Origin of the sequence: Haoranjiania flava, from assembly GCF_025631005.1 — a bacterium.
GTDB lineage: Bacteria > Bacteroidota > Bacteroidia > Chitinophagales > Chitinophagaceae > Haoranjiania > Haoranjiania flava.
Map to the genome: position 1 here is coordinate 115343 of NZ_JAOTPL010000001.1, position 57671 is coordinate 173013.

The 57671-nt window shown below is 40.9% G+C and carries 52 protein-coding genes and 1 tRNA gene (1 of these 53 cut by a window edge); 23 read left to right on the forward strand and 30 right to left on the reverse strand.

All coding sequences use genetic code 11. The annotated features are described in order from the left end of the window. Positions 1–348 precede the first annotated feature (348 nt). Entirely contained in the window at positions 349–1860 is a 1512-nt protein-coding gene (purH, locus tag OD355_RS00545; protein ID WP_263036485.1) for a bifunctional phosphoribosylaminoimidazolecarboxamide formyltransferase/IMP cyclohydrolase, read from the reverse strand. A gap of 14 nt (positions 1861–1874) precedes the next feature. Continuing rightward, the gene (locus OD355_RS00550) at positions 1875–3959 is read right to left on the reverse strand and encodes a ComEC/Rec2 family competence protein (protein WP_263036486.1); all 2085 of its coding nucleotides are present in this window, start codon (positions 3957–3959) and stop codon (positions 1875–1877) included. A 277-nt stretch (positions 3960–4236) separates the two neighbouring features. On the opposite strand from OD355_RS00550, the gene OD355_RS00555 reads away from it, so the two are divergent. The 5 genes from OD355_RS00555 to OD355_RS00575 all read left to right on the forward strand — a co-directional run bounded on the left by OD355_RS00555 (position 4237) and on the right by OD355_RS00575 (position 8366). After that, positions 4237–4503 carry a hypothetical protein gene (locus OD355_RS00555; protein WP_263036487.1) on the forward strand — a complete coding sequence of 89 codons (267 nt, stop codon included), beginning with the start codon at positions 4237–4239 and terminating at the stop codon, positions 4501–4503. A gap of 18 nt (positions 4504–4521) precedes the next feature. Further along, a complete protein-coding gene (locus tag OD355_RS00560) occupies positions 4522–5391 on the forward strand; it encodes a hypothetical protein (protein WP_263036488.1) in 870 nt (289 codons plus the stop codon). Between the two features lie 110 nt (positions 5392–5501). Beyond that, complete coding sequence (locus OD355_RS00565; RefSeq protein WP_263036489.1) at positions 5502–6176, forward strand: response regulator transcription factor; 675 nt, start codon at positions 5502–5504, stop codon at positions 6174–6176. Positions 6177–6178: 2 nt separating this feature from the next. After that, positions 6179–7504 (forward strand): sensor histidine kinase, encoded by a 1326-nt coding sequence (locus tag OD355_RS00570; protein WP_263036490.1) that lies wholly within the window; start codon positions 6179–6181, stop codon positions 7502–7504. A 79-nt stretch (positions 7505–7583) separates the two neighbouring features. Further along, positions 7584–8366 carry a DUF4382 domain-containing protein gene (locus tag OD355_RS00575; protein WP_263036491.1) on the forward strand — a complete coding sequence of 261 codons (783 nt, stop codon included), beginning with the start codon at positions 7584–7586 and terminating at the stop codon, positions 8364–8366. Positions 8367–8433: 67 nt separating this feature from the next. On the opposite strand, the gene OD355_RS00580 is transcribed toward OD355_RS00575, so the two are convergent. The 7 genes from OD355_RS00580 to OD355_RS00610 form a co-directional block, all read right to left on the reverse strand. Further along, positions 8434–9531: an AI-2E family transporter gene (locus tag OD355_RS00580; protein WP_263036492.1), complete on the reverse strand. Its 1098-nt coding sequence runs from the start codon at positions 9529–9531 to the stop codon at positions 8434–8436. Between the two features lie 114 nt (positions 9532–9645). Then, positions 9646–10071, reverse strand: a complete 426-nt coding sequence (locus OD355_RS00585) for a DUF2141 domain-containing protein (RefSeq protein ID WP_263036493.1) — start codon at positions 10069–10071, stop codon at positions 9646–9648. A gap of 354 nt (positions 10072–10425) precedes the next feature. Then, a complete protein-coding gene (locus OD355_RS00590; protein ID WP_263036494.1) occupies positions 10426–11439 on the reverse strand; it encodes an NAD-dependent epimerase/dehydratase family protein in 1014 nt (337 codons plus the stop codon). A gap of 447 nt (positions 11440–11886) precedes the next feature. Beyond that, on the reverse strand, positions 11887–13080 hold the full coding sequence (locus OD355_RS00595) for a phosphoglycerate kinase (RefSeq protein ID WP_263036495.1): 1194 nt from the start codon (positions 13078–13080) through the stop codon (positions 11887–11889). A 115-nt stretch (positions 13081–13195) separates the two neighbouring features. After that, positions 13196–14272, reverse strand: a complete 1077-nt coding sequence (locus OD355_RS00600; protein WP_263036496.1) for a fatty acid desaturase family protein — start codon at positions 14270–14272, stop codon at positions 13196–13198. Between the two features lie 65 nt (positions 14273–14337). After that, positions 14338–15057, reverse strand: a complete 720-nt coding sequence (gene bshB1, locus OD355_RS00605; RefSeq protein ID WP_263036497.1) for a bacillithiol biosynthesis deacetylase BshB1 — start codon at positions 15055–15057, stop codon at positions 14338–14340. Positions 15058–15303: 246 nt separating this feature from the next. Then, entirely contained in the window at positions 15304–15957 is a 654-nt protein-coding gene (locus OD355_RS00610; RefSeq protein ID WP_263036498.1) for a DUF4294 domain-containing protein, read from the reverse strand. 139 nt (positions 15958–16096) lie between these two features. On the opposite strand from OD355_RS00610, the gene holA reads away from it, so the two are divergent. Genes holA through OD355_RS00625 form a run of 3 tightly spaced genes read left to right on the forward strand, consistent with a single transcriptional unit; the run spans position 16097 to position 19254 of the window. Continuing rightward, a complete protein-coding gene (holA, locus tag OD355_RS00615) occupies positions 16097–17095 on the forward strand; it encodes a DNA polymerase III subunit delta (RefSeq protein ID WP_263036499.1) in 999 nt (332 codons plus the stop codon). Beyond that, positions 17095–18615 (forward strand): sulfatase family protein, encoded by a 1521-nt coding sequence (locus tag OD355_RS00620; protein WP_263036500.1) that lies wholly within the window; start codon positions 17095–17097, stop codon positions 18613–18615. The genes holA and OD355_RS00620 overlap by 1 nt, the downstream gene beginning before the upstream one ends. Before the next feature lie 39 nt (positions 18616–18654). Continuing rightward, complete coding sequence (locus OD355_RS00625; RefSeq protein ID WP_263036501.1) at positions 18655–19254, forward strand: DUF937 domain-containing protein; 600 nt, start codon at positions 18655–18657, stop codon at positions 19252–19254. A 50-nt stretch (positions 19255–19304) separates the two neighbouring features. On the opposite strand, the gene OD355_RS00630 is transcribed toward OD355_RS00625, so the two are convergent. Both OD355_RS00630 and OD355_RS00635 read right to left on the reverse strand, forming a co-directional pair. Continuing rightward, positions 19305–20987: an ABC1 kinase family protein gene (locus OD355_RS00630; RefSeq protein ID WP_263036502.1), complete on the reverse strand. Its 1683-nt coding sequence runs from the start codon at positions 20985–20987 to the stop codon at positions 19305–19307. Positions 20988–21150: 163 nt separating this feature from the next. Then, the gene (locus tag OD355_RS00635) at positions 21151–22188 is read right to left on the reverse strand and encodes a LacI family DNA-binding transcriptional regulator (RefSeq protein WP_263036503.1); all 1038 of its coding nucleotides are present in this window, start codon (positions 22186–22188) and stop codon (positions 21151–21153) included. Between the two features lie 320 nt (positions 22189–22508). Between OD355_RS00635 and OD355_RS00640 the strand changes: the two genes are divergently transcribed. The 7 genes from OD355_RS00640 to OD355_RS00670 all read left to right on the forward strand — a co-directional run bounded on the left by OD355_RS00640 (position 22509) and on the right by OD355_RS00670 (position 35286). Next, positions 22509–23984, forward strand: coding sequence for a xylulokinase (locus OD355_RS00640; RefSeq protein WP_263036504.1), 1476 nt, complete (start codon positions 22509–22511; stop codon positions 23982–23984). A gap of 141 nt (positions 23985–24125) precedes the next feature. Then, the gene (gene xylA / locus OD355_RS00645) at positions 24126–25454 is read left to right on the forward strand and encodes a xylose isomerase (RefSeq protein WP_263036505.1); all 1329 of its coding nucleotides are present in this window, start codon (positions 24126–24128) and stop codon (positions 25452–25454) included. Positions 25455–25479: 25 nt separating this feature from the next. After that, positions 25480–27126, forward strand: a complete 1647-nt coding sequence (xylE, locus tag OD355_RS00650; protein WP_263036506.1) for a D-xylose transporter XylE — start codon at positions 25480–25482, stop codon at positions 27124–27126. 228 nt (positions 27127–27354) lie between these two features. Then, positions 27355–29562, forward strand: a complete 2208-nt coding sequence (locus OD355_RS00655) for a glycoside hydrolase family 3 C-terminal domain-containing protein (protein WP_263036507.1) — start codon at positions 27355–27357, stop codon at positions 29560–29562. A gap of 74 nt (positions 29563–29636) precedes the next feature. Beyond that, on the forward strand, positions 29637–32798 hold the full coding sequence (locus OD355_RS00660) for a SusC/RagA family TonB-linked outer membrane protein (protein WP_263036508.1): 3162 nt from the start codon (positions 29637–29639) through the stop codon (positions 32796–32798). Positions 32799–32808: 10 nt separating this feature from the next. Continuing rightward, positions 32809–34572: a RagB/SusD family nutrient uptake outer membrane protein gene (locus OD355_RS00665; RefSeq protein ID WP_263036509.1), complete on the forward strand. Its 1764-nt coding sequence runs from the start codon at positions 32809–32811 to the stop codon at positions 34570–34572. A gap of 18 nt (positions 34573–34590) precedes the next feature. After that, positions 34591–35286 carry a DUF3823 domain-containing protein gene (locus OD355_RS00670; RefSeq protein ID WP_263036510.1) on the forward strand — a complete coding sequence of 232 codons (696 nt, stop codon included), beginning with the start codon at positions 34591–34593 and terminating at the stop codon, positions 35284–35286. A gap of 318 nt (positions 35287–35604) precedes the next feature. Here OD355_RS00670 and OD355_RS00675 read toward each other — a convergent pair. Next, positions 35605–35676 (reverse strand) — tRNA-Arg (locus OD355_RS00675). A 139-nt stretch (positions 35677–35815) separates the two neighbouring features. Here OD355_RS00675 and OD355_RS00680 point away from each other — a divergent pair. Continuing rightward, entirely contained in the window at positions 35816–36472 is a 657-nt protein-coding gene (locus tag OD355_RS00680; protein WP_263036511.1) for a tetratricopeptide repeat protein, read from the forward strand. A 1029-nt stretch (positions 36473–37501) separates the two neighbouring features. On the opposite strand, the gene rpsG is transcribed toward OD355_RS00680, so the two are convergent. The 3 genes from rpsG to OD355_RS00695 all read right to left on the reverse strand — a co-directional run bounded on the left by rpsG (position 37502) and on the right by OD355_RS00695 (position 39531). Next, complete coding sequence (gene rpsG, locus OD355_RS00685; protein ID WP_263036512.1) at positions 37502–37969, reverse strand: 30S ribosomal protein S7; 468 nt, start codon at positions 37967–37969, stop codon at positions 37502–37504. A gap of 20 nt (positions 37970–37989) precedes the next feature. Next, positions 37990–38373 (reverse strand): 30S ribosomal protein S12, encoded by a 384-nt coding sequence (gene rpsL, locus OD355_RS00690; RefSeq protein WP_263036513.1) that lies wholly within the window; start codon positions 38371–38373, stop codon positions 37990–37992. Positions 38374–38478: 105 nt separating this feature from the next. After that, positions 38479–39531 (reverse strand): branched-chain amino acid aminotransferase, encoded by a 1053-nt coding sequence (locus tag OD355_RS00695; RefSeq protein WP_263036514.1) that lies wholly within the window; start codon positions 39529–39531, stop codon positions 38479–38481. A 27-nt stretch (positions 39532–39558) separates the two neighbouring features. On the opposite strand from OD355_RS00695, the gene OD355_RS00700 reads away from it, so the two are divergent. Together OD355_RS00700 and rdgB are read left to right on the forward strand one after the other, a co-directional pair. After that, positions 39559–40098, forward strand: a complete 540-nt coding sequence (locus tag OD355_RS00700) for a hypothetical protein (protein WP_263036515.1) — start codon at positions 39559–39561, stop codon at positions 40096–40098. Positions 40099–40140: 42 nt separating this feature from the next. After that, positions 40141–40716, forward strand: a complete 576-nt coding sequence (gene rdgB / locus OD355_RS00705) for an RdgB/HAM1 family non-canonical purine NTP pyrophosphatase (protein ID WP_263036516.1) — start codon at positions 40141–40143, stop codon at positions 40714–40716. A gap of 16 nt (positions 40717–40732) precedes the next feature. Here rdgB and OD355_RS00710 read toward each other — a convergent pair whose 3' ends face one another. From OD355_RS00710 to OD355_RS00725, 4 genes are all read right to left on the reverse strand, one after another. Beyond that, positions 40733–41713, reverse strand: coding sequence for a glycoside hydrolase family 43 protein (locus OD355_RS00710; RefSeq protein ID WP_263036517.1), 981 nt, complete (start codon positions 41711–41713; stop codon positions 40733–40735). A gap of 276 nt (positions 41714–41989) precedes the next feature. Then, on the reverse strand, positions 41990–42373 hold the full coding sequence (locus OD355_RS00715; protein WP_263036518.1) for a DUF2752 domain-containing protein: 384 nt from the start codon (positions 42371–42373) through the stop codon (positions 41990–41992). Continuing rightward, positions 42360–42731, reverse strand: coding sequence for a CD225/dispanin family protein (locus tag OD355_RS00720; RefSeq protein ID WP_263036519.1), 372 nt, complete (start codon positions 42729–42731; stop codon positions 42360–42362). The genes OD355_RS00715 and OD355_RS00720 overlap by 14 nt, the downstream gene beginning before the upstream one ends. A gap of 79 nt (positions 42732–42810) precedes the next feature. Next, a complete protein-coding gene (locus OD355_RS00725) occupies positions 42811–43176 on the reverse strand; it encodes a CD225/dispanin family protein (RefSeq protein WP_263036520.1) in 366 nt (121 codons plus the stop codon). A 437-nt stretch (positions 43177–43613) separates the two neighbouring features. Here OD355_RS00725 and OD355_RS00730 point away from each other — a divergent pair, with 437 nt between their 5' ends. Both OD355_RS00730 and OD355_RS00735 read left to right on the forward strand, forming a co-directional pair. Beyond that, a complete protein-coding gene (locus OD355_RS00730; protein ID WP_263036521.1) occupies positions 43614–43925 on the forward strand; it encodes a DUF2752 domain-containing protein in 312 nt (103 codons plus the stop codon). A gap of 26 nt (positions 43926–43951) precedes the next feature. After that, positions 43952–44365 (forward strand): CCC motif membrane protein, encoded by a 414-nt coding sequence (locus OD355_RS00735; protein WP_263036522.1) that lies wholly within the window; start codon positions 43952–43954, stop codon positions 44363–44365. A gap of 52 nt (positions 44366–44417) precedes the next feature. Here the strand turns inward: OD355_RS00735 and topA are convergent, their stop codons facing one another. The 8 genes from topA to OD355_RS00775 all read right to left on the reverse strand — a co-directional run bounded on the left by topA (position 44418) and on the right by OD355_RS00775 (position 53663). Continuing rightward, entirely contained in the window at positions 44418–47018 is a 2601-nt protein-coding gene (topA, locus tag OD355_RS00740; protein WP_263036523.1) for a type I DNA topoisomerase, read from the reverse strand. 256 nt (positions 47019–47274) lie between these two features. Beyond that, the gene (locus OD355_RS00745) at positions 47275–47703 is read right to left on the reverse strand and encodes a CBS domain-containing protein (protein WP_263036524.1); all 429 of its coding nucleotides are present in this window, start codon (positions 47701–47703) and stop codon (positions 47275–47277) included. A 91-nt stretch (positions 47704–47794) separates the two neighbouring features. Further along, positions 47795–48229, reverse strand: coding sequence for a cytochrome C oxidase subunit IV family protein (locus OD355_RS00750; protein WP_263036525.1), 435 nt, complete (start codon positions 48227–48229; stop codon positions 47795–47797). A gap of 30 nt (positions 48230–48259) precedes the next feature. Further along, positions 48260–48928 (reverse strand): cytochrome c oxidase subunit 3, encoded by a 669-nt coding sequence (locus tag OD355_RS00755; RefSeq protein WP_263036526.1) that lies wholly within the window; start codon positions 48926–48928, stop codon positions 48260–48262. A 27-nt stretch (positions 48929–48955) separates the two neighbouring features. Continuing rightward, positions 48956–49531, reverse strand: a complete 576-nt coding sequence (locus OD355_RS00760; protein WP_263036527.1) for a cytochrome c oxidase subunit 3 — start codon at positions 49529–49531, stop codon at positions 48956–48958. Positions 49532–49724: 193 nt separating this feature from the next. Next, the gene (cyoE, locus tag OD355_RS00765) at positions 49725–50732 is read right to left on the reverse strand and encodes a heme o synthase (protein WP_263036528.1); all 1008 of its coding nucleotides are present in this window, start codon (positions 50730–50732) and stop codon (positions 49725–49727) included. Continuing rightward, complete coding sequence (locus OD355_RS00770; RefSeq protein ID WP_263036529.1) at positions 50692–52533, reverse strand: cytochrome c oxidase subunit I; 1842 nt, start codon at positions 52531–52533, stop codon at positions 50692–50694. The genes cyoE and OD355_RS00770 overlap by 41 nt, the downstream gene beginning before the upstream one ends. 35 nt (positions 52534–52568) lie before the next feature. Beyond that, positions 52569–53663, reverse strand: coding sequence for a cytochrome c oxidase subunit II (locus OD355_RS00775; RefSeq protein ID WP_263036530.1), 1095 nt, complete (start codon positions 53661–53663; stop codon positions 52569–52571). Positions 53664–54168: 505 nt separating this feature from the next. On the opposite strand from OD355_RS00775, the gene OD355_RS00780 reads away from it, so the two are divergent. The 3 genes from OD355_RS00780 (at position 54169) to OD355_RS00790 (ending at position 55734) form a co-directional block, all read left to right on the forward strand. Further along, positions 54169–54636 (forward strand): hypothetical protein, encoded by a 468-nt coding sequence (locus OD355_RS00780; RefSeq protein WP_263036531.1) that lies wholly within the window; start codon positions 54169–54171, stop codon positions 54634–54636. Between the two features lie 399 nt (positions 54637–55035). Then, on the forward strand, positions 55036–55461 hold the full coding sequence (locus OD355_RS00785) for a hypothetical protein (RefSeq protein WP_263036532.1): 426 nt from the start codon (positions 55036–55038) through the stop codon (positions 55459–55461). 33 nt (positions 55462–55494) lie between these two features. Further along, the gene (locus tag OD355_RS00790) at positions 55495–55734 is read left to right on the forward strand and encodes a hypothetical protein (protein ID WP_263036533.1); all 240 of its coding nucleotides are present in this window, start codon (positions 55495–55497) and stop codon (positions 55732–55734) included. 385 nt (positions 55735–56119) lie between these two features. On the opposite strand, the gene OD355_RS00795 is transcribed toward OD355_RS00790, so the two are convergent. The 3 genes in view from OD355_RS00795 to OD355_RS00805 are tightly spaced (at most 54 nt apart) and all read right to left on the reverse strand, a layout consistent with a single transcriptional unit that may run on beyond the window. Then, positions 56120–57088 carry a glycoside hydrolase family 130 protein gene (locus tag OD355_RS00795; RefSeq protein WP_263036534.1) on the reverse strand — a complete coding sequence of 323 codons (969 nt, stop codon included), beginning with the start codon at positions 57086–57088 and terminating at the stop codon, positions 56120–56122. Positions 57089–57142: 54 nt separating this feature from the next. Further along, positions 57143–57499 carry a PIN domain-containing protein gene (locus tag OD355_RS00800; protein ID WP_263036535.1) on the reverse strand — a complete coding sequence of 119 codons (357 nt, stop codon included), beginning with the start codon at positions 57497–57499 and terminating at the stop codon, positions 57143–57145. Further along, on the reverse strand, positions 57481–57671 hold the 3' portion of the coding sequence (locus OD355_RS00805; protein ID WP_263036536.1) for a hypothetical protein. It continues 55 nt past the right edge of the window; the window shows 191 of its 246 coding nt (coding positions 56–246); its start codon lies beyond the right edge, outside the window; the stop codon is at positions 57481–57483. The genes OD355_RS00800 and OD355_RS00805 overlap by 19 nt, the downstream gene beginning before the upstream one ends.

Consider the following 57671-nt stretch of genomic DNA (forward strand, 5'->3'; position numbering starts at 1 on the left):
TAGGGTTCGTCTTTTTGCGTTAGAATTGTGGCTGTTCTGCCGCTGTTTACACTGTTAGCAAAGCACATCCCGGACGAAAGATAGAAATCAGGATTTGTAATCTGCTGCAGAGAATCTATAGCACACCTCAAGCCTATTAAGACTCATATACTTTGTTTTGTTTGTTTTCATCAGTCTTTATCAATGAATCTATACAGTTCTTTATATGCTCTTTTACGATAAATAAATTATTATTTTTTTCTCTTCAACAAGGTTGCAGCTAAAGCATAATAAAATAATCTCAAAAAGAGTTATAAAATATTTCATAATGTGTGAATTTAGCTGCATCAAATGTTTACCTGGCGTAACTTAATGCCTGAAATGCCTCATCCCCGTAATAACCATAGCAAGCTTATGGTCCACAGCGTATTGAATGCTGTCTTTATCACGGATAGAACCGCCCGGTTGAATGAATGCTTCAATGCCTGCTGCGTGCGCCATTTGCACACAATCATTAAACGGGAAGAAAGCATCTGAAGCCAGCACAGCACCTTTCAGGTCAAAATTAAATTGCCCGGCTTTCTCAATGGCATGGCGCAATGCATCTATGCGGCTTGTTTGGCCGCAGCCCTTGCCGATAAGCTGTTTATCCTTAACCAGCGCAATGGCATTGCTCTTGAGATGTTTGCATACAATGTTTGCAAAAGCCAGGTTTTCTTTTTCTTCTGTTGTACAGGTCCTGCCGCCGGTTTCTTTCCACTCAGCAAAGTTACCTGCATCCGCCTGCTGTGCAAGCGTACCGTTGAGTATAGATTTAAAAGAATTACCAGGCAGCCCGGCTGATACTTTTAGTTGCAGTAATATCCTGTTCTTTTTTGATTTAAGAATATCCAGCGCATCGGCATCAAAAGCAGGTGCAATAAGCACCTCGAAGAATATTTCATTAATGGCTTCAGCAGTTGCCTTATCTACCGTGCGGTTGGTTACAATTACGCCGCCAAACGCGCTTTCCGGATCGCCTGCCAATGCTGCCTCCCAGGCCTCTTTCACCGTGTTCCTGATGGCTATGCCGCAGGTGTTGGTATGTTTAAAGATGGCAAACACGGCCTGCTGCTCCTCTTTAAATTCATTGATAAGCTGTACGGCGCCGTCCACATCTACCAGGTTGTTGTACGATAATTCCTTTCCGTTGAGCTGTTCGAACGCATCGCTCAAATCGCCGTAGAAAGCTGCTTCCTGGTGGGGGTTTTCGCCATAACGCAAAGGAGTCTTATGTTTCACAGGCTGTATAACCGGCGCATTAAAGTAGTTGCTGATAGCAATATCATAATTCATTACCACGTCAAATGCTTTAGCAGCAAAGGCTTTGCGCTGTTCCAGCGTAGTTCCGCCCTGCTGCTCCCTGAGCATTTGCTCAAGCGCTGCATAATCATGCTTATCTGCCAGCACCACCAGGTCTTTAAAATTCTTGGCTGCCGCTCGTATCATAGACGGGCCGCCGATATCAATTTTCTCAATGATGAGTTTTTCGTCAGCCGTAGATTTCAAAGTTTCTTCAAAAGGATAAAGGTCAACAATCACCAGGTCAATTTCAGGTATCTTATATTCCTGCATTTCGCGAACATCATCAGCATGATCCCTCCTGCCAAGTATACCCCCAAACACTGATGGATGCAAGGTTTTAACGCGCCCGCCCAAAATAGAAGGATAGGTGGTAAGGCTTTCTACAGGTACACATGCAATACCCAGGTCTTCAATAAATTTTTGGGTACCGCCGGTAGAATAAATGGTAATATTCTGTTTATCCAGTTCTTTCACAAGCGTGTCCAATCCGTCTTTATAAAAAACAGAGATGAGCGCGGCTTTGATTTTTTTTTGCATGATGTTTTGTTGATTTAATTTACTTCCGTGATGAAAGCCCCGTCAAGAGCTGTGGAATGACAGCGCAAATTTAATGCATTGCATTCTTTTTTCCATTGGCGTATTTTCCACAAGCTGTTTGTATTGGTAAAGACGTATGCCGCATTGGGAAATAATTCCTTGAGCCTCGATAAATCTTCCCGGCGATTGTCGGCAACGAGCACCAGCCTGATGCCGGTAGATGGTATAGGCGGCAAAGATGCCTGTGCGTTTAGTACAAATAAATGGTATTGATGAAATTTTATTTCCGGAAAAGACAGGTGCACTGAGGCAAGGCTGTCTGCGGGTTTTGTATGAAAGTAGGTGGCAGCAGGCTTCAGCACATACGTATCTGTTGAAGAGTTGCGCGCTACAGGTTCTTTAGCTACAACAAACGATTTTTTTCCTTCCATGAAATCAATTACTATATTACCGGGCGTGTTGTATACAGCCAGTTTCAACTGATCGCTGTGCTTGCGTGATTCATGTATTCCTATAGACACAATCGCTGCAAATGCCATGAGCGATGCATATAAATAATTTCTTTTTTTAGTATGGATAACTTCGCGCAATAAAAAGATGAGTGCAAACAATAGTATAGCCTGCATAAAATTTATACGGATATTATCGGTAATATTAAACGGCACTTCGTTGAGGTATTGCAGCATACCATTGAACAGGATGATCAGCTTTTCAGCGGCAACGCCCAATAAATTTCCCAGGAGCGGGACAGCCGATAAAATCACCATTGCAGCAAGCATATACAATATTACCGCTGACAGCGGCACAGCAAAAAGATTGGAAACAATAAACAGGTTTGGAAAGCGGTGAAAATAATAGAGTATCAGCGGCAATGTAAGTGTTTGGGCCGCAAGTGTCACAGACACCACATTCCAGATGCCCTGCATTATTTTATTCTGGAAATAAAGGCTCCTGTAGATTTTTTGCTGAAAAAGAACAATGCTCAGCACAGCAGTATAAGACAGCAGGAAACCTACATCCCACAGATCATATGGATCTGCCAGCAACAGCACAAAAGCTGATACTGCGAGCGAATTGTAGATGTTTGTTTTCCTGCCGATCATACTGCCGATGATTATACATGTGATCATGACCGCCGCCCTCGTAATTGACGGGACTGCGCCTGCCAGGAAGGTAAACAGCCACACAACAGCCAGCGTGACAGCTGCACTCACGGCTTTCCCGTGGCGCCTTTTTCTGAGTGGTGTAAGCAGGTACTGCATTGCTACAAAGATCATAGCCAGGTGCATGCCGCTGATCGCGATAATGTGTACCACGCCGGTATTGGTAAATGCTGCTAAAAGATCGCGGTCAATATCTTTTCTGTAACCGATGAGCAAAGCCTTGGCAACTGCTCTTGCCTTGTCAGAATGAATGTGTTTATCTATAATGCCAATGATCCTGTCGCGCAAAGCAAACACATAGCTGCCGGGTGATACAGTTTTTTCCGCCAATGCCCTGTACTCGTCGGCTTTCAGGAAAGTACGAAAATAAATGCCGTTCCTCCTGCTGTATGTGCGGTAATCAAACTCACCTGGATTGCCGGCATTCTCAATCAGCTGCAAAGGCTTGCGCACTATCAAGTGCGTACCCATGCCAATGTTCACAGGTAGCGAGTCTTTGCTAAAGTAGATCAATACATTGCCAAAGGCAGGTTCCCACTGATCGCCAGCTTTTATGCTCCTTATCTTTGATAAAGCTTTATAAGTTTTGGGCTTTGCTTCCAAAGGCTCATGAATAATAAGCTCTACTGCATCTGCCTGCCGTATTTTCTGTAATGTTTCTTCCCTGTACCCTGCATGTTGTTTGTGCAGCAAAAAAGCTCCTAAGGATAAAGCAATAAGGAACATAGAGATACCGCCAAGCCACCGCACCTGGAATTTATATTTTAAGGAAAGTGAAGAATATACAATGAACATTGCTGCGGAAATACAGATTCCTACAACGATCTGGATGAGTGAGAAGACAACATATTCCTGTAAGAGTATGCCGCAAACAAGGCCCAGCAACAACTTCAGCGCAGGTGTTTGTTTCAGGAATATTTCCGTCCGGCTTCGCATAGGCAGTATTGTAATTAAAATTACATATAAAAAATATACGATGCCTGCAATTAACTAATTAAATGCGCGGTTAATAAAACAACCATTTCACCATACCTTCAAAATTTCATCTTTTCTTCATGTTGTGCCTATAATTTTGACTTTGTAATCCTAAAAACAACCAATCAGTTCTAAATCTTAAGATGTATTAAAACAGTTTTAAGTAGGTTTTTGTTTTAAATTTGTAAATGTTAAACAGTGATTGCCTGCTTTCGTAGCGGGCAATCATCATTTAAAAATGAGAAAAACTCTCTTCACCATATTATTTATTTCTTTGTTGCTGCTTGCTAACAGTACAGTTTCCCGTGCGCAGAATGTGCCCGCAGGCCAAAAGCCGGCGCAAGCAGAACGAAAGACGCCGGAGATCAGCGAAAGCCAGGCTGTAGAGATAAAGCAGGTACCCAAAGCCAAAAAACAGGCTAAACCGGTAGCGGTTAAACCCGGCGATATCAGGATAAAACCTGTGAAACCTAAACCAATAAAAGGCGTTGGCAGAATAAAATAAATATAATATCATTGTTGTATGAAATATGCGCTGCTCTTCCTGTTATGCCTGCCAACACAACTCCCGGCGCAGCAGGCAGACACACTACATAAAGGCATAGCATCTGTGGAAGATGCCGGCAAACGCGCTAATCTCACAGTTGGTACAGTGGTAGCCAATAATATTAGCTATTACGGCCAGGTAGCAGTGCAGCCAATGCCTTACGCAGCCGTTGCCGGTTCGCTTACATTTCCTTCCGGGTTGTATTTCACATCAATGGCCTATAAAATTTTAAACAGCGCCATAGATACTGCTATTATTTCTGCTTCCAATTTTGGCGTGGGCTATGGATACAGTTTCACTGAAAACTTTTCAGGAGATATTGGTTACAACTATACGGTTTATCCTAAAAACTCCCCTTTCCTGCAGGCCTCTACCCCACACAGCCTGAGCGCAACTTTGGCATACGAACACTGGCTCACTTCAGCGCTCACAGGTGATTATAATTTTGGCAATGGCCATGATTTTTTTGTGACGCTGGCTAACTCTAAGGAACTGAATCTTGGCAGCATCTCTGACAGAGATATAGTTTATTTTACACCTGAGATCAACATGACGGCAGGTACACAGGAGTTTTACAGAACTTATAAGAAAAATAATTCCAACCGTGGTAAAGGGCAGGCAAAGGGACAGGGGCAGAACCAGCCAAATCCCAATGCAGGCATGCAAACTATCAGTACAAAAAATTTTGGACTCATCTCTTACAACTTTAAGCTGCCCCTGTCCTATAACAGGAACAGCTATCTTCTGGAACTGGCATACCAGCTTTCTGTACTGAACAATAATTTTATAGAGACTGATAAAAATGGGCATTCATTTTTTACCTTTAGTTTTTATTACCAGTTTTAGAAGGTTACCGCCGCATCGGGTGTGAATATGTATGAGACCATAAAGATGAAACGAAGTATGATAAATATGCGCACATCGCTGATGATCGTTAACCAAAAAACTAAATAAGAATGAAAGTACTGATTGTAGAAGACGAACGCACGCTTGCGCTGGAGATGGAAGCATTTCTCAAAGATTCTTTTTATAGCTGCGACATTGCTTTTACCGCAAAGCAGGCATTAAAATGCACCGAGACAAATGTTTATGAATTTGTACTGCTTGATTTAGGTTTGCCGGACAGGGACGGGCTTGAATTGCTGAAGGAGATCAAAGAAGATCTTCCTGATGCAGCTTACATCATTGTTACAGCGCGCGGCCAGCTGGAAGACAGGATTAAAGGGCTGGACCTCGGCGCTGATGATTACCTCTCAAAACCATTTTCCCTGCTGGAGCTCAATGCACGCATGCAAGCCATTAAAAGAAGGAAGTTTGCCCTGAACGATACGTTGGTAGAACTCAACGATTTCCAGGTAGACCTGAAAAAAAGAATGGTATACTACAACAACGCGGAGATAGAACTTTCTAAGAAGGAATTTGATATTTTAAGCTACCTGGTATTGCACAAAAATAAGCCCATCACCCGCGTGCAGATCAGTGAATACATCTGGGGGAATTTTTCAGACGAAGAATACGATTCCAATTACATTGATGTACACATCAAAAATATCAGGAAAAAATTAAGCGCGCATGCGCCTGCAGATTTCCTGGAAACAGTGAGGGGCGTTGGTTATAAAATAAAAATTTAGCCGTGCGATTAAATACCAAACTAGCCTTATCAATTTTACTTTCTTCACTGGTGATCGTGCTGGTGTTTATACTTTTATTGCCCTCCTTTGTAGAACAGATCGCGGACCGGTACACCGACGCAAACCTGAGACAGCAAAAAAAACAAGTGCTTAACGAAATAGACAAAAAAGGCATTGACTATTACCTGGACGGAGAGCCTAACTATGGTAGCTACACCATGCTCAAGGAAGAATATATTTCGCTTGAACAGGTTACCGGGAGGGCAAAGGCTGATAGCATACAGATCCTGCCACGGATTTTCGCGGAAGGCGATACATCGGATTACCGCATACTCAGCCACTATTTTATTCATGATAACAAAACCTACCTCCTGGAAGTAGGCAAGGAAATAAATTCCATCTCCGAAATTTATAAACCCTTGCAGCGCGTGGCCTTCAGCATACTCACAGCATTGATACTGGCAACTGTATTGTTTAATTTATTGTACACACGCTATTTGCTGAAACCGCTGAACACCATTATAGCAACGCGTTTAAGGCACCGTAAATTCCCGTACAAAAACCTGGCAGGGCCTGTAAAAACAAGCACGGCAGATTTCGGGTACCTGGACAGCTCTATCATGCAGTTGATGGACCAGGTACATACAGACTTCATCAGGGAAAGAGAATTTACATCCAACGCATCACACGAATTAATGACCCCCATCAGTATTCTCAAAACAAAAATTGAGAATATGCTTGCCGATGAAGATCTCTCTGAAGCACAGTACCGCAAGCTGTCAGAAATGATGCGAACGCTTAACCGATTGAAAAAAATAGTACAGTCGCTACTGCTGATATCACGCATTGAAAATGACCAATACCACAGGCAGGATGTTGTAAAACCCGCGGAACTCATAGAAGAAGTGATGGAAGAGCTCTCCCATCGCCTCGAAGAAAAAAAACTTACACTAAAAGTAAACCTTTCAAAAGACGTAGCGCTTCACCGGCTGAACAAAGACCTTATATTTCAAATGTTTTACAACCTCATTAATAATGCTGTCCGGTACAACAAAGCGCAAGGCAGCATTGAGATATACGACCGGCGAGTACCTGGGAAATATGCTGTGATTGTCAGGGACAGCGGCATAGGCATAGAGCCCGATAATCTTCCCTATATATTCAACCGTTTTAAGAAATACTCCGCCACTGCACAGGAGTCTTACGGGCTTGGGCTGGCAATAGTAAAAAGTATTGCACAATACCACGATGCAGAAATCACTGTTGACTCTGCGCCCGGCGCCGGCACCACATTCACAATCTTATTCAATCAGCATATTCATTTGTAAACTTCATTTTGTCTTCATGTTGCAGGAATAGTTTTGTGCCCACAACACTAAAAGAACTATAACCTTAAAAGCAACTAAGATGAAAAAAACATTATGCGCACTCGCTGCTCTGGTATCGCTGGGAGCTATATCATGCACAAAAAATAATGGTATAGATCATTCAGCAGCTACCTCAACAGTTTCCATTGCACTCACAGATGCGCCGGCGCTGTATGAGGCAGTTTATATAGACATCCGGGAAATATCCGTAGGCGTGGACACTGCCTGGAGAACCCTGAACTATACACCACAATTGTACAACCTGCTCGATTTAAGAAACGGCCAGGAAGCAATGATGGGCAGGGTGCAGGTGCCTTCAGGCGATCTGAACCAGATCAGGCTATTATTGGGAGATAACAGCTACGTGGTAGCCGACGGCATGAAACATCCCCTGAAAGTACCTTCAGGAGAATCAAGCGGCCTGAAGCTGAAGCTGAACAAAACATTAGAGCCCGGGGTAGCATACAAAATTTGGATAGATTTTGATGCCGCCGGATCAATCGTACAAACAGGCAATGACCAGTATATCTTAAAGCCTGTTGTAAGAACATTCAGTGAAGAAACCAACGGTCAAATATGGGGTAAAGTACTCCCCGCAGAAGCACAGGCACTGGTAAAAATTGCCAGAGAAGGCAGTACGGATACCTTAACTGCAATACCTTTTGCTGACGGTACTTATAAATTTATAGGCTTGCAAGACGGCACTTACCATATTGTGTACGACGCAAACCAGTCCACACTTTACAAAGACAGCACCAAAACTAATGTGGGTGTCACTTACGGCAAGATCACTGATCTGGGCACAATGATACTCGTAAAATAGTTGTTGAAACTATAACCCTTGACAACAACCAACCAGGCAGTTTCCTTCACGGGAAGCTGCCATTTTCTTAATCCTTGCTCGGTACATTTTTAAGAAGCACTTCTTCCTGCTTTTCAAGCTGAGCTTGTTCTATAGCTGCAACCAATTCTTGTTTTTTCCCGAATTCTGTACGGTATACTTTAGTAAGCAATATAAAATAAGACAGTAATAACGGCCCAAATATCAAGCCCATCATGCCAAACAAATTCAACCCGAGTATAACGCCGAATACGGTTATCAGCGGATGTACATCTCCTATCTTTTTTAAGATAGTAAAACGCAAAACATTATCAATCCCGCCAACAGCAATTAAGCAATAGAGCGTAAGCCCTATACCTCTTCCTATTTCCCCGGTGGCAAATACCACAATACAAACCGGGACCCAAATAACCATAGTGCCTACAACAGGGATTACAGATGCCACACCGGTCAATATTCCCCAGAGGAAAAAATTATTTACTCCAAAGATCCAATAACCTATGATAGCTACAATACCCTGGCAAATAGCTAACAATGGAATACCCAAAGCATTAGACCTGACCATCATTTTTGTTTCGGCCCAAATATCCTGTACATTTTCCTGGCTGAAAGGAAGAAACACTGCAAGGCGTCTTTCCATATTCCTGCTGTTGATTTGCATAAAATACAGGATGAAAAATGCCGTAGCAATATTGGCAAAAATGGCAGCAATGCTATTGAGCATTTTAGGTATGTAACCCGCTATTTTCTGCACCTGCGACATCAGCGCTCCTTCTGAAAGATTAATATTGCGCAGAACAGGTTTAGAAGCCATAAATTCTTTTACAGCATTAAATTTTTCTATGATCACCGGGGTATTCTTAATAAGCGCATCTACCTGGGGAATCAATATTTCTACAATGGCCCATAGCGGGATAGCCAGTGAAATCAGGGAGGCAATTATAATAAAAGTACTTGCCAGCCAGGGCGCCCAATTTTTTTCTTCTACCAGGCGATTATAAAAATTGCGAAATAAAATATACAGGGTGATTGCCCCTAATACTCCCGGGATAAAATAAGAAAGATTTTTCCCAATAAGAATTAATAACAGCAATATAAGCAGCAATAAAGCAACCTGAGTAATAATCCTGTTACTTATTTTTTCCATAAACGGTTAAACTATGAGATGAGCATTAGTGTTGTCTTTGCGAAATAACAACATAATTTCCAACCGATAAAAAATATCTATGGAAACACATTTGGTATAATAATGCCGCTTTACTTAATAAATAAGATTTACAGATATAGTCTTATTATTTGTAAGTGAGAATTTTACACTTTTAAAGGAAGGCGCTGCAAATTTCGGACGTACATTATTAGAAAAGCCATAGCCTTCTTTGGGAATGCCCAGCATATTAAAATTACACCTTCCGTCTGCATTTTCATCGTGCATAACGGCTATGGCATATTCACCATCCGGCAGATCTTTAAAAGTATACTTTGTATTAGGCGCTGCCTTTAAAACTACCTTTTTAAATTGTTTGTTTTCTTTAGGAAAATCTGTTGATTTATTAAATAAGCCTACTTCAATGTTTCCCGAACGGTTTTTTACATTGGGTATCACTATTGTAAGATTATTCCCTCCACCATCAGCGAAAGCGATGGACGAGATCATAAGCAATAAAACCAGGAGGTTGATATGTTTCATGTGTATTTATTTAGTTCGCCGCTTTGCGGCTGTTTTTAATGGTCACATGGAATAGCCTTTATTCATTCGCGGTTGGTATGCAACTTGGCTTATGGCTATTTCATGTGTATATATTTAATTTTTTCTGTTTGTCACATGGAATAACCTTTATTATTCGCGGCTGGTATACAAATGTGTTTATGGCTATTTCCTGTGTATATATTTATTTGTTTTTTAATTGCCACATGGAATAACCATTTCTTTAGATTCAATACTCATTCCCGCTTGGAAGATTCTTAATCTTCATGGTTATTTGATGTGTGTATATTTTGTTTGTTTAATAATTAAATTTTCCTGAAACCCTGCACAACATTATCAATGAAAGAATCTGGATATAAGCTTCCCGTCCTTGTTTCTCATAGCAGCCAAAGGCTCTGATTTTTTTACAAGCTGTTTTTTTATAAAACCTGCAAATGGTTTTGTAAGTATTCTTACAAACGGATTCACATTCTTCTTCACATCCTCAAAATAGGTATCCAATGTATCCTGGCGGAAATGAACAATATTTTCCAGATCTGCACCGTCTGCATAATAACCACAATGAAAATTTTTTTCAGCAAAAGTTTTCTCCGGAAAATCGGCTTTCCCCAACCCGAAAACATCAAACGACCTATCGAGAAATTTTCTAAAGGTAGTGCGGTTTTTTTCGCCTCCTCCGAGATTGAAAATTCTTTTATTGAGCACCGGACGTTGCTCTATACCGTTTACGAAAGCACGCGCTGCATCAGCCGGCGTAGCTATTTCTAATGAGGTGGCAAGCGGCATATGAAACATCAGTTTTGAAATTTTATGATTTCCCATAATAGCGGCAAGCCTGAAAATTGTCCAGTCAAGCCTGGTTTGTTTTATGAGTTCTTCACATGCTATTTTGGTTTCGGCATAATAATCGGCTTCGCTGGGCTGTAATGCATCCCCGACTTTAATAGCAGGTTCTGTAAGCCTGTCGCCATAAACAGAAATAGAGGAACTGTACATAAAAAAAGCATCCGGTGAAAGTTCCTGTAAACTATCAAGCAGGTTTTTTGTTCCTTCTACATTTACTTTATAAGCCAGCTCAGGTTTTTCATCTGCTAACGGGGGAATGATGGCTGCCAGGTGAATAACTACATCTACATTTCTGCACACTTTTCTCACCGCTTCCTTCTGCGTAATGTCTCCATACACAATGCTGAAATTATTGTTGAGAGAAGCAAATTTTTTACGATTCACCTTTGAAAACACATCGAATACAGTGGTTGTATATTTATCAGATAGCCCGGTTAATTGTTTTAAAACCTCGAACCCTACCGTGCCTCCTCCGCCTGTCAGCAATATATTCTTTTTATCCATCTCGAAATCTTTGAGATAGGAATACAAAAAACAGACGAAGTTTTATGTTTTTGGATTTTACATTTATTTGGGAGTATTTCATAACATAGGTCATAAAAAAAAGTCCGGTAAAAAAACCGGACCTTTAAATATATTTTCTTGTGTATAATTTTTCGTGCGCCGCTTGCGGCTGTTTTTAATGGTCGCATGGAATAGCCTTTATTCATCCGCGGTTGGTATGCAACTTGGCTTATGGCTATTTTATGTGTATATTTTTTATTTTTCTTTATGGTCACATGGAATAGCCTTTATTCATTCGCGGTTGGTATGCAACTTGGCTTATGGCTATTTCATGAGTGTATATATTATTTGTTTTTTTAGTTGCCACATGGAATAACCATCTTCTTAGATTTCAATACTCATTCCCGCTTGGTATAGATTCCTAATCTTTATGGTTATTTCTGTTTCTTATTTGATCGCAGCGATACCGGGTAGTTCTTTCCCTTCAAAGAATTCCAGCATGGCGCCGCCACCCGTAGATACATAGCTTACTTTATCAGCATAGCCGAATTTGTTTACAGCAGCTACACTGTCGCCGCCGCCCACCAGAGAGAAAGCGCCGTTTTCAGTAGCTTCTGCAATGGCCTCGGCAATAGCTTTGGTACCTGACTGGAATTTTTCCATTTCAAACACACCCATCGGCCCGTTCCACAGGATTGTTTTTGATTTTTTAATCACATCAGCAAATTGTTTTCTTGCCTCTTCGGCAATATCCAATCCCATCCAGCCTTCTTTAATGTTGTCGCTGGCAGCAGTTTCTGTATTTGCGTCTGCAGCGAACTTATCAGCAATGATGCTGTCCGAAGGCAAATGAATGTTCACACCTTTGGCCTTTGCTTTTTGCAATATTTCTTTCGCTGTATCCAGCCTGTCTTCTTCGCAGAGAGAAGCGCCGATGTTACCGCCCTGTGCCTTGAAGAAGGTATAGGCCATACCGCCGCCGATGATGATGTCAGTAGCTTTTTCCATTAGGTTTTCAATGATGAGAATTTTATCTGAAACCTTGGCACCGCCTAAGATAGCAGTGAATGGTTTTGCGCTTTCGTTCATTACTTTTTCCGCGCTGGAAACTTCTCCCTCCATCAATAGGCCGAACACTCTTTTGGTAGGGTCAAAGAACTTCGCGATCACTGCAGTAGAAGCATGTGCACGGTGTGCTGTTCCGAATGCATCATTCACATACAATGTGCCCAGCTTGCTCAATTTCTCGGCAAAAGCTTCATCGCCTTTTTCTTCTTCGGGATAGAAACGCAGGTTTTCCAGCAAAAGCACTTCACCGGGTTTCAGCGAAGCTGCTTTGTCCACCGCTTCCTGTCCAATGCAGTCAGCAGCAAACTGTACAGGCACTTCCAACAACTCACTCAGATGGCTGATGATATGTTTGAGTGAATATTTATCTTCAGGGCCGCCTTTCGGACGTCCCAAATGGCTCATCAAAATTACACTTCCGCCATCGCTAAGTATCTTTTTAATGGTAGGAAGCGCCGCACGCATACGGTTATCGTCAGTTATCTCAAAAGTCTGTTTGTCTAAAGGTACGTTGAAATCTACGCGGATCAACGCTTTCTCGTTAGCAAAATTGTGATTAGAAAAAGTGCCCATTGTTATTGATTTTTATAAATTTAAAGGTTATGGTAGTTGCACAAATTTACTACATTATTTGCAAAATAACCAAAAAAAGACAAAATCGTTAGTTTTCTGATTTTGTCTTTTTTTATTACGCCAAACCAGGCCTGCCCATCTGTTTCAAAAACTTTATGTGCGATATTACTGCATGCCTGAACAGCTTGTATTCATTATATTTCACATTGTATTCCTTACATGCCTGCTTTACAATCCTGTTGATAGCCGGGTAATGTACATGTGATACTTTGGGAAAAAGATGATGTTCTACCTGGAAGTTCAGCCCGCCCATGTACCAGGATAAAAATTTGTTTTTAGTTGCGAAATTCGCGGTAGTTTTCAGCTGGTGTACAGCCCATTCATCATCAATCTTATTCTTATCGTCCGGTATGGGAAAATCTGTATGCTCTACTGTATGCGCCAGTTGAAAGGTAATACTTAAGATAAAACCCGTTACCAGTGTGAATACACCAAACCCGGCAAACCAGTTTAAAAATCCCACCTGCCAGATAGGTACGCCCACGAACAAACTGAAATATGCCAGTTTAAACAGCCAGAAAGAAACATGGTCTTTTGTGCTCATTTTTTTCAATGGCATATCGCCGATTTTTTGAGTAAAATACTTTTTAAAATCGGTAAAGAAAGTCCAGTAAAAATGCAGTATGCAATAAAAAAACCAGAAGTAAACATGTTGAAACCTATGCATTTTGTAATATTTCTGTGTGGGTGCAAACCTCAGAAATGGTTTGGCTTCAATATCATCGTCCATGCCGTCAATGTTGGTATATGCATGGTGTAGTACGTTGTGTTTCATTTTCCACATAAATTGGCTGGCGCCTATGAATTCAGCAATGTTAGAAGCAATATTATTTACCAAAGGAGAACGGCTGAAACTGCCGTGTGCACCATCATGCATTACATTAAACCCTATGCCGGCAGTTAAAATGCCCAGCAGGGCGCAAAGCAGCAGCGATATCCAGTTGTTACCGGGTGTAAAAAATACCAGTTGAATATAGCAGTAGGCAAATAATGCTACAAGCACTGCAGCCTTGAGGTATATTTTATAGCCGCCAAATGTATTTTGTCCTGTTTGCTTAAAATACTCGTTGATGCGGTTTTTTAATTCTACGTGGAAAGAGGGGCTGGTGCGTGCGAATTTAGGGGTTTGCATTATTGGAAGAAGATAAATTTATTAGCTCACAAAGTTAGTCTGTAAATGTGGAAATGCCGTGATCTCTAATGTATTATGTTGTTAAAATCTGTAATGCCTATCGTCTTTTCAGCGGTAAAGCCTTCGCCATGGCGCACACCTATTTTTTTGCCCATCATGATGGAGCGGCTCACAATGGTATCCAGGAATTCGGGTGTGGAAATATAGGTCTGCGGCTCATTATCTTCTACCGTGTTGAATTGCGTTTTAAAACAAAGAATGGCTTCTAATTTTTTTGCATGATAAGCGGTTATATCAAAAACAACATCAGGCTCAATATACCTGTCCTGGATGTAATGAAATACCTGCTTCGGCCGCCAGGCCTGCTGTTGTCCGCCGTTTAGTTCGGTCTCAATCTTTATTAACCCGGAAAGAAAACAGGCGCGCGATACCAGTTGGGCAGCCCTTCCGTGATCGGGGTGACGATCTTCAACAGCATTGCAGAGCACAATATCAGGACGGTATTTGCGAAGAACCATTATTACTTTACGAAGAGATGCTTCATCAATTTCAAACCATCCGTCTTTCAGATCCAGGGTTTCCCGGATATGCAGCCCCATTAGCCTGGAAGAGGCTTCTGCTTCGGCTTTGCGGGTTTCGGCCGTGCCGCGGGTGCCCAGTTCGCCTTGTGTAAGATCAACAATGCCCACTTTTTTTCCCTGGTCTATACAGGCCAGTATGGTTCCGGCGGCGCACAGTTCAATATCATCCGGATGCACGCCAATAGCCAATATATCTAATTTCATGTGTATATATTTATTTGTTTTTTAGTTGCCACATGGAATAGCCTTTATTCATCGCGGTTGGTATGCAACTTTGCTTATGGCTATTTCATGTGTTAATAATTAATTTTTTCTGTTTGCCACATGGAATAAGCAGCTTTTTAGATTCAATACTCATTCACGGTTGGTATAGGTTCCTAATCTTTATGGTTATTGCATGGTTTGTGTTTGCCGCAAAGATAATTGTTGTAGATGGGAAATAATTATACCCTACCTGTAGTTTCCTGTATAATTATAATAGCCGTATTTCATTTCGAGATCGCGGGTAATGATCTCTATGAATTTGTCGGTCTTGCTGAGCATGGGGCTATATGGCTGTTTCAGGCTGGAACTGAACAGGAAGGCAATGCCCTGGTAGATACCGGCAGGTATGGTGCCTTTATATTCCTGGATTATTTCATAACAGTTGTTGCCCGTTTCGCGGTTTATAAGCTTCATGAGCACACGGCCCTGGTACACAGAAAGGTTTTTAACCTTATCTGAAAATACAGTACGCAGTTCTTTTTCACGGGCACTGATTATTTTCTTACGCTCACGCCTGTTGTCTACGTTTACCAGGCTTTTATTAATGTCATTAACCACACGAGCAGCTTCCACCGCATAGGGGTAAGTTACGTATACTGCATTTCTCAGCCTTTTCCATTCTTTGTAATATTCCTTCCACTGGCCTGTAAGTTGTGCATACACAAAAAGATCTGGGAGGTAGCTCAGCGGAATAGTGTCGCCGTTGGGAAGAATTTCTGCATATACCCTGATGGTATCATACATGCCGTGCCCAACACGCTGGGCATGAGTCTGCTGTACACTTCCCACATAAAAGCATACAGATAAGATTGATAGATTTATGGCACTGCGCAGCTTCATTTGATATGTAAATATATCATTTAGATATTTCTTTTAAAAGAAAATCAACTCAAAAAAAAGATTTAACAAAATTTATAATACCAGCATTACTTTATACACAGTCCTGTAATTATTACGCATAACTCACTAAATTTGCTACATGTCTGCTGAAAAAATTATTGGTGAATGGAGAAAGAAGATTTTCAAACCTTTTTATTGGCTTGAAGGAGATGAGCCTTATTATATTGACAAAATTCTTGATTTTGCAGAAACACAGATATTGTCTGAAGCTGAAGCAGCCTTTAACCTTTCCGTACTATACGGCCGCGACCTGAATATGCCCGGGCTCATCAGCACCTGCAAAAAATACCCCATGTTCGGCGAGCGCCAGGTAGTAATTGTAAAAGAAGCACAGTACCTGAAAGATGTAGAAAAACTGGACGGTTACTTTCAAAATCCACAGCCAACCACAGTGCTAATTATAGCTTACAGGGATAAAAAAATAGATGCACGTACCAGGTTTGCCAAAACCATCAAAGCAAAAGGCGAATTTTTTTCTACAAAAAAACTGTACGACAATGAACTTCCTGAGTGGGTGGCAGCCACGGTAAAGCATCTTGGCCTGTCCATTACCCAAAACGCTTTAATACTGCTGGTAGACCATATCGGCAATGACCTGGCAAGGCTTGAAAACGAAATTAAAAAGATTGCCGTAAACCTGAAAGAGAAGCAAAACATTACCGAAGACGATGTTGAAAAGTATGTGGGCATCAGCAAGGAGTTTAATGCTTTTGAACTGCAAAAAGCTATCGCTTACAGAGATATGTCCAAAGCCGTTCGCATCATCCGTTATTTTGAATCGAATCCCAAGGCAGCGCCCCTGCAAATGATACTGCCAACACTCTACAGCTTTTTCAGCAAGGTGGCAGTAGCGCATGCAGTGCCGGGCAAAGATGATAAAGCAATAGCTGCAGCGCTTGGCGTGAATTTCTTTTTTGCCAAAGACTACCTTACGGCGAAAAAAAATTATCCCTACCAGAAAGTAGAGCACATTTTATTACATTTACATGAATACAACCTCAGAAGTATCGGTATCAATGATACCGGCACACCGGGAACCGAACTGCTGAAAGAACTTACCATAAAAATCATGAACTAATGCAAAATAAGAAACTATTCCTGAGCCTGCTGATTTGTATGTTTGCTGCAAACCTCTTTGCACGCGATACCAGGCCAAACATACTGGTGATCATTTCAGACGACCATGCTTACCAGGCAATAGGCGCTTACGGCGCAAAATTCGGTGCATCCCCTCAGCTTGACAGGCTTGCGAAAGAAGGCACAGTGTTTGAAAATGCTTTCGTGACCAATTCTATCTGCGGCCCAAGCCGGGCAGTGTTCCTTACCGGCAAATACAGCCACATCAACGGTTTCAGGGACAACTTCTCGTCATTCAACGGATCGCAGCCGCACTTTGCAAGGCACCTTACCAACGCAGGCTACCAGACTGCATGGATAGGAAAATGGCATCTGGAAACCCAACCGCAAGGTTTTAACTACTACAAAATCCTGCCTGGCCAGGGGGAATATTACAACCCCGATTTCATCAACATGCAAAATCAAAAGGAACGGCATACGGGGTATGTAACCAACATCATTACGGATTTTACCATAGATTATTTAAAAAACAGGGATACTTCGAAGCCTTTTTGCGTGGTGGTAGGAGAAAAAGCCACACACAGGGTGTGGAATCCTGACACTTCAGACTTTGATCTTTTTAAAAATGTTGTGTTTCCGCTGCCCGAAAATTTTTATGATGCATACACCCACCGCAAGCCTGCTGCCGTGCAAACCATGAATATCAGGGAATCTATGCTGATGGGCTATGACCTGAAGATGAGCAACGGCGAGAAATTCAGCCATGGCGGTTATGGAAGGATGAACCCTGAGCAACGTGCTCGATTCGATGCGCACTACCTGGCTATTGAAAAGCAACTGAAACGCCTGAACCTGCAGGGCAATGCCTTAGTGGAATGGAAATTTCAGCAATACATGCGCGACTACCTGGCTACGGCAGTTTCGCTGGACCGCAATATCGGCAAGATCGTTGATTATATTGACAGTCATGGCCTGCGCGATAATACTGTAGTTATCTATACCTCCGACCAGGGATTCTATTTAGGCGAGCACGGCTGGTTTGATAAAAGATTTATGTACGAAGAATCTTTTAAAACGCCGTTGATCATTCGCTATCCAAAAATAATTGCACCGGGCTCCAGGAAACAGGAGATGGTGATGAACCTTGACCTTGCGCCTACCATTATGCAACTTGCCGGGCTGCCCGTACCCAAAGACATGCAAGGCCAATCGCTGCTGCCTGTTTTTAAAAATGCATCTGTAAAGCAATGGAGAGATAAAGTGTATTACCACTATTTTGAATGGCCCAATGAGCATACCGTTTACCCGCATTTCGGGGTACGCAACAAGCGCTACAAGCTTATACGTTTTTACAAGCCCGAACTTAGCTGGGAACTGTATGACCTGCAAAAAGACCGCACGGAGATGAAGAATGTTTTTAACGATCCTGCGTATAAAAATATTGTGTCGTCCATGAAAAAAGAATTAAAAACATTGATAAAAAAATACCGAGACACCGAAGCTGCCAAATATTTGGATTAAAAATTGTGTAGTAATCAATAAATCTCAAAAGAAAAAATTATGAATTTACCTGATTTATTGAACAGCACAATGGGACGTTCTTTAGTAAAAAATGCGTCTGCACATTTAGGCCTGGAAGAAAGGCAAACCGCTACCGCACTCAGCCTTGCGCTGCCGCTGATACTGGGCGGGCTCGGAAGAAATGCTCAAACGCCCGAAGGTGCAGCCAGCCTCAATCAGGCTATTGACAAAGACCACGACGGAAGCATGCTGGACCAGCTTGACGATGTATTGCAAACAAACCCACAGCAGGTGCAGCAGCAAGGACAGGGAATCCTTGGCCATGTATTCGGCAATCAGGTGCCGGATATAGAACAGGGCATCTCCGAAAAAACAGGCATCAGCCTCCATAAGATCGGGCCTTTGCTGGCCATCATCGCTCCAATCGTATTGTCTTACCTGGGCAAACAAAAAAGGCAACACAGCGATACCGGCTCCGGCGGATTAACAGATATACTTGGCCAATTAACAGGCACACATGCCCCATCTGCGGGCACAACCGGCGGTGGTGGATTGATCGATCTGGTTGGCGGCTTCCTGGACAAGAATAAAGACGGCAATTATTTAGATGACATCATTGGTATGATAGGCAGGCGATAACGTTATCTTTAACCTGGTAATTTAATTGGCCGCATTGCAGGCCAATTAAATTATTTCTTTTTCTTCTTAAAGTTTTCATCACTGAAAATAATGTTGTAAGCCAGCAATAAGCTTGATACCGCAGCGGCCAGGAAAAAGATCATGGCAATGCCCGGGTAACCGAGAATGGTGAAACGGGTAGGAATGCGCATCATCATTGCAGCCCCGATGATCATGCCGGTAATGATCAGCCCCAGCGTGATCCTGTTGGCTACTTTCTGAAAACCATCTGTAAATCTTTTCTCATCAATCGCTTCTATCTTCATAGAAAATTCATTGCGTGCAAGATTTTCCGTGATCTTATTAAGCCTTTCCGGAAGATGCTTACCCAGCTTTTTTAGTTCCACCAGGTTAGACAAAATATTTTCAGGCAGCAATTCCTGCCGCAGTTTTGCCTGCATCATTTTGCCGGCATAATCTTTAATGGCTTGCTGCAGATTATAGTCAGGCTTAAGCACTGCCACAATCTGGTCCATGTTCAGCAATATTTTTCCAAGTATGTTTATTTCGGGAGCTATTTTTATTTCTTCATCCGCTGCTATGCGCGTCATCTTCATGATGAGTTTTCCCATCTGCAGGTCATTGGCGCTGGTGCTCTGCGCGTCCATTGCTAGGCGGTTTACCTTTTTCCTGAAGGCATCCAGGTCGGCTTGTGCCGGGTTGTATTTGCTTATGTCAAGCAGCGTGTCTGTAATCTCATCGCCGTTTTTCATACCAATGGCTAATACCAGCGCCATGAGCTTATCCTGCATCAGCGGGCTAAACCTGGCTACCATGCCCATATCCATGAGCGCGATCTTATGGTCGCGTGTAATATTTACATTCCCCGGGTGCGGGTCGGCATGGGCAAACCCGTCTACGATCACCTGTTTCAGATAGGCTTTTACAAAATCGTCCACCACGGGCCCATAATTATGTTCCATGCGCTCGTAGGGTGTAATTTTTGTAACCTTCTTGCCGTCTACAAAATCCATGGTAAGCACGCGCGATGTGGTATAGTCCATTACAGGAGCAGGCACAAGCAACAGCCTGAATTTCTGCAGATTTTCACCGATAATCTGCAGGCTTTGCGCTTCACGGATATAATCGAGCTCGTTGAGCAGGATATGCTGCATCTCATCCAGTATACTGTCAATAGAATATTTGCGCGCGGTTTTAGAATGCTTTACAGCCAGTGCGGTCATTTCTTTTAAACTGCTGAGATCTTCGAGAAACTTTTTACGAATACCGGGGCGCTGAATTTTCACGGCTACTTCCCTGCCCGACCGCAACACAGCTTTGTGCACCTGGCCTATAGATGCGCTGGCGAGCGGCTCTGTATCAAACGAAGCAAATGCTGCTGACATGCGTACGCCGAGCTCGGATTCCACTATTTTTTCTATGTCTGCGTAAGGGATAGATTCCACATCGTCCTGCAGCGTTGCCAGCGCTTCCAGATAATCATCAGGCAAAAAATCCGGCCTGGTAGAAAGCAGTTGTCCAAGCTTTACAAAGGTTGGGCCCAGTTTTTTCAGGTCTTCCACCAGCTCTTCCGGCTTGTTGTACTCATCCTCAGATGCAGGAGCTGCTTGCTCAGCGGCTGTGTTTGCCGTAGCTTCGTCAGATACTTTTTTAAAGATATCGGTGTTGTAATATTTTAGAATAAACCCTATAAACTTACTGTAGTTTTTGACTGATTGTGCAAGAGTAGCCATAACTAAATACTTTATAGGTAATTACGGGAAAATTCTATGCCAAAATAAAAGGCTTAAATTAGTATATGTTTAGATAAAAAATTTACTTACACCAAGAACCAAACTACCAAGTTACGCGTATTGCATCGCGTTCAGCTTAACAAATTAAACAATAGCAGCCTGATTAATTATTCTTAGATTTTTTTAATGATGATTCTCTAATTATTAATTCAGAGTTTATTATAAATGTATTCGTCAATTTTATATCTGTTACGTCCTTTAAATGGTTTATTATAATGCGAGCTGCAATTTCTCCTATTTCTCTTCCAGGGTAATTAATTGTGGTCAATTGTGGCTCAATAAGTTTGCCAATAGCATCATTATTGAAACCTACAACGGCTATATCCTCCGGAATTTTTATGCCAGATTTTTTTAATGTTGACATACAAACTGCACAAGAGAAATCATTAGTTACAAACATACCATCAGGCATAGGCCGCATCTTTATTATCTCTTTAGCTACTTTTATGGCACTTTGTTCGGACAGGTCTTTTATAAATACCAATTCCTTTTCATAATTAAGTTTATGATCTTTCAAAGCTTTTACATAACCACTATGACGCTTCATATATACATTTCTTGAGAGATTTGAGGTAACCATTGCAATTCTCCGGCAACCTTGATCAATAAGATGTTGCGTAGCTCTATATCCACTTGAAAAATTATCTATAATAACTTTGGGGTAGCTACTTTCTTCATCAACCCTGTCAAAAAAAATCACAGGAATACCTTTACTTTTAAATTGTTCAAAGTGTTTTAAATCTTTAGTTGTGAAAGATAAGGATGCGATAACCCCATCAACTCTTTTATGAAATAGATTTGAGGCATTTGCAATTTCTTTTTCCTTGTTTTCAGAAGAATGCGTTATTATTATATCAAATCCGGCTTTGGCGGTAACTTTCTCTATTCCTGCTAACACCGATGTTATAAAATTGCTATTTAATTCGTGAAGAATAACACCAATAGTATTTGTTTTTTGTTTACGGAGATTACTTGCAAAACTATTTTGTCTGTAATTTAAAGATTCTGCCAGCAATTGAACTTTTCTTAAAGTTTGTTTGTTTACCAATTTACTATTGTTTAACGCGCGGCTCACTGTAGCGGGAGATAGGCTTAACTTACTGGCAATATCATATATTGTTACTTCATTTTTAGTGTCCATATCACAATCGGTTTCATTGTTTGTCTTCCTAATAAAGTTAAACCTTAACCTCATAAATATAATCTAAAATTTTAAAATTTCATTACAATTGGGCTTATTCAATACGTTCCTAACATAATAATTTGTTAAAAAAACACCTGTTATCCCAAAAACAATAAGGTTATCGCGCTTTATAATTTAGAAATTGCCATTCGAAGAAAAAAAATAAAAAAATATTTGAAATCGGTTGCAAATTTAAATTATTATATTATATTTGTTTTAAATACACAAAAATGATGCGGCGAAATTAACTGTTTTTTCATTTATTTTAAATCAGTTCAATGCTTTTGTTAGGACTCGATATAGGTACATCTTCCATCAAAGCTTCAGTAGTTGATGCCAATACGCAAAAACCTATGGCATCTGCTATATACCCTGATACCGAGGCTGAAATTGTTGCGCTAAATCCAGGTTGGGCTGAGCAAGATCCTGAATCATGGTGGGAGTATGTGCAACACGCAATTATAAAATGTAACAACACGGGTAGTTATAATGCTAAAGATATTGCCGCTATTGGTATTGCCTACCAGATGCACGGATTAGTGCTTGTAGATAAAGATCAAAAAGTGTTGAGAAATTCAATTATTTGGTGCGATAGCCGTGCTGTTGAAATTGGCAGTAAAGCTTTTCAATCAATAGGAGAAGATAAATGTTTATCATGCCTTCTTAATTCTCCGGGAAATTTTACAGCCGCAAAACTGGCTTGGGTAAAAGCGAATGAACCGCGTATTTATGAAAAAATAAATAAGGTAATGCTTCCAGGTGATTTTGTAGCAATGAAACTTACTGACGAAATTACCACGAGTATTTCTGCTTTGTCAGAAGGAATATTTTGGGACTTTGAACAAGAACAAGTTTCTGATGATGTAATGGAGTATTATGGCTTTCATAAGGAAATAATTCCAGAAATAAAACCATTGTTTTCTTCCCACGGAATATTAAAAACAGATGTTGCCGTAAAGCTTGCTTTAAAACCCGGCATACCTGTAACCTATAAAGCAGGAGATCAACCTAATAATGCGTTAGCATTAAATGTATTGCAGCCTGGAGAAGTTGCAGCAACAGCAGGCACTTCTGGTGTGATATATGGTATAAGCGATCAATTGGCTTATGATGATGAGTCGCGAATCAACAGTTTTGCGCACGTTAATTATACAACAGATGCAAAAAGGGTGGGTATTTTACTTTGCATCAATGGTACTGGCATATTCAACCGCTGGATAAAAGCTATTACAGGCAAAGATATGAGCTACGCTGAATTGGATGGGCTGGCAAGTTCAATAGTTCCTGGCGCTGAAGGGTTAACGGCAATTCCTTTTGGCAATGGAGCAGAACGCATGTTACATAATAAAATTATCGGCGCTCATTTTCATAATATAGATTTTAATGTACACACAACTCCGCATTTGTTGCGCGCAGTACAGGAGAGTATTGCTTTCTCATTTCGTGACGGACTTGATATTATGCGCGGGAATGGCATATCGCCTTCAGTTGTGCGTGCATCCAAAGCAAATATGTTTTTGAGCAACTTATTTGCCCAAACATTTGCAAACGTCAATAACGTAACTGTTGAATTTTATGATGGTGATGGAAGCTATGGTGCAGCAATAGGGGCTGGCATTGGTGCCGGTATTTTATCTGTGGAAGACGCCGGCAAGAACAGGAAGCCGCTGGGGTGTATTAAGCCTGAGAATGTAGAGCTATATAATGATTTATACATTGAGTGGAAAAACGAATTACAAAAGCATTTAAGTTAATTCCTATGTGGTAGCTGTAGTGCATACTAAATGCTGATGCATATTTCTTAACTAAAAAATGCGTTACGCAAGATTGGAAATAATACCACCGTTGTTAGATAAATAAATAAGCATTTCTGATAAATTAAATTTAAAATTTCCATGGCAATCACAAAGGGAAAAACAGAGTACTTTAAAGGTGTCGGCCAGATCAAATATGAAGGCCCTAAAACCGATAATCCGCTTGCTTTCAGGTGGTATGATGAAAATAAAACAATAGGCGCTAAAAAAATGAAAGATTGGTTAAGATTTGCATGTGCCTACTGGCACAGCTTCTGCAACAGTGGCGCCGACCCTTTTGGAAATCCCACCCATTTATATCCATGGGATAAAAAAGATGATCCAATCAGGCGCGCCAAAGATAAGGCTGATGCAGCTTTTGAATTTATCACCAAATTAGGTTTACCCTATTATTGTTTTCACGATGTGGATGTAGTGTCTTACACCGGCGATATTGCAGAAAATGATAAAAGGCTGCAAACGCTCACAAAATATTTAAAACAAAAACAAGCGGAAAGCGGCGTGAAACTGCTTTGGGGTACAGCTAATTTATTTTCAAACAGGCGGTATATGAATGGAGCTGCCACCAATCCTGATTTTCACGTGCTTACGCACGCAGCAGCACAGGTAAAAGCTGCGCTTGATGCAACGATAGAACTTGGCGGGGAAAATTACATATTCTGGGGCGGCCGCGAAGGCTATATGAGCCTTTTGAATACAAATATGAAAAGAGAAAAGGAACACTTGGCCATGTTCCTTCATAAAGCAAAAGATTATGCACGCGCTAATGGGTTTACAGGGACTTTCTTTATAGAACCCAAACCATGTGAACCAAGTAAGCATCAATACGATTATGATAGTGAAACCGTAATAGGCTTTTTAAGACAATATGATCTGTTAAACGATTTTAAGATTAATATCGAAGTAAACCATGCAACACTTGCAGGCCATACATTTCAGCATGAGTTACAGGTAGCTGCTGACGCAAGGTTGCTGGGCAGCATGGATGCGAACCGTGGTGATTACCAGAATGGCTGGGATACAGATCAGTTTCCTAATAACATAAATGAATTGGCTGAAGCGATGCTGGTTGTAATTGAGGCTGGCGGTTTACAAGGTGGAGGTATTAATTTTGATGCTAAAATACGCCGCAATAGCACCGATTTCGAGGATCTGTTCCATGCACACATAGGAGGTATGGACAGTTTTGCACGTGCATTGATCATTGCAGATAATGTGCTCAATAATTCTGATTACAAAAAAATACGCAGCAACCGCTATGCATCATTCGATAGCGGCAAGGGTAAAGAATTTGAACACGGCAGTCTGTCGCTTGAAGACCTGCGCGACTATGCTGTTAAAAAAGGAGAACCCAAAATAAGGAGCGGCAAACAGGAATATCTTGAAAATCTGATTAACAGGTTCATATAATATTATTAACCTCATATATAAATTTATGCCTACTATTGTTAATCCGCCAGGTAGCAGACCATATTCAGCAAAAGGTAATTCTTTTTACTTGTCTGTTTTAACTCTGGTTGCTGCGTTAGGGGGACTTTTATTCGGATATGATACAGCAGTGATAAATGGTGCTGAAAAATCACTGGTAGATTTCTTCATCGGAAACCCTGAACAGAATAAATATGTAGATAATATACTTCAGGTAATAAGCCAGTACCGTGTTATACTTGTTATTACATTATTGCTGATGCTAGTTGTTATATGTTCTTTATTATTTAAAATAGTAAAACGAAATAGGGCACTGGCCGTATCGGGCATAGCTATGGCAATATTAGGAATTTGGTCGTTTTATTATATTTCAAAACCATTGCCTGCTGATGCTTCTGATCTGAAAGGCACAGTAGATGCTGTAAAAGGGTTTATTATAGCCAGTGCATTAATAGGATGTGTAATAGGAGGTGCTATTGCCGGGTTTATTTCGAAAGAACTGGGAAGGAAAAATGGGTTATTAATTGCTGCGGCAGCATTTTTATTGTCGGCTATTGGTGCCTGGCGGCCGGAGGCATTTAATTTTTTTGGGACCATTGATTTATTTTCATTTGTGATTTACCGGGTAATTGGTGGAATAGGTGTAGGCATTGCATCAATGATTTCGCCTATGTATATAGCAGAAATAGCGCCTGCAGAAAAGCGTGGTAAATTAGTCTCTCTAAATCAATTTGCTATTATACTCGGCATGTTGATTATTTATTTTGTCAACTACTTTATTGCCCGCCAGGGTAGCGAGGAATGGTTAGCACATACAGGCTGGAGATGGATGTTTTTCTCCGGAGCAATTCCTGCTGTTATATTTTTTATTCTGCTTTTTTTTGTTCCCGAAACTCCCAGGTATCTTGCCTTAAAAGGTAAAGATGAGAAAGCGCTTACAGTATTACAGAAAATCAATGGCAGGAAGAATGCCCCTGTAATCCTGTCAAATATTAAACAAACGCTTCATGAAACAAATGCGCCATGGCTGTCTTATGGTTTTCTGGTAATATTTATAGGAATTATGTTGTCTGTTTTTCAACAATTTGTTGGTATCAATGTAGTACTCTATTATGCCGGAAATATTTTCAGGAACATGGGCGCATCTACTGATTCCTCACTATTGCAAACGATTATAGTAGGTGCAGTTAATTTGATTTTTACAGTAGTGGCAATTATGACGGTTGATAAGTTTGGCCGAAAACCGCTCATGATAATTGGGTCAATAGGAATGGCGGTGAGTATGATTGCTTTAGGGTCTATGTTTTATATGAATAAAGTAGGTGTAATGGCGCTCATATTTATGCTTACATATACGGCTTCGTTTGCCATGAGCTGGGGACCGGTATGCTGGGTATTACTTTCAGAAATATTTCCTAATTCCATTCGTGGCGCATTGTCAATTGCTGTGGCTTCGCAGTGGATAGCAAACTGGATTGTATCGCTCACATTTCCTATCCTTAACGATAACCTGTGGTTAACCGAAAAGTTCAGCCATGGTTTTGCATATTGGATTTACGGGGTAATGGGCATTTTATCGGCGTTGTTTGTTTGGAAATTGGTGCCTGAAACAAAAGGCAAAACATTGGAGGAGATTGAAAAATTATGGAAGTAACAGACTTTTTATTTGATTAAAAAATTACGAATACATCATCCAAGGCTACATTAAACATAAAGGAATTAATAAGTTTTTGATCATTATGATATCATTGATGTAGGCAAATGAATCCTTGAAATGGGGAATCCAGCTAAATAAAAATTGGGAATAGATGATATTGAATCTTACTAAAAAATGAAACTTTCTTATGGCTTTCAATTCTTTTAAAAACTAAAAAGCATATTTATGAAAATATATAACATCATTCATAAAACCGTATTGATCTTTTCTATTTTACCAGTATTGTGTTTAGGTCAGATAAATAAAAAAGACTATGAGATGCCCTTCAGAGATCCCGACTTAGCTATCAATTTACGCGTAAATGATTTGATCCATCGACTTACAATAGAAGAAAAAATCTCTCAAATGCAAAATAATGCAACAGCTATTAATAGGTTGGGAATTCCTGGCTATAATTGGTGGAATGAATGTTTGCATGGTGTCGGACGATCTGGGCATAAAGTTACCGTTTTTCCACAGGCTATAGCAATGGCAGCTACCTTTAACCCTGGGGCGATTGAAAGAGAAGGAGATATTATATCAAATGAAGCCAGAGGGATTTACAATAAAGCAGTAGCTGAGGGCAAGGGTATAAAACAGTACCAGGGAATAACCTTTTGGTCTCCAAATATCAATATATTTCGAGATCCTAGGTGGGGGCGAGGGCAAGAAACTTATGGAGAAGACCCTTATCTAACTTCAGCTATAGCCCAGTCTTTTGTAAAAGGACTACAAGGAAATGATTCACTAAGGCTCAAGACTTCGGCCTGTGCAAAGCACTATGCAGTACATAGTGGACCTGAGTTTGGCAGACATACATTCGATGTTACTGTTAGCACTTATGATTTATGGGATACTTATTTACCGGCATTTCAAGACTTAGTACTAAACTCAAAAGTATCAGGCGTTATGTGTGCTTACAACAGATATCAGGGTCAACCATGTTGTGGAAACGATTTATTAATGAATGATATTTTACGGAAAAAATGGGGATTTTCCGGTTATGTTACATCCGATTGTGGAGCTATAGATGATTTTTATAAAAATCACAAAACACATTTAGACAAGGCGTCTGCTGCAGCAGATGCAGTGCTTCATGGAACGGATTTAGATTGTGGCACTGAAGCATACACATCACTTATTGACGCAGTTAAAAAAGGGTTGATCTCTGAAGCAGATATCGACAATTCTCTTAGAAGGCTTTTTACTATAAGATTTCGACTGGGCATGTTTGACCCCATTGAAAAAGACCCCTATAGTAAAATACCATATTCTATACTTGAAGCTCCTTCTCATAAGCAACATGCGCTTCAATTAGCCAGGGAGTCAATCGTGCTACTGAAAAATAAAAATCAAATCCTTCCACTTAAAAGTTCTGTGAAAAAAATATTGATAATAGGCCCAAATGCTCATGATGAAGAAGTACAACTGGGAAATTATAATGGCATTCCGTCTCAAATAATTACTCCACTCTTGGGTATGAATAATTGCTCAAAACAACAGATCATTCATATTGATGGCCTTTCACGTACAGAAAAGGCTGATAATTCCTTGATCGAAAAAATAGTTAAAGCTGCTAAAAAAGTTGATGTTGTAATATATGTGGGGGGCATTTCTCCTAAACTTGAAGGAGAAGAAGGGGATGCAGGCAAAGAACTGTTAGATGGTTTTAAGGGTGGAGACCGAACTACAATAGCTTTACCTAAAGCGCAAACAGATGTAATGAAACAAGTTAAAAGTATTGGGACACCCATTATTTTTATTTGCATGTCTGGTAGCGCAATTAGCTTTGAATGGGAAGCAAACAACGCTGATGCTATTCTTCAGGCATGGTATGGTGGACAAGCAGCAGGTACTGCTATTGCTGATATATTATTTGGCAAGTATAATCCATCGGCACACCTTCCCATAACTTTCTACAAAAATGACAGCGATTTGCCTGACTTTGAAAATTATTCAATGTCTAATAGAACATATAAATACTTTACAAAAAAGCCTCTTTATCCATTTGGCTTTGGCCTGAGTTATACATCCTTTACTTATAAATGGAAGCAAAAACCTCGTAGCTCATATACAATAAAAGATACTTTTTTAGAGTGCCGCTTTATAACAAGAAATGTTGGAAAATATGATGGAGAAGAAGTAGCGCAGGCTTATATTCATTATCCGCAAAAAGGTATGCAACGATTGCCGATTAAAGAGCTCCGGTACTTTAAAAAGTCTGCTATAAGAAAAAATAAAGAAGTAGAATTCCATATTCGAATCCCAATTAACCATTTACAAAAATGGAACGAAAAGTTAGGCATCATTGAAGTGCCAAAAGGCAGATATAATATTTCAATTGGAAGCCATTCTAATGACAAACAAATTGAAGCTGCATTTTATATAAATTAAATATCAATGTTAGAAGATTTGATTTTAAATAGAAGCCCCCAACAATTAATTCTTAATTCCTAAAACTTTGAGTAATGTATTTTATCAAAAAAAACACAACAATAAGAATATCCAAGGAAACAAGGAAGCATGGCTGTTGGTTAAAGACAACCAACCTTCTCTGTATACTTCTATTCTTAGGCATATCTCAGTCTTATTCTAAGGGAATAGACAATGTTAAACAAATTATTCAGGAAAAAATCATTATTGTTCACGGACAAGTAAAAGATACCAGTGGTATTCCCCTGGCAGGTGCCGTAGTTCAAGAAAAACAAACAAAAAAATCAGTTATAACAGATAATGATGGTAATTATTCCATTGCTGTACCTCTAAATGCAACACTCATTATTAGTTATTTAGGCTTTTTAACCAAAGAAATTGTAGCTGATAAAGAAACCATCGACATTATCCTCATACAAGACACAAAAAGTCTTGCAGATGTTGTGGTTGTAGGATATGGAAGACAAACTAAAACTTCAGTCACCGGAGCCATAGCAACAATTGGTGGTGAAGAAATTCTAAAAACTAAAAATGAAAATGTTCAGAATATGATTACTGGTAAAATACCAGGTGTTATTGTCGTTCAAAAATCCGGAGAACCCGGATCCTATGTTAGTTCATTACAAATTAGAGGAATGGGGTCTCCTTTATACGTTATAGACGGTGTAACGCGCGATCATATGAATAGAATTGACCCTAATGACATAGAAAGCATATCTATACTAAAAGATGCATCGGCAGCTATATATGGAGTGAGGGCTGCAAATGGGGTTGTATTGATAACAACTAAGAAAGGCAAGCGAGGACGCACAGAATTTGAATATTCAGGATCGGTAGGTTGGCAACAAGCATCTGGATTACCAAAAACAGGAGATGCTATTAGTTATATGACTTTGATTAATGAAGATGATATCAACAACGGCCGGGCTCCATCATACAAAAAAGAAGATTTTGAAAGTTACTCTAATGGGACAAAAAAAAGTACAGACTGGGCCAGTGTTGCAATAAATAATTTGGCGCCTCAAACTCAGCATAGCATCAGTGCCAACGGGGGCTCAGAAAAAATTCATTTTTATGTAAATTTTGGATATTTAAAACAAAATGGATTTTGGAAAAGTGGAAGCCTAAATTATGACAGATTTAATGTAAGATCTAATATAAGCGCAAATCTAACAAATCATTTAAAGGCAGAAGTATTCATATCTGCTATGAAAGATACCAAAAATCAGCCATGGAGAAGTGCATGGTATCTTTATAAATCAATATGGACACAAGTTCCCCTTTGGCCAATTTATGCAAATGATAACCCCGAGTATCTTTATAATGCTGCAGATGCTGATCACCCACTGGTTATAACTGACGCTAAGCTAAATGGATATAAAAAGTTTGACAATAAAAATTTTCAGTCTGCGTTTACGCTGGAATACGATGTACCTTTTATAGTCGGCTTGAGGGCTCGTGGAATGTTTAGTTATGATTATTATATCTCTGTTTCGAAAGAATTTGCAAAGGCATATACTCTTTATACCTACGATGCAGCCAAAGAAAAATATAATAGTCACCTTGCGCAAAGTCCTTCGCACTTAACCCGGTATTTTAATGAAAAGCCTTCAACAACACTACAATTACAACTAAATTATACAAAAAACCTTTTTGAAAAACATCATATAACAGCTTTGGCGCTTTATGAAGAAACAACTTCTGCAATGGACAATTTCTTAGCTCAACGTTTCTTATCCATGGATGCGGTTGACCAGCTATACGCAGGAGATTCAAAAGATCAAAATGCAAATATGAGAATGGGCGATTTATGGAAAAATGCTAATAAAGGATTTGTTGGTCGTGTTAATTACGATTATTTATCAAAATATCTTGCAGAGTTTAGTTTTAGGTACGATGGGTCTTCAAAATTTGCTCCGGGAAACCAATGGGGTTTTTTTCCAGCAGGATCTTTAGGCTGGAGAATCTCAGAAGAAAGTTTTTTTAAAAATGCAAAGATATATTCAATAGTAAATAATTTAAAGATAAGAGCTTCATACGGGTTAATGGGTGATGACAATGCATCAAGCTACCAATTTTTATCCGGTTATAATTTTCCATCTGACGGATATGTGCTAAATGACGTTTGGATTAATGCTATAGGAATGAGAGGCCTTCCAAATCCTTACATTACATGGTACAAAGCCAAAACCTTCGATATCGGTATTGACCTTGATATGTGGAAGGGATTATTGGGCATACAAGCTGATTATTTCAATCGTAATAGAACTGGATTACTTGCTAAACGAAACTTAAGTTTACCCGGCACAATTGGAGCGCGGCTCCCCGATGAAAACCTGAATAGCGATCAAACCAGCGGATTAGAAATATCCTTAAGTCACAAAATGCATATTAATAAATTTGATTATTATGTTTCAGGAAATATGTCATATACCAGAACTATGAAAAAATATATCGAAAGAGCGGAAAGTGGCAACTCTTATCGCAACTGGCGCGATAATCCATCAAACAGATTTAGTGATATTTGGTGGGGCTTAGGATATATAGGCAGGTTTGCCTCCTATCAAGATGCATATAAATCTCCCATTCAAGACGCCAAGGGAAATTCAATATTACGGCCCGGAGACTACCAGTATGATGATTGGAATGGAGATGGAGTAATTGATGGACTGGACGAACGTCCCATATCAACAACGGGTTTTCCTAAAATAAATTTCGGGATTACAATGGGCGCCAAATACAAAGGAGTTGAATTGTCGCTTTTATTTCAAGGGGCTACCATGAGTTATGTTAAATACCCTGAGCAACTAGAAAGGCCCCTCTTCTGGGGAAGAAACGGACTTGATATGTTTATGGATAGATGGCATTTAGCGGACCCTAACAACCCAAATAGTAATTGGATTCCCGGCCACTTCCCTTCAACCAATAGAGGTGAAAGTACAAATTATAAAGATTCTGAGCGGTCTGTTCAGGATGCAAGCTACATCAGATTAAAAACTATTGAATTAGGATATAATATACCAAAATCACTGCTAAACAACACAGGAGTCAACAATATAAAAATATATTTTAGTGGTTATAACTTATTGACTTTTACTGGTATTAAATATCTTGACCCAGAACATCCCAGTGATCAATACGGATATTTGTATCCATTGACCAAAACTTACAATATTGGTTTAAATCTATCATTTTAAAAAGTATACAATGAAAGTAACAATTATATTCATAACAGGGATTTTATCGCTGTTATCTTATTCATGCAACAAATTAGATTTGCCTCCAATGAATATCATCCAAGATAAAGATGTATTTAGTACAGAGTCGGGCATCACAGCATATTTAAGCAGATTGTATTATGATTTGCCAATAGAAAATTTTAGTGCTACTAAAGATGGATTCAGAAGACTCAGCTGGCCAACATCAGGTAATTGCTCTGGAGAAATGCTTATAGTTCAGAATGATATGTTGTATGATTCTCCAAGTGGAGATTGGTTCCAAAATTGGAATTACGGCGCAGTAAGAAATGTAAATTATTTCATAGGTGAATTCCCCAAATATAAGAACAATTATACCCAAGCGCAAGCTGACCAGTGGCTAGGAGAAGCATACTTTATAAGAGGATATTATTATTTTGCAATGGTAAAAAGATATGGAGGTGTCCCCATAATCAAAACTCCACAGTATTACCCGCAGCAAAGTTTAGAAGAGCTGAAAGTTCCTAGAAATACCGAGAAGGAAGTTTATGACTTTATCATAGAAGATTTAGATCAGGCAATAAAATTATTACCCGAAAAGAGTATAGCAAAAGGTAGGGTTAACAGATATGTAGCTTATGCTCTTAAGTCGAGAGCCTGTTTATATGCAGGATCAATAGCTCAATATGGTGCGATGCAATTAAATAATATTTTAGGAATACCGAAAGAACAAGCAGAAATATATTTTAAAGCCAGCTATGAGTCCGCAAAAGCATTAGAAAATAGTTATAGCTTGTACAGGAAATTTCCAGATAAATTTGAAAACTATTGGAATCTTTTTTTGGATGAGAATAGTCCAGAAACAATATTTGCTGAATACTTTATTTATCCTGAAAAAACCCATAGTTTCGACTTACATAACATTCCTTATCAAATGAGAGGAGCTCCTGGTTACTCAAGTAGATTAAACCCAACTCTGGATTTAGTTGAAATGTTTGATGATATCAACGGGAATAGTGGCACTTTAGACATAGGGCCAGAAAATGATCCTAAGAGATTTTCGAATACGATGGATGTATTTGTGAATGTAGAGCCAAGATTGAGAGGATCGGTTATCTTACCTGGCGATATTTTCAAAGGAGAAGCAATAGAAATTCAAAAAGGCTTATACACGTCATTTCCTTCGGGTGAATTAAAAACTTCTGCAGACTTTAATGCACTTTATAATGGTAAAAATATTATTGGTAAAAGTGGCATGGGACATCCGGAAACAACCATTACAGGATTTTTAGTTCGTAAATATCAAAATCCCAAAATGGAGAGATCCCAGGTGTTGGGTTCCAGATCAACACAGGCGTGGATTGATATGCGCTATGCAGAGGTGCTTCTTAATAGAGCAGAAGCTGCTTTTCAAATTGGGCTAATAGATGATGCGCTTAAGTGTATAAATGAAATAAGAGATAGAGCAGGGGCTAAATTATATACAAAAGATCAATTAACAGAAAAGTCTATTCAAAAAGAAAGACGAATGGAACTGGCATTCGAAAATCATAGCTATTGGGATTTACGCCGTTGGAGAATTGCTGATAAAGAAATAAATAATCGCCAATATAAGGCCCTTTCTCCATACTATATTTTTAATGAAAAAAAATTCATTTTTAAAAAAGAATATGTAGGAGGTAAATATACTTTTTATCCAAAAGTTAATTATGCTAAAATTCCTGAAGGAGAGATAGCTAAAAACGAAAATCTACAACAAAATCCAGGCTATTAATCATTAAACATTTATAAAATGAAAAAGATACTATACTATGTTTTTATAGCGCTAATACTTATCTCATCTTCGTGTGATAAGATAGATAATTACGAAATTCCTAAGGAAATTCTTCAAGGCAAATTAATAGATGAGATAACAGGAGAATCATTTATCACTGAACAACCAAACGGATTTAGGATTATGATGAAAGAAATTAGCTATAAGGATAATCCTCAACCAGAATATTTTTGGGGGAAGGCTGACGGCACATTTTATAACAAAAGAATTTTTAAAGGTAAGTATGAAATTACACCTATTGAAGGCGCTTTCTTTCCAGTTGAAAAAAAAACATTGGATATTGATGGAAACGCTACTGTTGATTTTATAGTTACCCCTTATCTTTCAATTTCAGAGTTATCGGTTAAAACAATAAATGATCAAACAATTGAAGTATCTTATAGGTTGTCCAGAAATAAAGTTGGAGATAAAATTATCGATACCCGTGTTTTTGTTTCACAAAATCCAAATGTAGGAGCTAATATATTTGACAATAAAAAAAGCCCTATTATTAATTTAAATGCAACTAGCGATGTTGATATATTAAAAACAACATTCAGACAAACCATATCGAATCTTGAAAAAGGAACAACCTATTACTTACGAGTTGGAGCTCGAACGAATAATTTGCAAAAGCGATATAATTTTACTAAGATAATTGAACATAAAAACTAAAATTATTAATTAGAACAATGAAGGCAATTGTAATCGTTATTCCTTATTCTGACAGGTAAAGTTTTCTTAGGCATTAGCGTGAAAATACTTTTTTAATAAGCGGCTGGAGCTTTTCAACCGCTTATTTTTCATCAGTTGCAGTTTCCCAAGGTGTCTGCCAAAAACAAAACGACCGCTATGCGTAGGCTATCTGTTGTAGAAATTCATCCCATTTGATCCATATTAATCGCTACTGTTTTTAGAAGGAGATCACTATTACTAAAACATGGAGCAAAATTGGATGTAATAAAAAATCGCACTGATGATCAGTGCGATTTGTAGTCCCGACAGGGATCGAACCTGTATCTAAAGTTTAGGAAACTTCTATTCTATCCATTGAACTACGGGACCTTGAATATGAAGTTGCAAATTTAGTATTTCTACTTCATAAAAAAGAAAAGAATTGTGTTTATTAAATAGGAAGGTTATATTTGCACGACTCAAAATACCTGCCGGCAATAGCTTTCAGGGATTTTTTAAAATATTACATATGCAATTTTATAACTGGATTATCAGGTATCGTTTCTGGCTCAGTATCCTAGCAGTCGTTATCGGCATTCTGTTGCAGGTAACGCGTGTTTCTTCCTTCTGGCCGGTATTTCCTTTGTACCTGCTTGGGCTTATCGGGCTGGTTTCTCATTTCCTTATCGGCCCTATCCGCCTGGTGCAGGCGCCTATGGAAGCCGGCAACATTGATGAAGTTAATAAAATCCTGGATACCATCTGGTATCCCAACCTGCTGATAAAACCTATACGCTCTACCTACTATACGCTAAAAGGCAACCTGGCTATGATGAACCAGGATTTTGATACTGCTGAAAAACTGCTGAAAAAAAGCGAACAGATAGGTTCATCCATGCCGCAAGCCGAAGGCGCCAACAAACTGCAGCTGGGCATGATGGCTATGCAGCGCGGCGATATGCGCCAGGCGGAAAGCAACTTCCGGGCAGCGCTCAGAGTAGGCATTCCGGATAAGGAAAGCGAGGCAGTGGCTTACCTGGGCATGTGCCAGATATTTATGAATAAAAGAGAGTTCCGTGCAGCCAAGGATTTCTTCAGAAAAGCCAAAGCCTGCAAGCCCAAAACACCGGAAATTTTAAAGCAGATAAAAGACATAGAAAAATACATCTCCAGGATACCTGGATAGTTTTTATGCAAAAAACTTTACAAATCCAACTTTAATTTTAATGTTGGATTTTTTTTGTAGGTAAGAAGTAAGTGATCAAGTGATGATGTGACGGAGTGATGCAGCTACAAGTGTGACAAATCCACTTTTATACAGCGCTACTCAATACTTATAGCAGACTGCTCTTCCTTATGTTAGCTCAGTGCATGACGAAGAATAGATAGAAACAATTTGAATCCTGCAGAAATAAATAATGTAAGAATATCTATTATTGGTGTTATCACTACGATTTCTTTTCTATCGCCTTCGGGCGATTGTGCCTTTGCGCAAAAAAATAAATGTTTGTCCAAAAAGTGCTCAATGGAGACAGGAAGTATCACAAAGAGAGAAATGCACGTATTTTATTCCTCACCCTCATTCTAATTCAGATTAAAACTGTAGAGAAGCATTTCTTTGCGTGCGAGGTACCAGCGAAGCAATTTCCTTCTTTCATGTTTGCGAAGCGCATGGTGAAGAGCGAGATACATGCAGATTTTAATCCGATAATAGTTACTCTTCCACGCAGTATCTTTAAGCGGGTTACACCTTTTTAATTCATTTGCGGCAATGGCAAAAGAATGATATTTATTTCGCGAAAAGGGCGCTTATTTACTCCACTCCCCTGCCCCTCGCGCTTGAATGCTTCGGAGCAGTTGGGATATTAAAATTGCAAAACCTTCGCACTTTTCACCTCTCACTTTTACAAATCCAAAGTGCTAGATTGTTTCTAAACCTCCGCTATGCTTCTGTTTATCGCAAAGACGGTACTTGTAAAAGCCTGGTGCTCTTTGAGGAAACCTTGTACCTTGTGTTTTAATTGTACTGCAAAGTTGCACGTTTACAGAGTACACATAAATCACCAAATTACAAATCCAAAATTTTAAGATTGCTTCTAAAACGTAGTTTTTGCGGTTTCTATCCCAATGATAAAATTTCGAAGGGCACTATCACCTACACATCAAAAGTCCCGAAGCGCAAGCTCCGGGACTTTGTATATCTGAATGCAGTTTATTAAAATTTGAAGTGCGAGAATGCCTTGTTAGCTTCAGCCATTCTGTGGGTATCTTCTTTCTTTTTAAAAGCAGAACCTTCGCCCTTGCTGGCAGCAACAATCTCGTTAGCTAATTTATCAGCCATGGTACGGCCGTTTCTGTCGCGGCTGTAACGGATCAACCATTTGATGCTTAAAGATATTTTCCTGTCAGGACGAACCTCAGAAGGGATCTGGAAGGTAGCGCCGCCAATCCTGCGGCTTCTTACTTCCACAGCAGGCGTAACGTTTGCCAAAGCTTTTTTCCAAATCTCATAACCATCTTCGTTGGTCATTTTGCCCACTTTATCAATCGCATCGTAGAAAATGGTGATGGCAGTGCTTTTCTTACCATCCCACATCAGGTTGTTTACAAAACGCGTAACCAATTTATCGTTAAAACGTGCATCGGGTGCCAATGGCAACTTCTTAGCTTGTTGTTTTCTCATTGTATGCTGATTATTCTAATTTATTTTTTTGCTGCTTTTTCTCTCTTAGCTCCGTATTTAGAACGGCTTTGCTTACGGCCTTTTACCCCTGCCGTATCCAGGCTGCCGCGAACAATGTGGTAACGCACGCCCGGCAAATCCTTCACACGGCCACCGCGAATCAACACGATGGAGTGTTCCTGCAGGTTGTGGCCTTCTCCCGGAATGTAAGCGATCACCTCAATTTTGTTGGTCAGGCGCACTTTGGCAACCTTACGCAAAGCTGAGTTTGGTTTCTTAGGAGTGGTAGTGTATACACGTGTACAAACGCCACGGCGCTGAGGACAAGCATCCAAAGCTCTTGATTTACTTTTCGCCCTGATTATTTCACGGCCGTTTCTAACTAATTGTTGTATAGTAGGCATTCTAAAATACGATTATTTAATAATTTTTTGGACGGCAAAGGTACATATTATTTTTTTTAAACCAAAAATAATTTAAAAATATTATGCATTCTGCCTAATAATGGTTTAAACCCTGAAAATCCAGCCATGGGCATCTTCGGCCTCACCTGTGCGGATAGCTGCCAGCCGCTGCGCCAGTTCTGCAGCCACCGGTGCGTTTGCCACATCAAATTCCATATCCATATCGCGGTAGCTGAGCTGTTGTATCATGGAAACAACTGCTGCCGTACCCGTGCCGAAAGCTTCGGTGAGGTTGCCGTTTTTATACTCCTGCACCAGTTCGTCAATGTTTACCGGCCGCTCTTCTACGGATTTGCCCATTTCTCTTAAAACAACAATAGCACTGTCGCGGGTAACGCCTTCCAGCACCGTGCCTTCGTCTAAAGATGGGGTTACCACCTTGTCTTTATACACAAACATCACGTTCATGGCGCCCACTTCCTGCAGCCATTTGTGCTCAAACGGATCGGTCCACAACACCTGGTCAAAACCTTTCTTTTGCGCATCTGCTGCAGCTTTCAGGCTGCCGCCGTAGTTGCCGGCATTCTTAGCCCTGCCTACACCGCCGGGAGCGGCGCGGGTGTAATGGTCTTCTACCAATATGCGTGCAGGCTTGGCAAAGTATGGCCCTGAAGGGCTTAGAATAATGATGAATTTATAAGTCAGCGAGGGCCTTACACCCAGGTACTCATCCGTAGCAAACATAAACGGGCGGATGTACAGGGAATGATTGTCTTTCTGCGGTATCCAGTCTTTATCCAGCGCTATCAACTGCTTCATGCCTCCTAAAAATATTTCTTCTGGCACTTCCGGCATTTCCATCCTGGCTGCCGACTCGTTAAACCTCTTAAAATTCCTGTCGGGACGGAATATCACGGTCTCGCCGTTTTTATTGATGTAAGCTTTGATGCCTTCAAATATTTCCTGGCCGTAATGCAATGCCATCAAAGCCGGGTAAAAAGGAATAGGCTGGTAAGGGATGATCTCCACTTTTCCCCATTGTCCGTTGGCGTAATCTGCCACCAGCATATGATCTGTAAAAGTTTTTCCGAAGGAAATATCCATACCTTCCCTTAACCTGCTTTCTGCAATTTTTGTAACTGGAAAATTGGCGCTCATAACCTATTTTTGTATTTTAGTTTAATTATGGAAAATCAGCTCCCCAACGTTGTTATTGCTAATTTATTTAAAAACGGGCTCGTTATTGTTGACGAAAATCCGCCGGATAAAAAAGAAGTGATTCCCCACGAAGATAAAAAAAAATCCAATAGTGAAAATGATACGGAGAAAAATTGGTGGCTGGGTAACAACAGGAAAAAAGTAGCCATTGTCCTTGCCGGTACCGATGCTAAATTTTTAGGCGATGCGGAACTCAATTTCTTGTTAACCATATTAAAAGCCTGCAACCTTACTGCTGAAGATATAGCCATTGTAAACATAGCGCACACGCCCAAAGCTTTTACCGAAATACAACAGGCATTGTCTGCTGAAACGGCCATCCTGTTTGGCGTAGCGCCAATGCAGGTAGGCATACAGGTAAAATTTCCCTTGTACACGCCATCTGCATTTGAAGGCTGTAAACTGTTGTTTGCCGCACCGCTGGAAGCGCTTAACGGCAATACGCCCGCCCAGAAAACGGAGAAAGGAAACCTGTGGACAGCATTAAAAAAACTATTCGGCATTTAAGAGGGTTCTACTCCCGCCAGGCTCACACTAAAATCACACTACATGCAATTAATTTTTGCCACCAACAACCAGAATAAGATAAACGAAATAAGAAAAGTTGTTTCAGAAGAAATAGACATAATTACTTTAAAGCAGGCGGGCATAGATATAGATATCCCGGAACCTTACGACACGCTGCAAGAAAATGCCGCCACCAAGTCAAAAACTATTTTTGAAATGACGGGCAAGAACTGCTTCAGCGAAGACACAGGGCTGGAAGTGAACACACTCGGCGGTGCACCGGGTGTAAAGAGCGCGCGTTATGCGGGCGAGCCCGCGAATGACGCCGGCAATATTCAGAAACTTTTGATAGAGTTGCACGGCCAGGAAGACAGAAGCGCGCAATTCAGAACGGTGATCTCTTTGATTCTTGATGAAAAAGAATATTTCTTTGAAGGCATCTGCACAGGCACCATAACCACGGAAGCAAGAGGCGGCAATGGTTTCGGGTACGACCCTGTATTTGTTCCCGATGGCAGTGATAAAACATTTGCAGAGATGAATATGGACGAAAAGAATATTTTCTCTCACCGCAAAAAAGCAACAAAAAAGTTAGTAGACTTTTTAAATAAAAAATAGTACCAGAGCAGAACATTTACCTGGGCCTGTTAGCTTCAACGCCTGAGTGTGTCATCACCACAGGAAGAATAAACCCGTTTGCATCAAAATACATTTTATCTATACAGGTAGCGCGTGCATTGCCGTCTGTTTGCCCGGAAGGACGGCGGTGATACACAATATACCACTCGTCTTTTCCCGGTACACGGATCACCGAATGATGCCCGGCGCCATTGCCGATTTCCGGGTCCTGCTGCAATATCTTTCCCTCTCTTTTAAACGGCCCGAAAGGTGAATCGGCCATAGCATAAGCCACGCTGTAGTCAGGCCCTGTCCACCCGCCTTCCGACCACATGAAGTAATATTTTCCGTTGCGCATAAACATGACGGGGCCTTCGACATACCCTTCCGGTGTAATTTCTTTAAAAATTTTCCCATCGGCAAATGGTATAAAACCTGTAAAATCATGGTTTAGTTTAGCGATATTGCAATGCCGCCACCCGCCGTAGATAATGTAGTAGGCGCCGTCCTTATCTTTAAACACAAACTGGTCTATTGGTTGGGCGCCGTTATGAAACTTATCGATCAGCGGTTTGCCCAGGTAATCTTTGTACGGGCCTTCCGGCTTATCGGCAACAGCTACGCCTATGCCGCCTTCTTCACGATCGCTTTGAATATCATTCGCACCAAAGAAGAAATAATATTTCCCGTTTTTATGAGTGACCGAAGGCGCCCAAAGCGCGCGCCTGGCCCACTTTACAGCAGCGGTATCCAAAACTTTTTCATGCTTTTGCCAGCTTACCAAATCTTTCGATGCGAATGCATCAAAGAAAACCTGTTGCTCGTAAGGAGCTGAAAATGTTGGAAAAATCCAATAAGTGTTATCAAAAACAATTCCTTCAGGATCGGCATACCACCCGGGAAACAACGGGTTGCCGGATGTTTTAGCGGTTTGTGTTTGCCTGGGCACATTGCAGGCAAACAAGGCAAGGCAGAGCAGGGGCAACAGTTTCTTCATAGTTGATTTGTTTGTGTGACAGGTTACCAAAATTACGCATAAAAATCACATTTCGTCATCAAATCATTTTTAGAAAAGACTGCACAATAAATATTGCCAAAGCAATTCGGAAGGACCAAAATTGCAGAAGAAGGGATTGAGCCGGCCAAGTTTGTATAAAGCATCTCACGGCGCAAACCACAATTCAGCACCATCATGAAGTGTTAAGAGCGGTTGAAGGATGAATTCATAAGCTGCCCGGGCCTAAAAAGTACACCACATAGCATGGGCAATCAATTAAACAATATTCCTGAAAACGGTATATGCTACCAATATACACAAAATAATCACGATAGCGCGTTGGCCAAACAGCAATTTACGTAAGTAAGGATATTTGTTCCTGATATTTTGATTTTCAAAAACAAAGCCCACTGCAACATAAGGAATGGCAAACAGGAACAAAGCATTTGCACGGAAAGCACCTGCAAAATTACAATGCAACAACTGGTGTATGGCACGCTGCGAGCCACAGCCGGGACAATAAAAATTTAAATACCTGTAGGTAGGGCATTGCGGGTAATGATGGGTAGCAGGGTCAAAATTAAAATATATGTATCCGCCAGCTACCAGCGCCACAACAAGCGCAATGAGGTAGATGTAATTTTTCTTAATTGAATACATTGGCAAAATAGGCAGTGCTGATAACACCAAAAATCACCATCAACGGAATGATCACGGCCAGCAATATCGACCCGAAGAAACCGATCTTGGTCCACCGGGCCGCTTCCCTGGAAGCCGCAAGCGCGCCTTCATAGTCGCCGGCATAGAAACGCGATTCTACTTTGGTGGCATATACAATACCAATAATGGTAATAGGGAAATAAGAACAGCAGAAAATGGTAACTAAGATTGATTCTATCAGCCAGCTTTTCGGCGGAGTTCGCGGCAAATTAGTCTGTTGGCCCAAATAGGGTGCATGCGGGCTATTGGGCGGGGGCGGGTAATGCTGTTGAGCACCTCCTTCATTAGAAGTATACATCTTATTACTTTGAAAAATGACTATTGAAACACTATTACAAGCAAAAGACGGGATGCCTGTACATCCCGTAAGATATAAATTAGCTACCCATACCGGCTATACCGGTAAGAACGCCTGCGAAAATCAGGATCACGTATAATACAAGCCCTACCAGGCCGCAGATAAGGCCGATCTTAGTCCATTTTTTAGCTTCCTGCGACGCCTGCAGCGAACCCTGCACATCACCGGCGTAGTATTTAGATTCCACTTTGCTGGCATTGATGATGCCTATGACGCCTAAAGGAAGGCAGCAAAATATGGTCACTAAAATAGATTCCACCAACCAGGTTTTGGGAGGTGCGGCACCGGTATTCTGAAAATTAGGGTTCACATTTTGTTGAGAAAAAGGCTGCTGTGGCTGTTGCTGATAGCCACCTTGCCCCTGTGGGATTTGCTGATCATTCATAGCAATTAAGTAGTTTTTGTGTTTATAATAGTTTATGTACATGCAAAATAATCATTATTTTAATAAACTGATATAAATCTGAAAAATTAATATTCACTTCATTCATTCTTTAAAATGCAATATGCCACCAGCCAACAATTCTTCTAATGACTGTAAGATGCCAGGTGAAAACACCTGACACGGCTTTCGCCTAAAGAAAATCTGCAATTTTTCTATTGTTTGTTATGGCTATTTCATGTGTATTTTTTTATTTTTCTTTATGGTCGCATGGAATAGCCTTTATTCATTCGCGGTTGGTATGCAACATTGCTTATGGCTATTTCATAGCAGGAATTTCAACACACCGCGTAAGCCCCATGGCTGAGCGCATCGCGGTATGTTAGTTGTCCCCATCAGCGTTGTTTATCAAATCGTATATTTGCTGTAATTATTGATCTATGTTCAAAAGACTGGCCGATCTACTTGCTGATAACTACATGAGCTGTTCCTTTAAAGAACATACAGGGCTTGAATGTACAGGCTGTGGTATGCAGCGAAGTATTGCCGCATTGCTGAATGGAGATATTGCCGGATCGGTACACTACTACCCTGCCATGCTGCCCATACTGGCAATGTTTGGATACCTTTTACTTCATTTATTTTTTAAATTTCAGCATGGCGCCAAAGCATTGCTGGTGATGTTTATAACCAATGCATTTATCATCACGATCAATTATTTTCTGAAACTGTCGCCATTATTTTTTCATTAAAACATTACACTTAAACACTTAAAACCATGTATCCGGAAAATCAACAAAACCCGCAGAACACTTTTCAGCCGCAACAAAACACCGCCTTTCCACCAGAAGGCCACAATGCGTTCCCTGCACCTTTGCCTAATGCCACCACGATATTGGTACTGGGAATCGTATCCATTGTTACAGCATGCTGCTGCTATGGCATCGTAGGTGTGATCATCGGCGCCATTGCTTTATCTATGGCCGGAAAAGCCAAACATCTTTATGCATCAAACCCCGGAGCCTACGCCCCCACCAGCATGAGCACCGTAAATACAGGCAGGATCTGCGCGATCATTGGCCTGGTAATCGGCGTGCTGGCTGTGATTGCCTATGTGGCTGTAATCGCTATGTATGGTGTTGAGGTACTTACCAACCCTGAAATGCTCAGAGAGATTATGCAGGGTACATAATCTGCTAAAACCCTTCAACAAAACAGCCGCTGAAATTTCGCGGCTGTTTTGGTTACTTCTTTGATGCTTTTGCGGCTGTATTCTTAGCAGCAGCTTTTTTAGGTGCTACTTTTTTAGGTGCAGCTTTTTTAACCGCTGCTTTTTTTGCTTTTTTGGCGAATGCGTCGGGCTGTTGCGCTTCTATCAGTTTCTTTACTTCTTCGAGAGAGATGGTTTTTAATTCTTCTTCTGTAAACTTCTCGCCTGCTGCATTTTTTCCGAGCTTGAGCATTTGTTTGCCAAAGCGAATGAACGGTCCCCAGCGGCCGTTCTCAATGGCTATCTTTTCTTTCTCCCAATTTTGTATATACCGTTTTGCCTCTTTCTCAATTTTCTTCGATATAAGTTCATCAATATCTTTTTGGGTAAGGTTATCGAAGTCATATGCCTTCGGTACATTTATAAAAAGCTCTTCCCATTTCAGGTATGGGCCAAAACGCCCCTTGCCTTTGGTCACGGGCTTACCCTGGTAATGAGCAACCGGCGCATCAGCTTCCTTTTTTTGATTGATAAACTCAATGGCCTGCTCCATATCTACTGTCAACGGGTCTGTGGTGCGTGGTATGGAAATAAAATTCTCTCCCCACTTTACGTATGGACCGAACCGGCCGGTGTTTACGCTTACTTCCTGTCCTTCATATTCACCCAGCTCCAGCGGGAGTTTAAAGAGATCAAGCGCCTCTTCCAGCGTGATGGTTTCAATGCTTTGATTTTTGTGTAAAGATGCAAATTTTGGTTTTTCCTCGCTATCGGTATCTCCTATCTGTATCATGGGGCCGTAGCGTCCCATGCGGGCAACTACCTTTTTTCCTGAGCTTTCTTCTACGCCCAATTCTCTTTCTCCTTTGGCTCTTTCTGCATTTTCCAGCGTATGCTGCACATCTTTGTGAAATGGTGTATAAAAATGCCCCAGCATTTCGTTCCATACCATTTTACCTGCTGCAATGTCGTCAAATTCTTCTTCCACGCGCGCGGTAAAACCGTAATCCATTACCTGTCCAAAATGTTCTATCAAAAAATCCGTTACCACAAAGCCCAGGTCTGTAGGGAATAATTTTCCCTTTTCACGGCCAACGACTTCTGTTTCGGTTTTTGTCCTGATTGCATTGTCCGGCGTCAGTTTCATCATGCGGTAAGAGCGGGGCGTGCCGTCCTTATCCCTTTTCTCCACATAGTTTCTCTTAATGATGGTAGAGATGGTGGGCGCATATGTAGATGGTCTTCCGATACCCAACTCTTCCAGTTTCTTTACCAGCGATGCTTCTGTATACCTTGCCGCGGGCCGCGTAAATTTCTCTGTGGCTACCAGCTTATCCAGGTTTAACTGCTGGCCTACTTTCAGCGGCGGCAGGCTGTTTTCATCTTCGCTTTCCTCTTCATCATCTTTCCCTTCTAAATACACTTTCAGGAAACCATCGAACTTCAGCACTTCCCCGGTAGCAGTAAGCTGTTCTTTGTTGGTAGAGATAGCTATCTGTGCTGTGGTTTTTTCAAACTCTGCTTCGCTCATCTGCGATGCAATGGTGCGTTTCCAGATCAGCTCGTACAGCCTGCGCATATCCGGCTCATTGATGGTATGGTTTGCCATATATGTAGGCCTGATGGCTTCGTGGGCTTCCTGTGCGCCTGCAGATTTATTTTTAAAAGTTCTTACCTGGTGGTATTTCTCACCGTAAGAATGCTGAATTTCCTTACGGATATCAGCCAGCGCGGTGGCGCTGAGGTTCACGCTGTCTGTACGCATGTAAGTAATGTACCCGTTTTCATACAGCCTCTGGGCTATCAGCATGGTTTTAGCCACACCGTAGCCGAGCTTGCGCGATGCTTCCTGTTGCAGGGTAGATGTTGTAAAGGGCGCTGCCGGAGATCGCCTGGCAGGCTTTACTTCAATATTAGATACGCTGTATGCTGCATCCTTGCAGGATTCCAGGAATGCCAGTGCAGCCTTTTCATCGGCGATCTTTTTAGCGCTTTCGGCTTTAAAGCTGATTTTTTTCCCGGTAATGTCTGCTCCGTTGAAGTACCCTTCTATCTTAAAAGAGCTAACCGGCTCAAACGTATTTATTTCTCTTTCCCGCTCCACGATCAGGCGAACGGCTACACTTTGTACGCGTCCTGCGCTGAGGCTTCGCTGCATGCCCACCTTGCGCCATAGCACAGGGCTTAGCTCAAATCCCACGATGCGGTCCAGCACGCGCCTTGCCTGCTGTGCATCTACCAGGTTCATATCTATTGTGCGCGGATGCTCAATTGCTTTTTTAATAGCAGGTTTAGTGATCTCGTGGAAAACAATTCTTTTGGTAGTGGCAGGGTCAAGGCCCAGCACTTCGGCCAAGTGCCAGCTGATGCTTTCTCCTTCGCGGTCCTCATCCGAAGCCAGCCAGACCTCATCAGCTTTCTTAGCCTTGGCCTTCAGGTCTTTGACCACCTTTGTTTTGTCTTCTGAAATTATATAATGTGGCAGAAAGCCCTTCTCTATATCAATACCATTATCTCCCTTAGCCAGGTCACGGATATGGCCAAAACTACTCACTACCTCGAAATCTTTCCCGAGTATTTTTTCGATGGTTTTAGCTTTAGCAGGCGACTCTACAATTAATAAATTTTTTGCCATAATGTTGATCCGGTATTTTCCAATATAATAGAAAAATTTTTTGCAATATTACTGTAAAGCTGATAAATGCCAAAAGTTTCTATATTTTAAACAAAGCGTGTGTGGTTTCCTGTATTCGGGTGGTATGTAAAAATAAAAAGGAATATCCTCCTGAAACCTGTACAGCATGTGTGTTTCAGAAGAATAACGTTTGCAGAAAAGAATAAGAGGCCGGGATATTTTCTACCTGTTGCCGGAAATATTCCCGGAAAAGTAATTACATAGCTATATAATCTTTGAGGTGATTGATGGTCTCCTTCTGGTAGGCCATAATGGTATTAACCACATCGCCGATAGAGATAACGCCGGCCAGTTTATCTGACTCAAACACCGGCAGGTAGCGGATATTGTTGTCTGCCATCAGCAAAATACATTCTTCTAAAATACTGTCGGGATGCACCTGCGGAAAATGTTCTGATAACACATCGCCTACTTTTGTATCTGATGAGTTTTTTCCCTGCAAAACGATCTTACGTGAATAATCCCTTTCAGTAAAAATGCCTTTGTATTCATCATTGTCTACAACCAGCACGGCACCGATATTGTTGTCTGCCATCACCTGCAGGGCTTCTACAACGGGAATGGAAGATTCCACGGAAATATTTTTCTTATTCTTCTTGGATAGAATTTCTTTAACGGTGATCATATAAAAAGATTTTGGTTAGGAATAATTGTGGTTAAATTAAAAAAGGTTATCCCTTTACGAAGATAACCTTTTCCGAATATATTGTTTGTACTTATTGGTGTACATCTTCGTTAAGGTTTGCATTTCCAGGTTTCTTTTCTGCGTGCGGCTGCACATCCATGGGCTTGCTGAAATGCACATCGTGGTATGGCGTATATCTTGAGCGGAGATTTTTAAAAGATTCGCCATCCATCAGGAAAGCCAGTACAAACCAGACAAAAAGCAGTGAGGGAATAGCTATAGTGCTGATCAGAGACTTGGCCTCGAACTTCAGGTGCATGAAGTAAGCGATGATGTAAAATGCTTTCCAGAGCATCAAAACAATGATTACACCTTTGGTAAAGGTTTTAATAAAAGTACCGTCCTGCCAGTTAAGCCTGAACATGATATAGCCCAATGCCAGTTCTACAATTGTAAGTACCGACAGGTATGCCGTGATCTTCCAGACCTCTCTCTTTGCTGCCGCCGCATCCGTATGATTTGCCATAATATCTAAATAGTTTTGGTTGAATAAGAGTTAAACAAGATAAAAGAACGTGAATACAAAAACCCACACAAGATCTACAAAGTGCCAGTATAAACCGGCCTTTTCTATCATCTGGTAAGTGCCGCGTTTGTGAAATACATTTTTCAATGTCATGATCAGCATGATGATATTGATAAGTATACCCGTAGAAACGTGGAAACCGTGAAAGCCGGTAATGGTAAAAAAGAAATTGGTGAAGTTGGGAGAAGATAAAGTGCCGTCGTGGTTGGGAAAAGGATTGCTGCCCCACCAGGCATTCACATGGTGTAAGTGCGCCCACTCCCACGCCTGGCAACCAATAAATATCAGGCCCCCAACTATGGTCAGTATCAGGTATTTTACTACTTCCTTTTTGTCGTTGCGATGGCCGGCCTGAACGGCAAGCACCATGGTAACCGAACTAAGGATGAGTATAAACGTCATCAGGCTGACAAAAAGCAACGGGTATTGTCCGTTGAGGCCGGGAAAAGAGTTAAACACATGGTTGGGGTCCGGCCATGCAGTGGTAGCATAGCGTGTAGCCCCGTACGTAATCAGCAATCCACCGAAAGTAAAAGCATCGCTCAGCAGAAATAGCCACATCATTAGTTTTCCATACTCTACATTAAAGGGGCTTCTGCCGCCCATCCAGGTATTGATCTTTGTAAGTGCTGTTGACATAAATATATTTTATTCCTTCAAAAAAAATTATACGATATTAAAAAAGATTAGCAGGTAGATCCATAGTACATCCACAAAATGCCAGTAAGTGCCCATTATTTCCACGGGTACCGGGTTGTAGTTTTTCACTTTGGCATTATAGCTCCTGATGGCAAAAGCTGCCAATGCCACCACACCTCCAAGCACGTGCAGGATGTGAAAGCCGCAGATTACTCCCAGGAATGAAGCAGCGGGATTGCTGCCGTTGCCTAAAATACTGATGCCTCTTGTGGTAATATCATGAAAGCCGGCAATCTGCAACGCGCAAAACAGCAAACCAAGCAGGGCAGTAGCAGAGATAAGCATGCGGTACCTGCCTCTTTCCTTATTTTTAAATGCTTTCACTGCAAGATGCATGGTGAAACTGCTCAATAATATTACCAGAGTAGATACCCAGAAAACTTTCGGCAATGAGAACTCCAGCCAGTTTGTGTGTGCCCGCTTTACAAGATAAGCGCTGGTAAGCCCTGCAAATGCCATTACCAGGGAAGCAATGCCTATCCACAACAAAAATTTCTGGGGATTGGTGCGCCTTACAGGTTCATTATGAGTCAATGTTTTCATGTGTATATAGTTATTTGTTTTTCAGTTGTCACATGGAATAGCCTTTATTCATTCACGGTTGGTATGCCACTTTGCTTATGGCTATTTCATGTGTTAATATTTAATTTTTACTGTTTGCCACACGGAATAACCAAAACCTTCATTCTTTATTATCATTCCCGGTGGTATACATTCCTAATGGTTATTTCATATTTTAAATTTTATCTGCCAGTAAGGTTAATAATACAATAGGTAAATAAATATAGCTGCTAAACATTACCCTGCGCGCAGATTTCACATCCATGTGGATATACAGACGGACGCTTTGTATCACCATAAAAATGTTGCTGATCAGTACAATGATAAAACATATCAACCCTATCTGGCTATCAATTCCTTTTACAAAATCTCCCATCACGAAAGGCAGCATGCCAACCGGGATCATTAATACGGAATAAAGAATGGTTTGCAATGCAGTATTTTTCGTAGGGCCTTTTTCTGAAGGCAACAATTTAAAGCCCGCTTTTGTGTAGTCTTTGTGCGCCACCCAAGCAATTGCCCAGAAATGCGGGAACTGCCAGATAAACTGTATAGCAAAAAGGATCAGGCCTCCTGTCCAGCTATTGTTTCCGCCTTCACTGAAGCCTGCCACCCAGCCGATCAGGCAGGGAAATGCACCGGGAAAACCACCAACCAGCACCGAAACAGCATTTTTGGTTTTCAGCGGTGTGTAAATATATCCGTAGATAAAAAGGCTGATGAGCGAGAGCAAAGCAGATTGAAAATTGAAGAAATACCACATCATGCCCACGCCGGCAACACCTGTAATCGAGGCAAATATAAATGCATGGCTCTGGGACATTCTGCCGCTGGCAACCGGACGGTTCATGGTACGTTTCATTACCGCATCCGTATCTTTTTCAATGGTCTGGTTGATCGCGTTGGCGCTGCCTGTGACCAGCATGCCTGCGACAAACAACAACACAACCATCTTCAGGTCGAAAACCACATTGGGCGATAACAAATAGCAAACCACGCAGGAAAATACTACTGTAAAGCTAAGCGTAAACTTGCTTAACGCCATGTAGTCTTTGATCAGTGACACCGGTTTTTCCTCTAACCGGTTGGCTTTCGATATGTAAACCGCTTTGTTCAATGGATAGCTTCTCTTTGATTTAGTTTTAATGTTTTGTTTTTTCTGCTTCTTCTCTCTTCTTATCAATTACTTCTTCTTCATAGCCAACCGGCACGTCCTGCGGAATAAAATCCACTCCGTTTTTACCGTAATCATACGGCCAGCGGTGTACTTCCGGGATATTTCCGGGCCAGTTGCCATGTCCGGGCTCAATGGGTGTAGTCCATTCAAGTGTGTTAGATTTCCACGGGTTCAGTTCTCTTGATCTTCTGCCTTTGTACATAGAATAGAAGAAGTTGAATAAAAACAGGAACTGAGCCAGGAACACGATTATTGCCACTATGGTAATGAATTTGTTCAGCGAAGCGAATTGCTTAAAGCTTTCCCAATTGCTGTAATCGTAATAGCGGCGCGGCATTCCTGCAAAACCCTGATAGTGCATTGGCCAGAAGATTAAGTAAGCGCCCACCAGCGTGATCCAGAAATGTATGTCGCCCAGCGTGGAATTCATAAACCTGCCAAACATTTTCGGGAACCAGTGGTACACGCCCGCAAACATGCCGAAGAATGCTGCCACACCCATCACCAGGTGAAAGTGTGCAATTACGAAATAAGTATCATGCACGTGAATATCAATTGCGGAGTTACCTAAGTAAATGCCCGTTAACCCGCCTGATATAAACAGGCTTACAAACCCTATGGCGAACAGCATACCATTGGTGAAGCGGATATTTCCGCGCCACAAAGTGGTAAGCCAGTTAAACACTTTAATGGCAGATGGCACAGCTATCAGCAAGGTAAGCAATACAAATATTGAACCCAGGAACGGGTTAAGGCCTGTAACAAACATGTGGTGTGCCCACACCAGGAACGCCAGCACTACAATGGCAAACATAGACAACACCATGGCAGAGTAGCCAAAAATAGGTTTGCGTGCGTTTACAGACATTACTTCAGAAACTATGCCCATGGCCGGCAGCACAACAATGTATACCTCAGGGTGGCCCAGGAACCAGAAAAGGTGTTGGTACAAAATAGCATTACCGCCTTCGTGGGAAAGCGCCATACCGTTTATAAAAATATCTGAGAGGTAAAAGCTTGTGCCAAAATGCCTGTCGAAAATCAGCAGAATGAAACCGGCAAATAATACAGGGAATGAAAGTACGCCCAGGATGGCTTGCAGGAACAAGGACCAGATTGTCAGCGGCATCCTGTTCATGCTCATACCCTTGGTACGCATATTCAGCACGGTGGAAATATAGTTAAGCCCGCCCAGCAACTGTGATATCACAAAAAGTATGAGCGATATCATCCAAAGGTCCATCCCCGTTCGTGAGCCTATGGAGGCCTGCCCTAACGCACTCAATGGCGGATAAGCCGTCCACCCACCTGAAAATGGACCTGTCTCTACAAAGAAAGAAGAAAGCATTACAATACCTGCAAGGAAAAACAGCCAGTAGCTGAGCATATTCATGAATGGTGATGCCATGTCTCTTGCCCCGATCTGCAGCGGAATAAGAAAGTTAGCAAAAGTACCGCTAAGGCCTGCAGTAAGTACAAAGAATATCAACACGGTGCCGTGAATGGTGGTGAGCGCATAATAAGCATCGGGGGTGAGCCTGCCGCCTTTTGCCCACTTACCCAGGATTGTTTCCAGTATAGGAAAAGATGTATCCGGATAGCCCAGCTGCAAGCGGAAAAGCACCGACATGAGGCCTCCCAAAATAGCCCAGATGATACCTGTGATCAGGTATTGCTTAGCGATCATTTTATGATCCTGGCTAAAAATATATTTGGTTATAAAATTTTCTTTAGGATGGTGGTGAGCTGCTTCGGGGTGTTGCGCCGTCCATAGATCACTCTGTAAAACCGTTGCTGAGGTACTCATAATTTCTTCTGTTTAGCTCTGATCTGTAAATATTTTTATCTTTTTGCAGTAACTGTACTGTCGGCAACCAACTGATTTGCTACTGAGTCCTTGAATTCTTTCTGGTTATCTTCCATTACATCTTTATCCGGATAAGCCATTTTGTATGCCGAGGTCATAGTTGCAAGCTTTTCCTTGTATTCCTGCTCGCTGACCACCAGTATCACTGCGCGCATGGAGTAGTGCCCGTTTCCGCACATCTGGTCGCAGGCAATTTCATAGGCAAAGTTCGGGTTGCCGGTACGCTGCTTCATCTCTTCGGTAGTATACTTAGGGGTAAACCATAGTGTGGTAGGCGTGCCGGGCACGGCATCTGCCTTCAGCCTGAAGTGCGGCAGGCCTACATTGTGCACCACGTCCCGGGAGCCGATGATAAATTTAACTGGCCTGCCTTTGATGATCATTACCGTACCTTCGGTAACAATATCGTCCATAGCGGCAGGGTCTGCTTTTTGTTTCATTGCCTCATTGTCTTGCCAGATAAGCCCGAGTGAGTTGGTTGCATCAATATTCCTGAAATATTTCTTGCCGAAAACATTGTCTTTGCCGGGATAGCGGAATATCCACCCGAACTGCTTACCGGTAACCTCTATCTGTAAGGAATCTTTGGGCGCTTCGCCGGTGAATAAGAACCAGTTGCGCAGGCCGAAAATAATAAGCAATGTAAGTACTATGGTAGGGATTACTGTCCAGATGATCTCCAGCTTATTGTTGTGTGCAAAAAACTCTATTTTACGGTTTTCCTTGTATTGATATTTGTAAGAAAACCAGAACAGCAGCACTTGTGTAACCACAAATACGATCATACAGATGATGGTGGTGATTATAAGCATGGAGTCTACCCTTTCACCTTCGATGCTGGAAGAGCCTTGTGCAAATAATGTTTTGCCGTACAATAATTTATGACATGCATACACTCCTATCAATCCCAGGACAAGAAACGCGATCATTAATCTGCCGTTGAGGCGGTTGCTGTCCCTGAAAGCTTTTTCTTTTCCTCTAAGAATGGAAACATACTCTCCTGCCTTTGCAACCTGAAAGATCACAACGAACAACATGAGTATCGCGGTAATGGCTAATAAAACTGACATAAAAATGGTCTCTGGTTTCTTATACTTATTTTTTTAATGAAAATGAAAAACAAATAATTAAATATTAAGTATTATTTAATACGAAATATTAATCAGTTGACAACATGACAAATATCATATTTTTGTCAAAGAACGGAAAAAAATGAATACAGTGAATCAATTTTATACATTTTTTTAAGATTCCGGATTTGTAATCGCTGGAAACAATACTTATTACGCCAGCATGCGACAGAACACCCCACTGCAAAGCCGTGAACGATTTGCAGAACTTGTAACAAAGCCGTGTACCTTACGCGTATGTTACGATAGAATATTTGAGTGTATGGCAAACAAGATACAACCAGTAAAGCCATATAAACGAACCTGGTGGCATTTAGAAAGTAATAGCATGGGCAATACCACACTCTAACAACTGTTTGCTATTTATTTTTTTTATCTTAACTTTAGTATTTACAAATCAATGCTTGTTGAAAAAACCATCTTATACCTTCAAACCTATACAACCATGAAAATCATTCTCCTCTGCTCCCTGGCCCTGCTGCTTAGTGCAGGCTCTTGCAAAAAAAGCGCGCAGAACCAATTACCGCCTGCTACACAAACAGGGGCGAATACCTTTGGGTGTAAAATAAACGGAGTGGTCTATAAATGTCGGGGATTATGGGATCCTCGAGGGATATTTCAAACCGATGGCATTTATTTTCAGTATAGCGAAGATAAGATGTATTTAAAGGAGCATTTTAGTGCTCCTGAAAAAACAATTATTGCAATGAGATTTGAATATGATGGAAAAACAGGAATATATAAAGAATTTATTACAAGGTCATTTGAAACAGTGAGCCAAAATTCTTATGTAAAAGTAACTAGGTTTGATGATCTGGTATTTTCTGGTGAATTTACTTTCATAGTAACTTTTGATGATGGAACGGTAAAGACTATTACCGATGGTCGTTTTGACATTAAAAAACCCAATTAATCCGTAAATTATGAAACAGAGAATCTTACAGATAATATTGATCTTGTTATTAGCTTCAAATTGTTTTTATGTACAAGCGCAACAATTGCAATTAAACTTACAGCCGGGCCAAACTTGCACAACTGCTATGATGCAAACCACACAGCAACTGCCTGAAAGCCGCATACCATATAGTGTATTGTACGACAGAGTAGTGGGTTGGCCGGAATGAGTATATGGCACAATAGCGATACTGCCAGCCAAAGCCATGTAATACAAACCTGGTGGCATTTAGAAAGTAATAGCATGGGCAATACCACATTCTAACAACTGTTTGCTATTTATTTTTTATCTTAACTTTAGTATTTACGAATCAATTCTTGTGAAAAGATCATCTTACACCTACAAACCTATACAACCATGAAAACCATTCTCCTCTGCTCCCTGGCCCTGCTGCTTAGCGCAGGCAGTTGCAAAAAAAGCGCTGAGAACCAATTACCACCCGCCACACAAACTGGCGCTAATACTTTTGGATGCTTGATTAACGGGAAACCATTGATTGCTAATAGAAAACCTCCTAAAGGAATGAGTGGACTTTCAAATGGCACTACAAGCTATTCAATTAATCTTTCTTATCCAGGATTAAGCATTTACGGTATCTCATATAAAGATAATGTTCACCCTGATAATGTAAGAATTAGAATTCCACAATTTAAAGGTATTGGAAATATTCGAGAGAAGATATTTTATTTTGGGAGAGAGAACCTATTGCGCACTCCAACTCTTATATTAATATTTCTAAATATGAAAATGGAATTTTGTCAGGTACTTTTCAAGCAAGTATAATGATATCAAATAGCGAAAAAATAGAAATTACCAATGGCAGATTTGACATATCTAAATAGTTATTTAAAAAATATATTTATGAAACCAAAATTTTGTGTATTAGTTTTAATGCTGTTATTCATACAATGTATTTCTTTAGCACAGACAACGAATCTACAGCTGAGCAGCAACAATGGAAATCAGTCTTATGTACAGGCTTTTGTAAAGGCTTCAGAGAATTTACAAGAAAGCCGCATTCCTTACGGGATGCTTTACAACAAGGTCTTTGGCTGAGCCGGAATAAGTATATGGCAGAATGGAGATACTGCCAGCCAAGGCCATGTAATACAAACCGGGTGGGATTTGGAAAACAGCAGGATAAATCCAACAGGATATACGTTTGAAAATATGAAGTCTGCTGAAAGATTAAAAGCGCAACATATTATAAATATTAGCTATAAAGCTGTGAGCGTACCTTTACTTCGAGGCGACAAACAAATCCGGCAAAGCGTGAACGCTATTGCAAAACGTGCAATACATAAACTGCTGTTGGGCATTTTTGCAATGACGAGCTACCATCGGTGGGATTTGCAATCCGCATAGCGCAGATGTAAAAATCAGGTTGTGATCGCGCCTGCGGCGCGATCACAACCTAAATATCAAACAAACAATTAAACAACTACAGGGAATTGTTTTTAACGAAATCAACAATTTCATCAATATAGCCAAAAGCCATACACACCGAAGTATCTGCTGCGCCGTAGTAAACAGCTACTTTTTCTCCGTCTTCGAGCGCAGCGCAGGGAAATACTACGTTGGGCACATCGCCTGCCAGCTCATAGGGCGCGGCGGGCGCTATCAGGTAAGGCTTGGAACGGTACAATACTTTTGCAGGATTATCCTTATCAAGAATAGCAGCGCCCATAGAATAGCGGAAGCCATTGCAGGTGTTGATGACGCCATGGTAGAACATCAGCCAGCCATCTTTGGTTAAAAACGGTACCGAGCCTGCGCCTATTTTGGTGCATTGCCAGGCGCTCTGGTCAAACGGGGCTACCTTCATCACACACCTGTGCTCGCCCCAATATTTCATGTCAGGGCTGAAACTGATGTAAATATCGCCGAAAGGCGTATGGCCGTTATCGCTCGGGCGGCTGAGCATGGCATACCTGCCATTAAATTTCTGCGGAAACAGCACCCCGTTTCTATTGAAAGGCAGGAAGGCATTCTCGCACTGGAAAAACTCTTTAAAATCAAATGTGTAGGCAATGCCGATTGTGGGTCCGTGGTAGCCATTGCACCAGGTGATCCAGTAACGGTCTTCAATAAAAGTTACCCGTGGATCGTATTTGTAATCGGATTCAATCATTTCTGTGTTGCCCGCTTTCATGACAACAGGCTCATGACTAATCTCCCAGTTGATGCCATCTTTGCTGAAGCCCGCAAAGATGTTCATTTGTACAGATTTGTTATCACAACGGAATACGCCTGCAAAACCATCTTCAAAAGGTACTACTGCACTATTGAAAATGCTGTTGGACGTTGGGATATGGTACCTGCCTATGATGGGATTGTTGCTGTGGCGCCACATTACTTCTTTGCAATCTGCAGGCTTTTCCTGCCAGGGGATATTGATTTTGTTAGCCATTTTATTATTCTTTTACTTCTTAAAATTTTAGTTTATTTATAAATTTAAAATCTTTTATATGCTATGTGAATAGTCCACACCTGTTACAGCACAAGTTGCTGCTATCATGCAATCCGGAATAGACAACCCATGGCTCAGCCGATAGACCTTAAAGCGCTCAATTGCCTTTAAAGTAATTTCATTATTAAAGAAAGCAGTATTTTGCCGTAAAAGCTGTTTATTAGTCTTTGCTTCGTCAGATTTATTTGTAGCGCCGGCTAATAATAACATTTTAGTAATGGCAGAGATAATAACATTATCAAGCCCGGTAGTTTTTTCCAAAGTTGTCTTTATAACAGCATGCCTCTTACTGGCGGTATCGCAACAATCAATCAACACATCAGTATCAGATATTACAAACTTCTTTGCCATGTATCTTTTCTAAGCTGTTGGGCATTGAGATCTATGCCGCAAAAAAATGCTTTCAAAACCCGTGGTGTCAATTCTGGATGTGCCGTTATTATAACTACACCGTAAAGCTGACTGCTTTTCTGTTCATCCTTTTTGGTGGAAATAAGACGAAAATCAAAATACTTTGACAACC

Excerpts from the sequence above, each read along its gene's own strand:
- purH (WP_263036485.1), bottom strand. The coding sequence starts at position 1,860 with ATGCAAAAAAAAATCAAAGCCGCGCTCATCTCTGTTTTTTATAAAGAC.
- OD355_RS00550 (WP_263036486.1), bottom strand. The coding sequence starts at position 3,959 with ATGCGAAGCCGGACGGAAATATTCCTGAAACAAACACCTGCGCTGAAG.
- OD355_RS00555 (WP_263036487.1), top strand. The coding sequence starts at position 4,237 with ATGAGAAAAACTCTCTTCACCATATTATTTATTTCTTTGTTGCTGCTT.
- OD355_RS00560 (WP_263036488.1), top strand. The coding sequence starts at position 4,522 with ATGAAATATGCGCTGCTCTTCCTGTTATGCCTGCCAACACAACTCCCG.
- OD355_RS00565 (WP_263036489.1), top strand. The coding sequence starts at position 5,502 with ATGAAAGTACTGATTGTAGAAGACGAACGCACGCTTGCGCTGGAGATG.
- OD355_RS00575 (WP_263036491.1), top strand. The coding sequence starts at position 7,584 with ATGAAAAAAACATTATGCGCACTCGCTGCTCTGGTATCGCTGGGAGCT.
- OD355_RS00580 (WP_263036492.1), bottom strand. The coding sequence starts at position 9,531 with ATGGAAAAAATAAGTAACAGGATTATTACTCAGGTTGCTTTATTGCTG.
- OD355_RS00585 (WP_263036493.1), bottom strand. The coding sequence starts at position 10,071 with ATGAAACATATCAACCTCCTGGTTTTATTGCTTATGATCTCGTCCATC.
- OD355_RS00590 (WP_263036494.1), bottom strand. The coding sequence starts at position 11,439 with ATGGATAAAAAGAATATATTGCTGACAGGCGGAGGAGGCACGGTAGGG.
- OD355_RS00595 (WP_263036495.1), bottom strand. The coding sequence starts at position 13,080 with ATGGGCACTTTTTCTAATCACAATTTTGCTAACGAGAAAGCGTTGATC.
- OD355_RS00600 (WP_263036496.1), bottom strand. The coding sequence starts at position 14,272 with ATGCAAACCCCTAAATTCGCACGCACCAGCCCCTCTTTCCACGTAGAA.
- bshB1 (WP_263036497.1), bottom strand. The coding sequence starts at position 15,057 with ATGAAATTAGATATATTGGCTATTGGCGTGCATCCGGATGATATTGAA.
- OD355_RS00610 (WP_263036498.1), bottom strand. The coding sequence starts at position 15,957 with ATGAAGCTGCGCAGTGCCATAAATCTATCAATCTTATCTGTATGCTTT.
- holA (WP_263036499.1), top strand. The coding sequence starts at position 16,097 with ATGTCTGCTGAAAAAATTATTGGTGAATGGAGAAAGAAGATTTTCAAA.
- OD355_RS00620 (WP_263036500.1), top strand. The coding sequence starts at position 17,095 with ATGCAAAATAAGAAACTATTCCTGAGCCTGCTGATTTGTATGTTTGCT.
- OD355_RS00625 (WP_263036501.1), top strand. The coding sequence starts at position 18,655 with ATGAATTTACCTGATTTATTGAACAGCACAATGGGACGTTCTTTAGTA.
- OD355_RS00630 (WP_263036502.1), bottom strand. The coding sequence starts at position 20,987 with ATGGCTACTCTTGCACAATCAGTCAAAAACTACAGTAAGTTTATAGGG.
- OD355_RS00635 (WP_263036503.1), bottom strand. The coding sequence starts at position 22,188 with ATGGACACTAAAAATGAAGTAACAATATATGATATTGCCAGTAAGTTA.
- OD355_RS00640 (WP_263036504.1), top strand. The coding sequence starts at position 22,509 with ATGCTTTTGTTAGGACTCGATATAGGTACATCTTCCATCAAAGCTTCA.
- xylA (WP_263036505.1), top strand. The coding sequence starts at position 24,126 with ATGGCAATCACAAAGGGAAAAACAGAGTACTTTAAAGGTGTCGGCCAG.
- xylE (WP_263036506.1), top strand. The coding sequence starts at position 25,480 with ATGCCTACTATTGTTAATCCGCCAGGTAGCAGACCATATTCAGCAAAA.
- OD355_RS00655 (WP_263036507.1), top strand. The coding sequence starts at position 27,355 with ATGAAAATATATAACATCATTCATAAAACCGTATTGATCTTTTCTATT.
- OD355_RS00660 (WP_263036508.1), top strand. The coding sequence starts at position 29,637 with ATGTATTTTATCAAAAAAAACACAACAATAAGAATATCCAAGGAAACA.
- OD355_RS00665 (WP_263036509.1), top strand. The coding sequence starts at position 32,809 with ATGAAAGTAACAATTATATTCATAACAGGGATTTTATCGCTGTTATCT.
- OD355_RS00670 (WP_263036510.1), top strand. The coding sequence starts at position 34,591 with ATGAAAAAGATACTATACTATGTTTTTATAGCGCTAATACTTATCTCA.
- OD355_RS00680 (WP_263036511.1), top strand. The coding sequence starts at position 35,816 with ATGCAATTTTATAACTGGATTATCAGGTATCGTTTCTGGCTCAGTATC.
- rpsG (WP_263036512.1), bottom strand. The coding sequence starts at position 37,969 with ATGAGAAAACAACAAGCTAAGAAGTTGCCATTGGCACCCGATGCACGT.
- rpsL (WP_263036513.1), bottom strand. The coding sequence starts at position 38,373 with ATGCCTACTATACAACAATTAGTTAGAAACGGCCGTGAAATAATCAGG.
- OD355_RS00695 (WP_263036514.1), bottom strand. The coding sequence starts at position 39,531 with ATGAGCGCCAATTTTCCAGTTACAAAAATTGCAGAAAGCAGGTTAAGG.
- OD355_RS00700 (WP_263036515.1), top strand. The coding sequence starts at position 39,559 with ATGGAAAATCAGCTCCCCAACGTTGTTATTGCTAATTTATTTAAAAAC.
- rdgB (WP_263036516.1), top strand. The coding sequence starts at position 40,141 with ATGCAATTAATTTTTGCCACCAACAACCAGAATAAGATAAACGAAATA.
- OD355_RS00710 (WP_263036517.1), bottom strand. The coding sequence starts at position 41,713 with ATGAAGAAACTGTTGCCCCTGCTCTGCCTTGCCTTGTTTGCCTGCAAT.
- OD355_RS00715 (WP_263036518.1), bottom strand. The coding sequence starts at position 42,373 with ATGTATTCAATTAAGAAAAATTACATCTACCTCATTGCGCTTGTTGTG.
- OD355_RS00720 (WP_263036519.1), bottom strand. The coding sequence starts at position 42,731 with ATGTATACTTCTAATGAAGGAGGTGCTCAACAGCATTACCCGCCCCCG.
- OD355_RS00725 (WP_263036520.1), bottom strand. The coding sequence starts at position 43,176 with ATGAATGATCAGCAAATCCCACAGGGGCAAGGTGGCTATCAGCAACAG.
- OD355_RS00730 (WP_263036521.1), top strand. The coding sequence starts at position 43,614 with ATGTTCAAAAGACTGGCCGATCTACTTGCTGATAACTACATGAGCTGT.
- OD355_RS00735 (WP_263036522.1), top strand. The coding sequence starts at position 43,952 with ATGTATCCGGAAAATCAACAAAACCCGCAGAACACTTTTCAGCCGCAA.
- topA (WP_263036523.1), bottom strand. The coding sequence starts at position 47,018 with ATGGCAAAAAATTTATTAATTGTAGAGTCGCCTGCTAAAGCTAAAACC.
- OD355_RS00745 (WP_263036524.1), bottom strand. The coding sequence starts at position 47,703 with ATGATCACCGTTAAAGAAATTCTATCCAAGAAGAATAAGAAAAATATT.
- OD355_RS00750 (WP_263036525.1), bottom strand. The coding sequence starts at position 48,229 with ATGGCAAATCATACGGATGCGGCGGCAGCAAAGAGAGAGGTCTGGAAG.
- OD355_RS00755 (WP_263036526.1), bottom strand. The coding sequence starts at position 48,928 with ATGTCAACAGCACTTACAAAGATCAATACCTGGATGGGCGGCAGAAGC.
- OD355_RS00760 (WP_263036527.1), bottom strand. The coding sequence starts at position 49,531 with ATGAAAACATTGACTCATAATGAACCTGTAAGGCGCACCAATCCCCAG.
- OD355_RS00770 (WP_263036529.1), bottom strand. The coding sequence starts at position 52,533 with ATGAGTACCTCAGCAACGGTTTTACAGAGTGATCTATGGACGGCGCAA.
- OD355_RS00775 (WP_263036530.1), bottom strand. The coding sequence starts at position 53,663 with ATGTCAGTTTTATTAGCCATTACCGCGATACTCATGTTGTTCGTTGTG.
- OD355_RS00780 (WP_263036531.1), top strand. The coding sequence starts at position 54,169 with ATGAAAATCATTCTCCTCTGCTCCCTGGCCCTGCTGCTTAGTGCAGGC.
- OD355_RS00785 (WP_263036532.1), top strand. The coding sequence starts at position 55,036 with ATGAAAACCATTCTCCTCTGCTCCCTGGCCCTGCTGCTTAGCGCAGGC.
- OD355_RS00790 (WP_263036533.1), top strand. The coding sequence starts at position 55,495 with ATGGCAGATTTGACATATCTAAATAGTTATTTAAAAAATATATTTATG.
- OD355_RS00795 (WP_263036534.1), bottom strand. The coding sequence starts at position 57,088 with ATGGCTAACAAAATCAATATCCCCTGGCAGGAAAAGCCTGCAGATTGC.
- OD355_RS00800 (WP_263036535.1), bottom strand. The coding sequence starts at position 57,499 with ATGGCAAAGAAGTTTGTAATATCTGATACTGATGTGTTGATTGATTGT.